This window comes from Paenarthrobacter sp. NPDC090520 (assembly GCF_044769205.1).
Taxonomy (GTDB): Bacteria; Actinomycetota; Actinomycetes; order Actinomycetales; family Micrococcaceae; genus Arthrobacter.
Genome location: NZ_JBIVXM010000001.1, coordinates 57672 through 111281, shown reverse-complemented (window position 1 = coordinate 111281; position 53610 = coordinate 57672). Strand labels below are relative to the sequence as shown.

Annotated in this window: 73 protein-coding genes (2 of these 73 running past the window's edge); 56 read left to right on the top strand and 17 right to left on the bottom strand. The window is 63.0% G+C overall.

Features of this window, described 5'->3' with window-relative positions:
• Positions 1–419, top strand: partial view of a nitronate monooxygenase gene (locus tag ACIQTZ_RS00620; protein ID WP_402976625.1) — the end only. The gene continues 607 nt to the left of window position 1, outside the view; only the last 419 of its 1026 coding nucleotides appear in the window; its start codon lies off the left edge, out of view; it ends in the stop codon at positions 417–419.
• Here ACIQTZ_RS00620 and ACIQTZ_RS00615 read toward each other — a convergent pair.
• Complete coding sequence (locus tag ACIQTZ_RS00615) at positions 394–1368, bottom strand: LysR substrate-binding domain-containing protein (RefSeq protein WP_397322513.1); 975 nt, start codon at positions 1366–1368, stop codon at positions 394–396. The two genes, ACIQTZ_RS00620 and ACIQTZ_RS00615, sit on opposite strands and share 26 nt — an antisense overlap.
• A gap of 92 nt (positions 1369–1460) precedes the next feature.
• Here ACIQTZ_RS00615 and ACIQTZ_RS00610 point away from each other — a divergent pair, with 92 nt between their 5' ends.
• Genes ACIQTZ_RS00610 through ACIQTZ_RS00600 form a run of 3 tightly spaced genes read left to right on the top strand, consistent with a single transcriptional unit; the run spans position 1461 to position 3916 of the window.
• On the top strand, positions 1461–2687 hold the full coding sequence (locus ACIQTZ_RS00610; RefSeq protein WP_402976622.1) for an MFS transporter: 1227 nt from the start codon (positions 1461–1463) through the stop codon (positions 2685–2687).
• A 31-nt stretch (positions 2688–2718) separates the two neighbouring features.
• A complete protein-coding gene (locus ACIQTZ_RS00605) occupies positions 2719–3357 on the top strand; it encodes a TMEM175 family protein (RefSeq protein WP_400329356.1) in 639 nt (212 codons plus the stop codon).
• Between the two features lie 52 nt (positions 3358–3409).
• Positions 3410–3916: an Lrp/AsnC family transcriptional regulator gene (locus ACIQTZ_RS00600; RefSeq protein ID WP_402976619.1), complete on the top strand. Its 507-nt coding sequence runs from the start codon at positions 3410–3412 to the stop codon at positions 3914–3916.
• Positions 3917–3928: 12 nt separating this feature from the next.
• Here the strand turns inward: ACIQTZ_RS00600 and ACIQTZ_RS00595 are convergent, their stop codons facing one another.
• A complete protein-coding gene (locus tag ACIQTZ_RS00595; protein WP_402976616.1) occupies positions 3929–5161 on the bottom strand; it encodes an MFS transporter in 1233 nt (410 codons plus the stop codon).
• A gap of 152 nt (positions 5162–5313) precedes the next feature.
• Between ACIQTZ_RS00595 and ACIQTZ_RS00590 the strand changes: the two genes are divergently transcribed.
• Genes ACIQTZ_RS00590 through zapE form a run of 4 tightly spaced genes read left to right on the top strand, consistent with a single transcriptional unit; the run spans position 5314 to position 8455 of the window.
• Positions 5314–5847 carry an Lrp/AsnC family transcriptional regulator gene (locus tag ACIQTZ_RS00590; protein ID WP_402976613.1) on the top strand — a complete coding sequence of 178 codons (534 nt, stop codon included), beginning with the start codon at positions 5314–5316 and terminating at the stop codon, positions 5845–5847.
• Between the two features lie 10 nt (positions 5848–5857).
• Positions 5858–6283: a DUF1761 domain-containing protein gene (locus tag ACIQTZ_RS00585; protein WP_402976610.1), complete on the top strand. Its 426-nt coding sequence runs from the start codon at positions 5858–5860 to the stop codon at positions 6281–6283.
• Positions 6284–6293: 10 nt separating this feature from the next.
• The gene (gene corA / locus ACIQTZ_RS00580) at positions 6294–7289 is read left to right on the top strand and encodes a magnesium/cobalt transporter CorA (RefSeq protein WP_402944459.1); all 996 of its coding nucleotides are present in this window, start codon (positions 6294–6296) and stop codon (positions 7287–7289) included.
• Entirely contained in the window at positions 7280–8455 is a 1176-nt protein-coding gene (zapE, locus tag ACIQTZ_RS00575) for a cell division protein ZapE (protein ID WP_402944461.1), read from the top strand. The genes corA and zapE overlap by 10 nt, the downstream gene beginning before the upstream one ends.
• A gap of 33 nt (positions 8456–8488) precedes the next feature.
• Here zapE and ACIQTZ_RS00570 read toward each other — a convergent pair whose 3' ends face one another.
• The 14 genes from ACIQTZ_RS00570 to ACIQTZ_RS00505 form a co-directional block, all read right to left on the bottom strand.
• Complete coding sequence (locus tag ACIQTZ_RS00570; RefSeq protein WP_397322117.1) at positions 8489–9019, bottom strand: ferritin; 531 nt, start codon at positions 9017–9019, stop codon at positions 8489–8491.
• Positions 9020–9064: 45 nt separating this feature from the next.
• Positions 9065–9436 (bottom strand): fluoride efflux transporter CrcB, encoded by a 372-nt coding sequence (gene crcB, locus ACIQTZ_RS00565; protein WP_402976607.1) that lies wholly within the window; start codon positions 9434–9436, stop codon positions 9065–9067.
• The gene (locus tag ACIQTZ_RS00560) at positions 9433–9888 is read right to left on the bottom strand and encodes a fluoride efflux transporter FluC (RefSeq protein WP_402976604.1); all 456 of its coding nucleotides are present in this window, start codon (positions 9886–9888) and stop codon (positions 9433–9435) included. Before ACIQTZ_RS00560 ends, crcB begins: the two co-directional genes overlap by 4 nt.
• Positions 9885–10400: a universal stress protein gene (locus tag ACIQTZ_RS00555; protein ID WP_402976601.1), complete on the bottom strand. Its 516-nt coding sequence runs from the start codon at positions 10398–10400 to the stop codon at positions 9885–9887. Before ACIQTZ_RS00555 ends, ACIQTZ_RS00560 begins: the two co-directional genes overlap by 4 nt.
• Before the next feature lie 36 nt (positions 10401–10436).
• Positions 10437–12143 (bottom strand): ABC1 kinase family protein, encoded by a 1707-nt coding sequence (locus ACIQTZ_RS00550; RefSeq protein WP_402976598.1) that lies wholly within the window; start codon positions 12141–12143, stop codon positions 10437–10439.
• A gap of 5 nt (positions 12144–12148) precedes the next feature.
• Complete coding sequence (locus ACIQTZ_RS00545) at positions 12149–12685, bottom strand: PadR family transcriptional regulator (RefSeq protein WP_400329331.1); 537 nt, start codon at positions 12683–12685, stop codon at positions 12149–12151.
• Positions 12686–12773: 88 nt separating this feature from the next.
• The gene (locus ACIQTZ_RS00540) at positions 12774–13214 is read right to left on the bottom strand and encodes a VOC family protein (protein WP_402944477.1); all 441 of its coding nucleotides are present in this window, start codon (positions 13212–13214) and stop codon (positions 12774–12776) included.
• Positions 13215–13671: 457 nt separating this feature from the next.
• A complete protein-coding gene (locus ACIQTZ_RS00535; RefSeq protein WP_402976595.1) occupies positions 13672–14427 on the bottom strand; it encodes a hypothetical protein in 756 nt (251 codons plus the stop codon).
• 649 nt (positions 14428–15076) lie between these two features.
• Positions 15077–16369, bottom strand: a complete 1293-nt coding sequence (locus ACIQTZ_RS00530) for a HEPN domain-containing protein (RefSeq protein ID WP_402976592.1) — start codon at positions 16367–16369, stop codon at positions 15077–15079.
• Positions 16370–16641: 272 nt separating this feature from the next.
• On the bottom strand, positions 16642–17862 hold the full coding sequence (locus ACIQTZ_RS00525) for a tyrosine-type recombinase/integrase (protein WP_402976589.1): 1221 nt from the start codon (positions 17860–17862) through the stop codon (positions 16642–16644).
• Between the two features lie 25 nt (positions 17863–17887).
• On the bottom strand, positions 17888–18232 hold the full coding sequence (locus ACIQTZ_RS00520) for an ImmA/IrrE family metallo-endopeptidase (protein ID WP_402976586.1): 345 nt from the start codon (positions 18230–18232) through the stop codon (positions 17888–17890).
• Between the two features lie 91 nt (positions 18233–18323).
• Positions 18324–19184 carry a hypothetical protein gene (locus tag ACIQTZ_RS00515; protein WP_402976583.1) on the bottom strand — a complete coding sequence of 287 codons (861 nt, stop codon included), beginning with the start codon at positions 19182–19184 and terminating at the stop codon, positions 18324–18326.
• Positions 19181–19702 (bottom strand): hypothetical protein, encoded by a 522-nt coding sequence (locus ACIQTZ_RS00510; protein WP_402976580.1) that lies wholly within the window; start codon positions 19700–19702, stop codon positions 19181–19183. The genes ACIQTZ_RS00515 and ACIQTZ_RS00510 overlap by 4 nt, the downstream gene beginning before the upstream one ends.
• A 12-nt stretch (positions 19703–19714) precedes the next feature.
• On the bottom strand, positions 19715–20317 hold the full coding sequence (locus ACIQTZ_RS00505; protein WP_402976577.1) for a helix-turn-helix domain-containing protein: 603 nt from the start codon (positions 20315–20317) through the stop codon (positions 19715–19717).
• Positions 20318–20543: 226 nt separating this feature from the next.
• Here ACIQTZ_RS00505 and ACIQTZ_RS00500 point away from each other — a divergent pair, with 226 nt between their 5' ends.
• The 6 genes from ACIQTZ_RS00500 to ACIQTZ_RS00475 all read left to right on the top strand — a co-directional run bounded on the left by ACIQTZ_RS00500 (position 20544) and on the right by ACIQTZ_RS00475 (position 22757).
• Complete coding sequence (locus tag ACIQTZ_RS00500; RefSeq protein ID WP_402976574.1) at positions 20544–20825, top strand: helix-turn-helix transcriptional regulator; 282 nt, start codon at positions 20544–20546, stop codon at positions 20823–20825.
• A complete protein-coding gene (locus ACIQTZ_RS00495; protein ID WP_402976571.1) occupies positions 20822–21139 on the top strand; it encodes a hypothetical protein in 318 nt (105 codons plus the stop codon). The genes ACIQTZ_RS00500 and ACIQTZ_RS00495 overlap by 4 nt, the downstream gene beginning before the upstream one ends.
• 4 nt (positions 21140–21143) lie before the next feature.
• Entirely contained in the window at positions 21144–21368 is a 225-nt protein-coding gene (locus tag ACIQTZ_RS00490) for a helix-turn-helix domain-containing protein (RefSeq protein WP_402976568.1), read from the top strand.
• A gap of 158 nt (positions 21369–21526) precedes the next feature.
• Entirely contained in the window at positions 21527–21736 is a 210-nt protein-coding gene (locus ACIQTZ_RS00485; protein WP_402976565.1) for a hypothetical protein, read from the top strand.
• The gene (locus tag ACIQTZ_RS00480) at positions 21736–22488 is read left to right on the top strand and encodes a hypothetical protein (RefSeq protein WP_402976556.1); all 753 of its coding nucleotides are present in this window, start codon (positions 21736–21738) and stop codon (positions 22486–22488) included. The genes ACIQTZ_RS00485 and ACIQTZ_RS00480 overlap by 1 nt, the downstream gene beginning before the upstream one ends.
• Positions 22485–22757, top strand: coding sequence for a hypothetical protein (locus ACIQTZ_RS00475; RefSeq protein WP_402976553.1), 273 nt, complete (start codon positions 22485–22487; stop codon positions 22755–22757). The genes ACIQTZ_RS00480 and ACIQTZ_RS00475 overlap by 4 nt, the downstream gene beginning before the upstream one ends.
• 294 nt (positions 22758–23051) lie before the next feature.
• Here ACIQTZ_RS00475 and ACIQTZ_RS00470 read toward each other — a convergent pair whose 3' ends face one another.
• Positions 23052–23420, bottom strand: a complete 369-nt coding sequence (locus ACIQTZ_RS00470) for a hypothetical protein (protein ID WP_402976550.1) — start codon at positions 23418–23420, stop codon at positions 23052–23054.
• 65 nt (positions 23421–23485) lie between these two features.
• On the opposite strand from ACIQTZ_RS00470, the gene ACIQTZ_RS00465 reads away from it, so the two are divergent.
• The 42 genes from ACIQTZ_RS00465 to ACIQTZ_RS00260 form a co-directional block, all read left to right on the top strand.
• On the top strand, positions 23486–24871 hold the full coding sequence (locus ACIQTZ_RS00465) for a ParB/RepB/Spo0J family partition protein (RefSeq protein WP_402976547.1): 1386 nt from the start codon (positions 23486–23488) through the stop codon (positions 24869–24871).
• Positions 24858–25244, top strand: coding sequence for a hypothetical protein (locus tag ACIQTZ_RS00460; protein ID WP_402976544.1), 387 nt, complete (start codon positions 24858–24860; stop codon positions 25242–25244). The genes ACIQTZ_RS00465 and ACIQTZ_RS00460 overlap by 14 nt, the downstream gene beginning before the upstream one ends.
• Positions 25244–25540 (top strand): hypothetical protein, encoded by a 297-nt coding sequence (locus ACIQTZ_RS00455; RefSeq protein ID WP_402976541.1) that lies wholly within the window; start codon positions 25244–25246, stop codon positions 25538–25540. Before ACIQTZ_RS00460 ends, ACIQTZ_RS00455 begins: the two co-directional genes overlap by 1 nt.
• Positions 25537–26796, top strand: coding sequence for a hypothetical protein (locus tag ACIQTZ_RS00450; RefSeq protein WP_402976538.1), 1260 nt, complete (start codon positions 25537–25539; stop codon positions 26794–26796). Before ACIQTZ_RS00455 ends, ACIQTZ_RS00450 begins: the two co-directional genes overlap by 4 nt.
• 119 nt (positions 26797–26915) lie before the next feature.
• Positions 26916–27344 carry an ASCH domain-containing protein gene (locus ACIQTZ_RS00445; RefSeq protein WP_402976535.1) on the top strand — a complete coding sequence of 143 codons (429 nt, stop codon included), beginning with the start codon at positions 26916–26918 and terminating at the stop codon, positions 27342–27344.
• Between the two features lie 14 nt (positions 27345–27358).
• Positions 27359–27697, top strand: coding sequence for a hypothetical protein (locus ACIQTZ_RS00440; RefSeq protein WP_402976532.1), 339 nt, complete (start codon positions 27359–27361; stop codon positions 27695–27697).
• Positions 27698–27815: 118 nt separating this feature from the next.
• A complete protein-coding gene (locus ACIQTZ_RS00435; RefSeq protein ID WP_402976529.1) occupies positions 27816–28133 on the top strand; it encodes a hypothetical protein in 318 nt (105 codons plus the stop codon).
• Positions 28130–28546 (top strand): hypothetical protein, encoded by a 417-nt coding sequence (locus ACIQTZ_RS00430; protein ID WP_402976526.1) that lies wholly within the window; start codon positions 28130–28132, stop codon positions 28544–28546. The genes ACIQTZ_RS00435 and ACIQTZ_RS00430 overlap by 4 nt, the downstream gene beginning before the upstream one ends.
• Positions 28543–28863, top strand: a complete 321-nt coding sequence (locus ACIQTZ_RS00425) for a hypothetical protein (RefSeq protein ID WP_402976523.1) — start codon at positions 28543–28545, stop codon at positions 28861–28863. The genes ACIQTZ_RS00430 and ACIQTZ_RS00425 overlap by 4 nt, the downstream gene beginning before the upstream one ends.
• A complete protein-coding gene (locus ACIQTZ_RS00420) occupies positions 28860–29324 on the top strand; it encodes a hypothetical protein (protein WP_402976520.1) in 465 nt (154 codons plus the stop codon). The genes ACIQTZ_RS00425 and ACIQTZ_RS00420 overlap by 4 nt, the downstream gene beginning before the upstream one ends.
• A 111-nt stretch (positions 29325–29435) precedes the next feature.
• A complete protein-coding gene (locus tag ACIQTZ_RS00415; protein ID WP_402976517.1) occupies positions 29436–29615 on the top strand; it encodes a hypothetical protein in 180 nt (59 codons plus the stop codon).
• A gap of 140 nt (positions 29616–29755) precedes the next feature.
• Positions 29756–29965 carry a hypothetical protein gene (locus tag ACIQTZ_RS00410; protein ID WP_402976515.1) on the top strand — a complete coding sequence of 70 codons (210 nt, stop codon included), beginning with the start codon at positions 29756–29758 and terminating at the stop codon, positions 29963–29965.
• Between the two features lie 192 nt (positions 29966–30157).
• Positions 30158–31195 carry a hypothetical protein gene (locus ACIQTZ_RS00405; protein WP_402976513.1) on the top strand — a complete coding sequence of 346 codons (1038 nt, stop codon included), beginning with the start codon at positions 30158–30160 and terminating at the stop codon, positions 31193–31195.
• Positions 31196–31197: 2 nt separating this feature from the next.
• Positions 31198–31530: a VRR-NUC domain-containing protein gene (locus tag ACIQTZ_RS00400; protein ID WP_402976510.1), complete on the top strand. Its 333-nt coding sequence runs from the start codon at positions 31198–31200 to the stop codon at positions 31528–31530.
• A complete protein-coding gene (locus tag ACIQTZ_RS00395) occupies positions 31527–32279 on the top strand; it encodes a hypothetical protein (RefSeq protein ID WP_402976507.1) in 753 nt (250 codons plus the stop codon). The genes ACIQTZ_RS00400 and ACIQTZ_RS00395 overlap by 4 nt, the downstream gene beginning before the upstream one ends.
• Before the next feature lie 129 nt (positions 32280–32408).
• Positions 32409–32696, top strand: coding sequence for a hypothetical protein (locus ACIQTZ_RS00390; RefSeq protein ID WP_400330034.1), 288 nt, complete (start codon positions 32409–32411; stop codon positions 32694–32696).
• A gap of 2 nt (positions 32697–32698) precedes the next feature.
• Complete coding sequence (locus tag ACIQTZ_RS00385; RefSeq protein WP_402976504.1) at positions 32699–33130, top strand: hypothetical protein; 432 nt, start codon at positions 32699–32701, stop codon at positions 33128–33130.
• Between the two features lie 152 nt (positions 33131–33282).
• Entirely contained in the window at positions 33283–33855 is a 573-nt protein-coding gene (locus ACIQTZ_RS00380; protein WP_402976502.1) for a hypothetical protein, read from the top strand.
• A complete protein-coding gene (locus ACIQTZ_RS00375) occupies positions 33856–34254 on the top strand; it encodes a hypothetical protein (RefSeq protein ID WP_402976500.1) in 399 nt (132 codons plus the stop codon). It abuts the gene before it with no gap.
• Positions 34251–34916 (top strand): P27 family phage terminase small subunit, encoded by a 666-nt coding sequence (locus tag ACIQTZ_RS00370; RefSeq protein WP_402976497.1) that lies wholly within the window; start codon positions 34251–34253, stop codon positions 34914–34916. The genes ACIQTZ_RS00375 and ACIQTZ_RS00370 overlap by 4 nt, the downstream gene beginning before the upstream one ends.
• Positions 34870–36663 (top strand): terminase large subunit domain-containing protein, encoded by a 1794-nt coding sequence (locus ACIQTZ_RS00365; protein ID WP_402976495.1) that lies wholly within the window; start codon positions 34870–34872, stop codon positions 36661–36663. Before ACIQTZ_RS00370 ends, ACIQTZ_RS00365 begins: the two co-directional genes overlap by 47 nt.
• An 18-nt stretch (positions 36664–36681) precedes the next feature.
• On the top strand, positions 36682–37995 hold the full coding sequence (locus ACIQTZ_RS00360) for a hypothetical protein (protein ID WP_402976492.1): 1314 nt from the start codon (positions 36682–36684) through the stop codon (positions 37993–37995).
• Entirely contained in the window at positions 37992–39266 is a 1275-nt protein-coding gene (locus ACIQTZ_RS00355; protein WP_402976489.1) for a head maturation protease, ClpP-related, read from the top strand. Before ACIQTZ_RS00360 ends, ACIQTZ_RS00355 begins: the two co-directional genes overlap by 4 nt.
• 2 nt (positions 39267–39268) lie before the next feature.
• A complete protein-coding gene (locus tag ACIQTZ_RS00350; RefSeq protein ID WP_402976486.1) occupies positions 39269–39628 on the top strand; it encodes a capsid cement protein in 360 nt (119 codons plus the stop codon).
• 16 nt (positions 39629–39644) lie between these two features.
• Positions 39645–40553 carry a hypothetical protein gene (locus ACIQTZ_RS00345; protein ID WP_402976483.1) on the top strand — a complete coding sequence of 303 codons (909 nt, stop codon included), beginning with the start codon at positions 39645–39647 and terminating at the stop codon, positions 40551–40553.
• Between the two features lie 2 nt (positions 40554–40555).
• A complete protein-coding gene (locus ACIQTZ_RS00340; RefSeq protein ID WP_402976480.1) occupies positions 40556–40921 on the top strand; it encodes a hypothetical protein in 366 nt (121 codons plus the stop codon).
• A gap of 14 nt (positions 40922–40935) precedes the next feature.
• Positions 40936–41370, top strand: a complete 435-nt coding sequence (locus ACIQTZ_RS00335; RefSeq protein WP_402976477.1) for a Gp19/Gp15/Gp42 family protein — start codon at positions 40936–40938, stop codon at positions 41368–41370.
• Entirely contained in the window at positions 41367–41702 is a 336-nt protein-coding gene (locus tag ACIQTZ_RS00330; protein ID WP_402976474.1) for a hypothetical protein, read from the top strand. Before ACIQTZ_RS00335 ends, ACIQTZ_RS00330 begins: the two co-directional genes overlap by 4 nt.
• Complete coding sequence (locus tag ACIQTZ_RS00325) at positions 41702–42001, top strand: hypothetical protein (protein WP_402976471.1); 300 nt, start codon at positions 41702–41704, stop codon at positions 41999–42001. Before ACIQTZ_RS00330 ends, ACIQTZ_RS00325 begins: the two co-directional genes overlap by 1 nt.
• Positions 41998–42405, top strand: a complete 408-nt coding sequence (locus tag ACIQTZ_RS00320) for a hypothetical protein (RefSeq protein WP_402976468.1) — start codon at positions 41998–42000, stop codon at positions 42403–42405. The genes ACIQTZ_RS00325 and ACIQTZ_RS00320 overlap by 4 nt, the downstream gene beginning before the upstream one ends.
• Before the next feature lie 54 nt (positions 42406–42459).
• Positions 42460–43128: a hypothetical protein gene (locus ACIQTZ_RS00315; protein ID WP_402976465.1), complete on the top strand. Its 669-nt coding sequence runs from the start codon at positions 42460–42462 to the stop codon at positions 43126–43128.
• Between the two features lie 94 nt (positions 43129–43222).
• Positions 43223–43429, top strand: a complete 207-nt coding sequence (locus tag ACIQTZ_RS00310; protein WP_402976462.1) for a hypothetical protein — start codon at positions 43223–43225, stop codon at positions 43427–43429.
• A 28-nt stretch (positions 43430–43457) separates the two neighbouring features.
• On the top strand, positions 43458–43814 hold the full coding sequence (locus tag ACIQTZ_RS00305; protein WP_402976459.1) for a hypothetical protein: 357 nt from the start codon (positions 43458–43460) through the stop codon (positions 43812–43814).
• Positions 43815–43864: 50 nt separating this feature from the next.
• On the top strand, positions 43865–44254 hold the full coding sequence (locus tag ACIQTZ_RS00300) for a hypothetical protein (RefSeq protein WP_402976456.1): 390 nt from the start codon (positions 43865–43867) through the stop codon (positions 44252–44254).
• A gap of 20 nt (positions 44255–44274) precedes the next feature.
• Positions 44275–48423, top strand: coding sequence for a peptidoglycan DD-metalloendopeptidase family protein (locus ACIQTZ_RS00295; protein ID WP_402976453.1), 4149 nt, complete (start codon positions 44275–44277; stop codon positions 48421–48423).
• A gap of 12 nt (positions 48424–48435) precedes the next feature.
• Positions 48436–49434, top strand: a complete 999-nt coding sequence (locus tag ACIQTZ_RS00290; protein WP_402976450.1) for a hypothetical protein — start codon at positions 48436–48438, stop codon at positions 49432–49434.
• Positions 49428–50555, top strand: a complete 1128-nt coding sequence (locus tag ACIQTZ_RS00285; protein WP_402976447.1) for a hypothetical protein — start codon at positions 49428–49430, stop codon at positions 50553–50555. The genes ACIQTZ_RS00290 and ACIQTZ_RS00285 overlap by 7 nt, the downstream gene beginning before the upstream one ends.
• The gene (locus ACIQTZ_RS00280; RefSeq protein WP_402976444.1) at positions 50555–51550 is read left to right on the top strand and encodes a hypothetical protein; all 996 of its coding nucleotides are present in this window, start codon (positions 50555–50557) and stop codon (positions 51548–51550) included. Before ACIQTZ_RS00285 ends, ACIQTZ_RS00280 begins: the two co-directional genes overlap by 1 nt.
• A gap of 13 nt (positions 51551–51563) precedes the next feature.
• Entirely contained in the window at positions 51564–51920 is a 357-nt protein-coding gene (locus ACIQTZ_RS00275) for a hypothetical protein (protein ID WP_402976441.1), read from the top strand.
• Positions 51904–52629, top strand: coding sequence for a hypothetical protein (locus ACIQTZ_RS00270; RefSeq protein WP_402976438.1), 726 nt, complete (start codon positions 51904–51906; stop codon positions 52627–52629). Before ACIQTZ_RS00275 ends, ACIQTZ_RS00270 begins: the two co-directional genes overlap by 17 nt.
• Positions 52626–53240, top strand: coding sequence for a M23 family metallopeptidase (locus ACIQTZ_RS00265; RefSeq protein ID WP_402976435.1), 615 nt, complete (start codon positions 52626–52628; stop codon positions 53238–53240). Before ACIQTZ_RS00270 ends, ACIQTZ_RS00265 begins: the two co-directional genes overlap by 4 nt.
• 12 nt (positions 53241–53252) lie before the next feature.
• Positions 53253–53610: the 5' portion of a hypothetical protein gene (locus tag ACIQTZ_RS00260; protein WP_402976432.1), read on the top strand. The gene runs 47 nt beyond the window's last position; only the first 358 of its 405 coding nucleotides appear in the window; its start codon is at positions 53253–53255; its stop codon lies beyond the right edge, outside the window.

The following is a 53610-nucleotide window of genomic DNA, read 5'->3' as shown; positions in this document are numbered from 1 at the left end:
CCGCCGTCGGGCTTCCGCTGATTGCGGCAGGCGCGATCAGTGACGGCGCCGTGCTGCGCGACGTCCTGGCGGCCGGGGCCGACGCCGCCCAGGTGGGTACGGCCTTGGTCCGCACCGAGGAGAGCGGGGCCAGGCAGGTACACAAGGACGCATTGGGCGATCCGGGCTTCACCGAAACAGCCATGACCAGGGCGTTTACCGGACGCTGGGCCCGCTCGTTGGTGAACGATTTTGTCCGTGATCACCACGATGCTCCCGAGGGCTACCCTGCCATCCACCATTTGACGGCACCCATCCGGGCCGCTGCGTCCGCCGCGGCCGATCCACACCGGGTCAATCTGTGGGCGGGTGCGGGCTGGCGGTCGGCGCGTACCGGGTCGGCTTCCTCCGTGGTCAAGGAGTTCCTGAGCGGGCTCTGACCAGTTCGGCCAACAGTTCCCCGCCCCGGTTAACCACCAGTTCCCTGAAACGCCGCACCGCCTCCGGTTCGAAACTCCGTTCCCGCCAAGCCAAACCGATCTGCCGGAAGGCCAGATCGGATTCGATCGGCACCTCCACCAGCCCCAGTTCCGCCTCCGGGAGGAACTGCCCCGTGCCATAGCCGGGTCCGGCAGGGGGCAGGATGCTGTATCCCAAACCTGCCGAAACCAGGCCGCGGACGGTGGTGGACTCCTGCACTTCGAAGGCGATCCGTGGCCGGTAGCCGGCCTCCCGGAGCAGAGCCTCGCCGAGTGCCCGCAGGCCCACGCCCTCGGGAAGGGTGACGTAGGGTTCATGGCGAAGCTGGGATAGGTGGAGGCTCGTCCGTCCGGCCAGGGGGTGGCGGTAATGGAGCACCACCCTCAATGGCTCGCGGTAAAGGGCGAAGGAGCGGATGCCTTTGCCTTCCGGAGCGATGGGCGCGGTGAGCGCAAAGTCGGCGTCGCCCCTTGCCAGTTCCTGGAGGCAATCGTCCCGAGGGCCTTGCCGCAGCTCAAAAACGGTGTTCGGGTGCTGTGCACGGAACGCGCTGATGAGCAGCGGCAACGTGGCTTCGCCGAACGTGTGCTGGAACGAGACGCCGATCTTGCCGCGCACCACATCCGACTCGTGCCTGACCCTGTCCAGGCCGGCTTGGAAGTCCTCCAGCGCGGCTTCGATGTAAGGCAGGAGCGTCTTGGCTGCGGGCGTCAGCCGGATTCCCCTGCCGTCGCGGACCAGCAGGTCCATCCCGACGATCGCGCTGGCCCGGGCAACGGCACGGCTCACCGTCGATTGCGGAACGCCAAGGAGTTCGGCGGTCTCCGTCATATGTTCGGTACGCCCCAACTCGGCCAAGACAGGCAGCAGCGGCAGCAACTGGATCAGTTGCTGGTGGTCCGGCTCCATGGTTCCCTCCACCATCATTGATGCAATAGTGCATGAGTTATGAGCAAATCATGCATTGGAATACACAGTTGCGCCAAGCCTAGTCTGGCCGGGTGACGAATACAGCAGCAGCCTCGCCCCACACCTGGGACGGACACGCGAAAGGATCCAGCGGCTATCGACGGGTCCTTGCCGCCTTGGCCTTGGCCGGAGTGGCTACGTTTGCCCAGCTCTACTCCACCCAGGCAGTCCTCCCCCTCATGGCGGCAGACCTGCATATCTCGGCCGCCGATGCTGCCCTCAGCATTTCCCTGGCCACCATCGGCCTCGCGGTCACCGTGCTGCCCTGGTCCTTCGTCGCGGACCGGATTGGTCGGGTCCGGGCCATGGCCTTCGGGATCGGGGCCGCTACCGTCCTGGGCCTGCTGGTTCCGCTGGCACCCACCGTTCCTGTACTGCTGGGCTTGCGGGCCCTGGAAGGCATGGCACTTGGCGGTATTCCGGCCATTGCCATCGCCTACCTCAATGAGGAAGTCACCAAAATCCACACCGCGCTGGCCGCAGGCAGCTACGTGGCCGGCACGACTTTGGGCGGGCTCGCGGGACGCCTCGTGGCCGGCCCTGTTGGCGAGGCGTGGGGATGGCGGGCCGCCGCGCTGGCCGTTTCGCTACTCGCCACAGTGTCCGCCATCCTGTTCCTGGTCCTTGTCCCCAAGCAGCGCCGTTTCCGGCCGGCCCCGGTCCAAGGCTTCCAAGGCGCCCTGCGGACCCTTCGCGGCCATGCCTTCAATCCGCGGCTCTTCTCCCTTTACCTGCAGGCATTCCTGCTCATGGGAGGATTCGTGGCCGTGTACAACTACCTCGGCTTCAGGCTCCACGCCGAACCGTTCGGCCTGCCCGCCACCTTGGTGAGCCTGATCTTCCTGGCGTACCTGTCCGGGACAGTGAGCTCGCGCTGGGCGGCCGGACTGACCACCCGCTTTGGACGACGGAACGTCCTCCTCGCCGGAATAGCCATCATGTCCGCGGGCCTCGCGTTCACCCTGCTCGAAAACCTCGCTGCCACGCTGGCGGGCCTGGTGGTCTTCACCGGCGGATTCTTCGCGGCGCACAGTGTCGGATCGGGGTGGACGGGTGCCATCGCCACCACGGGACGGGCCCAGGCGGCTTCGCTCTACAACCTGTCCTACTACCTGGGTTCCAGCGTGATCGGCTGGGCCGGTGGACTGGCTTTCCAGGCCTTCGGCTGGCCCGCGTTGGCGCTCGGCGTCAACGCCTTGGGACTGACGACGGCGGCCGTCACCGCTGCGATCCACGGCGGGTCCCGCGCAACAGGCTGACAACAGCCGTACAACACCTACAATCGGAGGCATGGCACAGGTCACCAGACCCCGGGAACTGTCCTCACCCGAACGGCTGCAGGCATTCACGGATGCCGTGGTGGCCATCGCCCTGACGCTGCTGATCCTGCCGCTCATGGAAAGCGTCGGCGAGCTCGCGGACCACGAGGGCACCACGGCCCAGTGGTTCGAGGAAGAGCGCTACCCCTTGCTGGGCTTCGCCCTGAGCTTCCTCCTCATCGCCGTGTTTTGGGTACACCACCACAAGCTTTTCCGGGGTGTCCAGCGCGTCGATTCAGGGTTGCTCTGGCTGACGGTGGGGTGGATGTTCACCATTGTGTGGCTGCCCGTTGCCACGGCATTGACTACCCAGATGCGCGATGACTGGGCCCAACCCCTCGTTTACATCGGCACGCTGCTGGCGGCAAGCATCATGTTGCTGGCTGCCCGCGTGTATCTGCGCCGCCATCCCGAGCTTCACACTTTCGACGAGACCGAGGCCATTTCCGGAGTTCTGGGAGGGGCCATCGTGGCCGCCCTCTTCCTCCTTGCACTGGTCATTGCGCTCATGGCACCGGACCTTGGGATGCTCCCCTTGATACTGATGGTTTTCAGCGAGCCGCTGCAGCGGCTCGGCAACAAACGGCTCCGAAAGGCAAAGGCCGCCTAGATCGCAGGGAATTCACCGTTATGATGGTGAAACCGCTATTCCAGGAGGATCCGTGAGCACCAACCCGAAGAATGTTCGATCTGCATCGGGCAACGCAGAGCCACTGGATGCCATCGACGAACGGATCCTCGCAGCGCTGGTAGACGACGCCCGCATCTCCAACAAACAACTCGCCGAACTGGTGGGCATTGCCCCCTCCACGGCCTTGATGCGCACCAGGGCACTCTCCGAACGCGGCATCATTGAAGGCTTCGAAGCCGTGCTGAGCCTGCCCGCGATCGGCCGCTCCGTACAGGCCCTGATCGCCGTCCGCTTGCGCGCCCACGACCGCGACCAGATCGACCGTTTCACGGCCCGTGTCCCCAAGCTGCCGGCCGTGATTTCCACCTTCCACACCACGGGTTCCGTCGACTATCTGCTGCACATCGCCGTCGCGAATACGGACGACCTCCGGAACTGGCTCCTGGACAACCTCGCCACGGATCCAGTGGTGGGCCACACGGAAACCACCATGGTGTTCCAGCACATCCCTGGTAATCGGGGACCGCTTCCCGAGTAGGAACGGAACCGCTCAAGCGCGGGCAGCCCGCAAGGCGACTCCAGCGAGCGCCAGCGCTGCCATTCCGCACAAGACGGTGAAACCCACGACGGCGGGCTGGAGCCCCACCGCCGCAACGGCAAGACCCAGCCCCATCACCGGAACGGCGCTTCCCAGGTACGTGATGACGTAGACCGTGCTGATGACCTGCGCATGGCGGGCCGCTTCCACTTTGCCGGCCACCTCGTTGAAGACCTGGCGGAAGGCCACACCTTGGCCGGCTCCCGCAGTGATACTGGCAACGACCAGCAGTGCCGGGCTGGACCACATAGCGGCAGCACCCACCAGGACCACTGATACGCCGAGGACGGCCAAGGCAACGGGGACCTGGTATTTTCCGCGGGTGCCCAACAGTTGGCTCAAGGCTGAAGCCCCCAACGTCACGCCCGCAAGAAGCCCGATCAGTGGCCGGGAATCAGCATGGACCACGGACGCGAAGTAACCAGGTGCCAACGACAGGCAGAACCCGAAGACCGCGAAGCTCAGGAAGCCCACGGCAGAGGCCATCCAGAAGGCACCCCGCGCGCTCCGTGACACCGCCGGACGCCGCGGGGCGAGCACCTTGAACGCCGGCTTCCCTGGAGCCGGCGCAATGGCGGGCCGGGCCTTCAGGAGCCACAACGGCACCAGCGCAGCCAGCAGCACTCCGGAATGGACATAGTACGGGGTACGCGTAGGGTCCGGCAGGAGCGAGAGCAGGCCTCCGATCACAGGACCAGCGGCGACACCACCGGCGGAAGACAACAGCGTGAAGCGCGAAGCCCAGTCCGGCCTGTGCGGCAACAGCTCACGCAGCGCCGCCGAACTTGCACCCGTAGCCAAGCCCACGGCCACGCCTTGGAGGGCACGGCCGGCAGACAGCATCAGGAGGCTGTCGGCTGCGGCAAAGATGGCCCCGCCGGCCAGGCCAACCAGGACAGCCAGGACCAAGGCGGCCCGTCGGCCAATGTGGTCCGACCAGTGGCCGGCCAGGATCAGGACGGCCACCAACGCGACGACGTAGCTGGAAAAGGCCACAGTGACGTCCAGGGAAGACAAACCCAGCCGGGCTTGCAGCAAGGGATACAACGGCGTTGCGAGGTTGGCACCAACCAGCAACGAGAAGATCACCACGCCCGCGAGGACCAACCGCGCAGTCGTACTGGCATCCCATCCCCATCGCCCGGCGGTGGCCGGACGCATGCGGAGTTCACTCAAGACAGTCATTTCCGTGCCTTCGATCAAGTGCCGTGCCGGCGTGTCCTTGTGGGATGGTTGGCATGGCTGAGTATTGGTGGCAACAGAATGGCCTACAACTGAGCGCAACACAGTGAATTCATGGCAGGATTGAGCGAAATACTCAAACATGTACCCCTAGAATGAGTCGGAGTGACCATTTGAACAGCCTTGACCCCTTGGACTTGAAAATCCTGCTGGAACTCATCAAGGACCCGCGCGTCCAGATCGCCGAGCTCAGTGAGTCCTTGGGCATTGCCCGGAACACCGCGCAAAGCCGGGTGAAGCGACTGCTGCGTTCAGGGGTCCTGCAGGCTGCCGGCCGCGAGGTCGACTTGGAGAAGGTGGGCTATGACGTGGTGGCCTTCGTGACCATCGAGGTCACCCACCGCGAGCTCGACGGCGTCATCGGCGCCCTCCGCCTGATCCCGCAGGTCCTGGAAGTGCACGAGATCTCCGGCCGCGGCGATCTCTGGTGCCGCGTCGTGGCAACGGATACGCACAACCTCCAGTCAGCCCTCCGCTCGGTGCTCAGGACCAAAGGCGTGATCCGGACCGAGACAGTGCTCGCGCTCCACACCCACATCCCGTACCGCACCGAGCCACTGATTGGGCGCATGGCGGCCACGCCAACACGCACCCGGCAGGAGCACTCCAACCCCGTTACAGGGTCCTAGGATTTTTAGCATGGATTGGCTTTCACACATTTCACAGATCAACTGGCTGGCCGTGCTGCTGGCATTCGTTTCCAGCATGGTTGTGGGGTTCGTCTGGTACATGCCATCCGTCCTGGGCAAACGATGGATGCAGGCCATCGGCAAGACAGAGGAAGACCTCAAGAACCTTGACGGCGGCGTGGGCATCTGGGTCCCCATGATGCTTGCCTCGGCCCTGACCAGCGTCCTCCTCGCCGTGCTGATCAGCGCACTGGACCTGAACACTTTCTGGGCTGGCGCCTTCTTCGGGATCATCATTGCCTTGGTATTCCGGGCCGGCGGCCAGGTGATCCACAACGGCTTCGCCGGCAGGCCCACGGCAGTCACAGTGATCGACTCGGGCCACGACGTGGTGGCACTCGCAATCGCGGGCGCCATCATCGGAGCCATACAGTAGCCTTCTGCCCGTGACCATCATCGATAACGCCGTCTACGTAGACGGCGTACGCACCGCCACTCCGGAAAGCCTGGAGCAAACTTTCGAGACACTTGCCAAGCACGGGGGCATGGCGTGGATCGGGTTGTACCGGCCCACGCAAGAGGAGATGGCAGGCGTCGCCACCGAGTTCGGACTCCACGAACTCGCCGTCGAAGACGCCGTCTCCGCCCACCAGCGGCCCAAGCTGGAACGGTACGACAACAACCTCTTCACCGTCCTGCGGCCCGCGAGGTACCTGGACGAAACCGAAACGGTGGAGTTCGGCGAACTCCACGTCTTCACCGGCCCCAATTTTGTGGTCACCATCCGCCACGCGGAAACAGCGGGCGTAGCCCGGGTCCGGCACCGGCTGGAAGACCGCCCGGACCTCTTGCGCCACGGTCCCGAGGCCGTGCTCTACGCGCTCCTCGACCAGGTGGTGGACGACTACGCTCCCGTGGTGGCCGGCCTGGAAAACGACATCGACGAAATCGAGGACCAGCTTTTCAGCGGAGATTCCACGGTCTCCCGAAGGATCTATGAACTCGCCCGCGAAGTGATCCAGTTCCAGCGCGCCATCCATCCCCTGCCGGAGATGATGACCCTGCTCGAAAAGGGCTTTGAAAAGTACGGCGTGGATATTGAGCTCCAGCGCTCCCTGCGGGACGTCGAGGACCACGTCAAGCACGTGATATCGCGGGTCAACTCCTTCCGCGACCTTCTTCAGAATGCCCTCACGTTGGATGGCACCCTCACTGCCAACCGCCAGAACGAGGCAAGCGCAGCGCAGAACGAGCAAGTCAAGAAGATCTCCTCCTGGGCCGCAATCTTCTTCGCCCCGTCGTTTGTGGCCGGGGTCTACGGCATGAACTTCGACTACATGCCCGAACTGCACTGGATAGTCGGCTACCCGATGGCGGTCGGCCTCATGGTGGGCGCGGCACTCGTGATGTACGTGATCTTCAAACGGAAGGGATGGCTTTGACGCCACCCCTTGCAAGCCCCTGGCATCGCCAACGGCCCAAGGCGGTCGGTGCCGCCCTGCTGGCAGGAATAGAGCACGACGCCGGACGCTCGGGTTTCGCGCTTGAGCCGAGCCAGCGGGCAGCAGCTGAGCGGTTGGCGGCTTTCGGCGCATCGGTGACCGGCCGGCGTCGGGCACTACCCACAACGGTCACGCGGGCCAGGACGCCCCGGAGCATCTACCTTCACGGCCCCGTGGGGCGCGGCAAGACCTGGCTCATGGACAGCTTCTACCGCGGACTCCACGCACGGAAGCGCCGCGTCCACTTCCACGATTTCTTCAGGTCGCTGCACCGCGGTACTCACGGACAGCAAGGCGCAGGCGACGGGACAGCCATCCAGCGGTCCGTGGATGCGCTGCTGGCGGACATCGATGTGCTGTTCTTCGACGAATTCCACGTCCACGATGTTGGAGACGGGATGTTCATGGCCCGTCTGCTGCGCACCGCCGCGCAACGCCACGTGCCCCTGGTGGTTACCTCCAACTACGCCCCTGACGAGTTGCTGCCCAATCCCCTGTGGCATGATCACTTTCTTCCGACCATCGAAGCCATCAAAGACATGATGGACGTGCTGGTGGTCAGCGGGCCCTCGGATTTTCGGCGGTACCCTGTGGCCGGTTCTTCCTTGGACGCCGCTCCCCCGGCGTTCAGCTCCGGACGGATCATCTGCCCCGGCTCTGCCCATCAACTGGGCCGACTGGGATTGTTCGCGCCACCCGCCTCGCAGAGCCGGGTCCTCACCCCTACCACCCAGCCGGTGGTGGTGAAGAACGCAGACCCGGACCTCCTCTGGGTCAGCTTCGGGTCCCTGTTCGCGGGCCTGACATCGACGGCGGATTACCTGGCCCTGGCCGATGCCTACAAGGCCTGGGTGATCGACGACGTACCTTCGCCGGCACACGCCGACGCCTCCATGGCGCCCGCCTGGCAAAGGTTCAGCAATGCGGTGGACGTACTGTACGACCAGGACATCACCCTGTTCCTGGTAGGGGTCGGCCCACTCGACTGGGACGCGGCGGGGACCGACGGCGTCCAGCCAGTCGACCTGGCGCGGATCGCCAGCAGGCTCTCCCTCCTGGGCCGATCCGTGGCGGACACCGAAAACGACAGGCCCGCCGGAAGCTGACTTCCGACGGACCCGCCTGGCTCTGGTTCGCGGTTAGATGGCGCCGCCGGCTGCCGAAGGAGCCCCGGCATCGTGTCCGCCGTCGCCCACGGTCTCACGGGCAACATAGTTCTCAATGTCGAACAGGTTCTCGGCTCGTTCGGTGATGTTCAAGAGCGTGGTCATGGAAGCAACTTCCTCAACCTGTTCCTTCAGGAACCACAGCATGAATTGCTCACCAAGGGCATCGCCCTCGGCACGCGCCGCGCGGAACATGTCCTCGATGTTCCTGGTGACTTCCTTCTCCTGCTCCAATGCCAGGGCAATGGGTTCCTTGGCATTGGTGAAGTTGTTGCGGACCGGGGCGATTCCCGGAATCTCGACATGCACGTTGCGGTCCAGCATGTACTGGACCATCATCATGGCGTGGTTTCGTTCTTCAAGGGACTGGCGATAGAAGTGACGTGCCAACTGTGGCAAGTCTTCGCCGTCGAAGTACACCGCCACGGCGATGTACTGTTGGGAGGCCGCGAACTCATTGGCGACCTGGGCGGACAACAACTCATTGAATGTCTTCTTAGCCATGGCACCGATCCTACAGTCGGGGATCGACGCCGGCGGGCTGTTCGCTCAGGGCAGTAACCAGGCCATCCAGAGGCCCAATGCCGCAGCGCCCACGCTCGCCACCAAGGAGCCGAGGGCGTTGATGAAGGCAAGTCCGATGCGTCCGCCCTGCACCAGGCGGATGGTCTCCAAACTGGCTGTGCTGAACGTGGTGTAGCCGCCAAGGAAACCCGTGCCCAGGATCATCTGCAACGATTCCGGGGCATGCCCACGCATCACCAAGCCTGCGATGAACCCCAGCATCAGGGAACCGGAAACGTTGATGAGAATCGTGGCCCATGGGAGGGCAGTCCGGACCCTACCCCGGACGAGGCCATCGACGACGAACCTGGACGCTGCGCCGATGCCACCGGCCAGGGCAAGCAGAATCACCGTCACGATGCTCGCCCGTCCGTTGCCCTGCGGGTTCGTTGGTGGTGCCACGCACCCAAGGCAATGCCTGCCGTCGTCGCCAGTGCCCCGCCCACCACACTCAAACCCACATACCAGGCCGCGCCGCTGGAAGAGCCGCCCATGATCAGGTGCACCGTGTCCAAGGCCAGCGTGCTGTAGGTGGTGTAGGCGCCCAGGAAACCCGTTCCCAAGGCGAGGCGCAGGACCCGGCGATTGCCGACGTCGGGCCCCCTCCGGGAGAGCCCTTCCAGCAAGGCACCGAGCGCCAACGCACCCGTCAGGTTGATGATCAGCGTGGGCAGCGGCCACGCACCGGGTGCAGGGATGACCAGCCCCAACCCGTAACGGGCCAAAGCGCCAAAGACCCCGCCGGCAGCCACAATGCCGATGAAACCCCTCCGAAGATGTGCCGGGCGTTTGATGGTGTTCCCTGTCATCGCTCGCCAGGTACCCGCGGATCGACCGGAACCACCAGGACCGGACCATCCTGCCGGTGCAGCAACTGCCGGGCGACCGAACCTCCGGTCATTTCCCGGACGGTCGAGCCCATTTTGTGTTCCCTGGAGCCCACCACGATCAGGGACGCGCCGATCTCGCCTGCAAGCCGTGCCAACGCGTGGGCCGGTTCTCCGGCCAGCGCTACCAGCGACCAGTCAACGCCGGAACCGGCCAATTGCTCCGCGATGCTCGCTTCCAGGGATGCGGGGATGGGCTCGGCGTCTTCGTCCACACCGTCGGGATCAATCGGGGCCATGGGACCGCCTGTGGTGCCATCAACCGGGTAGACCGTGACGTCCACAAAGGCACACACCAAGGGCAGTCCTGCGGCGGTGGCGAAGGCAGCGGCGTGCTCCACCACGATCGACTGCTGCTTAGGTGCCACGCCTGCGATCACGGGTCCCGTCATCACGTTCATTGCACGGAGGGGGCGGGAAGGCGTGTCAGTCACAAGGGCAAGTTTACGATGCGCGAATCCGGTTTCGGCCTAACGGCGTCCGGGCCTCAGCACATAGAGCAGTGGTAGGAGCGAGGCAACCATCAGGACGTTACTGAGCACCGGATCGTCAGCGCGGACCAAGGCGCCTGCGATCAGGACGCCGCTGAAGATCAAAGCCCCCACGGCGCGCTGGGCGGTCCTGGCCAGCCGGGCCAAGTGCCGTTCCATCCGCGGATTCGATACCTCGATGGAGCCTTCGTCGATCCTGGTGATGATCCCGTCCAGGCGCTTCGGCAAAGACATGGCCACGGCCGCGGTTTCCAGCACGTGGGCGGCGGCGTCCTTCACCACGTTGCCGCGCTCATCCCTTAGCAGGCGGGCCGCGTACGGCTCCACGGAATCCCAAAGGTTGAACCTGGCGTCCAGGGAACTGCACACCCCGGACGTCAGCGACATGGCCCGGATAATGAGCAGGAAGTTCTCGGGTAGCTGGAACGGCAAGGAACGCACCACGTCCCCGAATTCCACCGCAAAATCACGGAATTCCCGCGGGTCCACTTCGCGGAGTTCCGCGAACCCCATGCCGCCAAAACGCGCGAACAGCTGGGTCATGGCCTGTTCCAGCTTGCGGGTATCCGCCGATGGCACCAGCACTCCGATGTCGCTGATGGCAGCCACGAGCCCCTGGCCATCCCTTGCGGCCGCCGCGATCAGCAACTTCCGGAGCCCGCTGCGGGTCTTCGGCGGGACTTGGCCCATCATGCCAAAGTCGATGAACGTCAGTTTCCACGGGTGCTCCGCCGATGGATCACGGTCCGGGGTGATGAAGATATTGCCGGGATGGGGATCCGCATGGAAGAAGCCATTGGTGAAGAGCTGCTCAAACATCACCGAGGCAAAGACGGGGGCCACGGCTGTGGGGTCGATCCCGGCAGCCCTCAGCGCCTCTGCGTCAGTGATCTTGATGGCGGTGACATCCTCCAGCGTGAGGACCCTGCGGGACGTCCGCTCCCAGACAATCCCGGGTACGGCAACCCTGCTGTCATCTGCGAACTCGACGGCAAAGCGCTCAGCATTGGCGGCCTCGTTCAGGTAGTCGATTTCTTCGAGGCTGGTCTGTGCAAACTCCTTCACCAGCGCCGGCACGTCTGCCCGCTCCGCAACAATCCGGATGCGCTTCAGCCAGCCGCCCACCCTACGCAAGGCGGCAAGGTCGACGTCGACGATCGCCTGGATGCCCGGGCGCTGCACTTTGAACACCACGTTGCTGAGGCCGGTTTCTTCCCGGTCCGGGGCCAGCAGCGTGGCGCGGTGTGCCTGGCCCAGCGAAGCTGCCGCGATGGGCGTTTCATCGATCGACGCAAAGACTGCTTCCAAAGGAGCGCCGAGTTCCGCTTCTGCGAGTTCCTTGATGGCGGGAAAAGGGACCGGCGGAACCTCGTCCTGGAGTCCTTCGAGTTCCGAGGTGATCTCGGGTGGGAGCACGTCCAGCCGCGAGGACATGAACTGTCCCACTTTGATCATCAGCCCACCCAACTCCACGGCGAGGTCATGGAACCGCCGGGCGAAGTGGCGCATTCTCCTTGCACGGTGCCGGTCCGCGATCCTGCGCAGGCCGATTCTGGGGAGGAACAGTTCGAACCACCAGGTGACGGCCAAATGCCAGGCGGCAAACCGCAGGATACGGCGGTAGCGGGCACGGGTATCCACCGGGCTGGCCTGGTGGGCCGTCCGGTTCCCCGGAACCGATGCCACCCGTGTCAGTCCTGGGCGAGTATCGCGTAGATCCGGCGGCGGGCTTCCTCAAGCACGGTCACGGCATCCTGCACCTGCTTGGGCGTCCCGGTACGACCCACCTGGGCCGCTGCCTGGGCCAAGTCGATGCCTGCCTTCGGCAGCGATGCGAAACCCCGGGTTTCGCCCTGGGAGCTCCAGAGGCCGGAGGTCTCGGCCTGCTCCACGTCCTCCCGGCCCGCTTCGGTCAGGGAATAGATCTTCCGTCCGTTGGATTCCTCGGCACTGACGAATCCTTCATCCGCCAAAAGCTGGAGCGTTGGGTATACCGAGCCGGCGCTGGGCTTCCAACTGCCTCCGCTGCGCTCCTCGATTTCGCGGATGATCTGGTAGCCGTGCATGGGACGCTCAACCAGGAGCGTGAGGATGGCCGTCCGCAGCTCGCCGCGCCCTGCCCGTGTCCCACTGCGTTTCTCGAACCGGGACCGGAAGTCCTCCATGGCCTGCCACATGCCCTCGAAACCGTTCCCCATGAAGCCGCCTGCCGGGAATGACTCACGCATTATGCCCACCTCACATCATCGCGAACGATACTGAACGATAGCCCAAACGATATACCTGGCCACCGCGCTGGACAATCATTCTTGAGGACTATCCGATCCGCTGGGCAAGGGCAACGATGATCCCCTCCGGACCGCGGACGTACGTCATCCGCCAGATGTCTTCATACTGGCCCACGCCGCCCACCAGGCCGTACCCATCGGCCGCCAATCGTTCCAGGGCAGCATCGAGGTCATTGACTTCGAAAGCAACGTTGCGCAGGCCCAGCTCAGTGGACATCGGTGCGGGAGATCCCGGCTGGTGGTCGGGATGAGTGAAGCTGGACAACTCGATGCCGGTTCCGCCATCCGGAGCCCGCAAAGTGGCTATTTCGCTGCGGGAGTTCGGTATGCCGATGACCGTGTCAACGAACTCGCCCTCCATGTGCATCCGGCCCTCGACTGCGAGGCCCAGGCTTTCGAAGAAGGCAATGGCTTTGTCGAGATCGGCAACCGTAATGCCGACGTGGTCGAAGTGCTTTACGAAAGACATGGTGCCTAGGCTAGCCCAGGCTGCGGCGAAGGGTAAGGGAGAAGGGGTGGAGCTGGCCGGACCAAACCGGAACGACCAACGTCGTTTGGAACGGCTGAGTTCCGCGTGGGATCAGGCCAAGCGGGGCTCCGAGAACGAACGTCCCGATCCGACTGAGCTGGATTCCGGGGTGATGGCGAACCCAACGAGACGTACCCGAACACCGCTGACGGAGACGGAGGCCGACGCTATTCGAACCGCCCGCGGGAACGGCGACAGCGTCATGTCCATCGCCAAACGGTTCGGTGTCCACCGCGGGACGGTGTGGGAGAGGACGCGAGCGGTATCGACTGTCCGCAGACCACCGGAGGGTCGATAGGAAATCAGCCCGTCGGGCGGCATTCGGCGCGACAGCGCAGCATGCCGCTGTGCCACGGCTAGGCCACGATCGCGGCTCCTCCGAGAACCGAATCCGCGTCTACGCCTGCAACGCGAGATCTCCTGGGTCGAACGTGCCGAGCCGATCTAGGTGGAGTGTGTACACATTCCGCCGCCGCGGCTCCCCCTGGAATGAATACACCTTCTCCTCGACGTCGAGGAGCCCAGACTCACGCAGCTCCTTGGTCGCCTTTGTCCATGTGTCTTCTGAGAGGCCATACTGACGGTGTCGAACACCAGGAATCCATGCACCCTTAGCGCGTCCTCCAGTGTTCTCTCGCAGGATGATGAGCAGGGCAAGCGCACGCCCGGAGAGTGCGATGAGCCACCCCCGTCGCCACAGATCCGGTGGCAGCGTGATGTACGTCGTCCCAGAAAGTTGCTCAGAGTTCCACTCCTCGCCAGAGCCGCTAGGGTCCAGGATGGTGACGTTGGGAACATGGCCGGGGCGAAGGTCTCGTCGGACGAGGTTGGCCGTCACGAGGTCGCTAATGGCCTTGTTTGCTCGACGCGCGCCGGCGCCGTCAGCGTCGCGAAGGTTGAGCATCGCGGCTAGCTCCCTGGACGCTACTCGCGTCTCGTGGGGATGCTTGGTTGCCATCATCAGGATGGTCAAAAGCACCTTGATTCGAACTTCGCCTCCGCCCCGCAGCAACTGGGCAAGAGGAGGTGCAGGGAACGCATTCACCTGATCCCGCGCGAATCCCAGCGGCAGACGAACACTGCTACGGCGCTTCGAACGCTCGACAGCCTTCTCCAGCAGTTCAATGGCCTGCTGCGGTGGGCGCTCAACCATGCTGTGACGATCCTTCTGAAGTCATTGACGCGATCGGCGGGGACACTAGCAATGCTCGCGGTGCAACGGGATGTTACGCCGTTCTATGAGTTGCTTTCTTTAAATATACCCGCTCATAACGTGGGAGTTTACCCGTAGATAGCGTGATGGTACATCCGTCAATGGGGGGTCTATCTATCTGTTGTCCCCGGATGAGTCCCTCATGCATTGACGGGGGTCCTCAGCCGCTTGTAGCCCGGGTAGCCATCAGGAATGCTCGAACACGAGGGCGTACGAGGCCCCGCGAAGTTCGGCGCTTTCCGAGCGAAGAATCGGAGGTTGAGGTCATGTCGCGTGGCTTTCGACTGACTGTGCGGTGGAGCGCACGGTCGCTCAGCATCACGCTTGAGCCCCACTAACTAGGGGTGGGCCGCGAAACGGTGAGACGTGGCTGCGGTCCACCCCAATCCGATCGTAGATACACGCAATATGACTGTCAGGGAAGATGTTCAACGGAACCGATGCAGGACACCTTCCCGCCGCACCGAGAGCACACTCCACTGCTCGCTACCGACGCCATTGTAGAAAAGTCTCGCGTCGAATTCGGGATGCCACGCGTCTTGCAAGTCGCGGGACGAACGACCCGGAGGGGCCCGCCGTCGGCACACGATCATGCTCCAGCCTGGCCGTCGCGAAGACGCTTCGTTACAAGTTCCTCGGGGACGCCGAGCTCAGCGGCGAGCCAGCACCGGACTAGCAGGAGACCTTCCCGTCCCCTCGCCCACGCGTCGCGCGCATCCGTGAGCGGGTTGTCGGCATGCTTCACACCCTTGTACGCCTTATTGAACGCCCTGCACCAAGCCTCGGTCGTTTCGAACTCGCCTAGTACAGCCGTCGGCTCGTAGCCCAATGCTTCAAAGATACGCATGAGGGTGGCTTCGTAGCTGCCTGTGACCTTCTTGTCTGGGTTAGCCTGTTTTGCTATCGCATATCCAAGAGCTTCAAGAGCGACCGCGATCTGGAGCAGTCGCGACTCGACGGGAAGAGAGCGATCGAACAGCGCGCTCATCGCGATCCAGGTCGGGCGTGACCAGTATGAGTACTCGGACAGCCAAGACGCGATCAGTATGGAATCTGCCTCGTCGAGGTAGAACAGTGGTGTATCCCGCTCCTCCAGCTCGAAATCGAGGTCGACTTTTCGGCCGAAGGTCGGCTGGTAGGCGTCGCGCCAGAAACGCCGTTCATCCGTCGCCGGACGTTCTTGATCGTCCTCACGCATGACCGAAACCAGCCGAGATGCGCATGGCCGCCCGTAGACCAGGCACATCAGATCCTGCATCATCCGGTGCGCCTGCTGGTGAGTGTCCCACTTCACCAGCTCACAACTGCGCGTGCGCACCAGAAGCGCGGTCGAGATCGTGAAAGCGCCGCCCTTGGCAGTTGGGTTGTGTCGGTAGGAAGTCTCGAGCTGGAGGTCGAGGGGACCACCGAGTGGTAGAGATTCGAGGTTCTTCGCTACCAGCGAGACTCCCTCCAGCCGCTCTCGCTTCTCGTCAAATAGCAACTCGGTCGTGACCGGGACGCGCTTTGCCCATTTCGCCAGACCATCGATCTCGGAGGTCATCCCGTTGACACCCACGTAGTCGACGTTATGCGCACCAGTGTGTATAACCCGCCGGTATCGGATGCGCTCGACCGAGTGCGCCAGGGTCGAGGCGGATGCGCCAAGCAGGTTACCCTCGACAAGCGTCAACCAGCCATCACTATCGCGTAGGACTAGAGGTTCCGGTGCCTCCCGACCATCCTCGTTCAGGCCGAACGCGTCGACGAAGCTCAAGGCACGTGGCCAAGTAACGATCGCGCCCTGATCATCGAGTTCGGCGACGATCACTTCGTCGTCACCCGAACCGCCGGATCGTGTATGAGCGATCCGAACGATCCCGGGCTCTAGCTTCGTCGCCATCACTCCACCCCGCTGTCTGGTTGTCGCTTCCGCGGCCTATCCCAGTCTCTCGGAACTCCAACGGTGCGTCATGTCCCACGCCGTTCCACTGCGCTCGAACGCCCACACACCAACGTCAACCGATGTCAGAAGTTCTAGTACGTCCGAAATTGTGGAGCTAAGGAGATTCGAACTCCTGACCTCTTCGATGCGAAAGAGCCGCCCCCGAAAAAGTCACGTGAAACGGGGTATAGCCTGAATGGACAAAACCGCGCCAGCGTTGGGAAGTAGGCCTATTGCGATGGCACGGCCCGAAGCGCCGTGTAGCCGGGTAGAGCAACGCTTTGCGGTACGTTTGCGGTACGAACGCCAAGATTCAAAGCCTCGGTTACCTGCTCGGCCGGGATCTCCGCCAGGTGCGCATAGCGCTCCGTTGTCACCGGCGAGGCGTGGCCCAGCAGCCGGCCAACTTCTTTGATCGACACCCCACTTTGAATGAGCCAGGAGGCGTACGTGTGCCTCAAGTCGTGCGGCCGGGTGTGGTCGATGCCAGCAATTTCAAGAGCCGGTATCCAGACACGCTTGCGCCAGTTGTCGGCGTCGATCATGGTCCCCTGCGCGTTCAGCACCAGGCCTGAACGGCACCGCCCGACACGATGGTCATGACCGCAGCTGGTCGCGGGGGTAATGTCCACTTCATCAAGCAGTTGCGCAACCCAGTCCGGGAGGGGCACGCTGCGCGCACGTTTGCCCTTCGGGTAGGGCTTGATCATGCCTGCCTCGTAGTCGTAGGTCTCAACTATGTGGATCATGCGGCGCTCGCGGTCAACCCGGTGAGCGTGGAGCCCCATGGCTTCGCCCCAGCGCAGTCCGGTGCCCACCAGGAGGCCGACGATGGCTGCATCCACCTTTGTGTCCAGGACGGCATCCAGCGCCTGGTACTCATCTTTGGTCAGGTAGCGTTCCTGCGCCGGCGGCCGCTGCGGGAGCTTGAGCCGGTAGACCGGATTGGCCGGCAGGACTTCAGCGTCCACAGCGGCCATCAGCGACGCCGAGAACAGCCCGAAGATACGTTGGACACTGGCAGCGGCCAGCGTCCTGACCACCGGCTTGTAATCACTGCTTTCGCGGCGCTTCAGCTCGGCCTTGCTGGGCTTGACTTCAATCTTGGATAGTTCGGCAATCCACTTGCGCCCATCCTGGCGGGTGATATCGCAGAGCGGAACGTCAGCCCACTTCGGGAACAGGTGCTGGTCCCGCATGCTCAGCTCGTTCGCCGCGGTGGACGCCTCAATCTTTCGCGTCGGCCACCACTCATGGCACCACTCCCCCCACGTCCGCCGGGCCGCGTCCGGATCCCGCCACCCCGCAGTCCGTGAGGCTTCTTCCTTGGCGCTCGCAGCGTTCTGGGCAGCCCGCTTGTGGGGGAATGTGCCGGCCGACCGCTCTTTGCCGCCGCCGTCGCGATAGAGGCCCTGGTACTTGCCGGAGGGGAGTTTCTTTGTCCAGGCCATGGCGGTCCTTTCGGAAATAGGGGGTCTAGTGGGGTTGAAGTTCGACGGTGACGAGGAATTCCCATTCCTGCTCGGTCAGGTTGTCGAACCTGTCAAAAAGGACGTCCGGGGTTACCCAAAGTTCGTCCGCCAGCTCGTTGACTGATCGAGACCAAGCCAACGCCTTCGCGAAATGATCTATCGTGATGAGCCTTCGTGCCGCCTCGGCGCGAACCTCCGCTTCCACCGCTGGAGGCTGGCAGCCGGTGTGCTTGCGCTCCAAGTGGACTAACTCATGAGTCAGCGAGCAGCGACGCTCCACCTGGTCCAGGCCCTTGTTGAGCCAGATCGTATCGATGCCGTTGGTACGCCCAGGGGCGCCGTCGGGCATGACGACCCAAGACAGACGGACGTGAGTTAGAGCGCGAAGGATCCCCCATGGATGAAACACAATTCGCGACAGTACAAGCTGGCTACGACACTCAGTCGAATGAAAGCCCTGAAGTGACCTGCCCATAAGAGTTTGTTACAAGATCTCGCTGACCGTCGCTGCCGCGGTTGATAAACGAGGACAGCGAAAGCTGCTGTTCGAATGAACCCACGTGCGCGACTTCAGCGAGTCTGTCCAGCAGGCTACGAGCTGCCTTGCGCTGATGCGCTGTACGGGGAACGAGATGCTCGATGACGATGAGGCGGGCATCCATTGGCCAGCGGTCTTCGCTGAGGCCCGTAAATGCGAAGTAAGCGTGCTCTGCTGGCCGTTTCAGGTCCTGGACGCCGCGACCGCCGGCGGCCTGCACGAGCACTTCCCGCTCAGAGGTCTCAATAATGGCCGTAAACTTCTGCTTATTGCCAAATCGATCAGCGACGGTGCTTTCGGCTTTGACGTCAAAGCCACCCTCCTCCTTCAGCCAACTGCTAAGCTTCGAGGCGAAGGTACGGCGGGAGCCATCACTAAGCAAACGAACACTGTCCAGCGCGAGGCAGACATCAGCTATGCGGCCTATGAGATCAGCAGCAGAAGACATTGGGCCGGTTGCGTAGATACGATCCGAGAATTCCAGCACACCAAAGTCCTGAACGATGTCATCCCAGAGCGCCTTAGCACGGGTGGTAAGGTCATCGGCGGCATAAAGGGCGCGGCGGGAATGTGTGAGTCCGCCATCGCTTACCGCCAGCCTGGTCGCGTCAGGCTGGGGCCTAACGTAGACCTCAACCGGGTCCCCATCCGAGTAGTAACGCCCTGTGGACACAACCAACGTGTTTGAGTCGAACATCCTGGAGCAGCCGTACTCCGCTCGCAAGCTATCCAGGGCTGGTTTGAGGATCGTGCAATCGGTCACGGTATCTCCTCTCCATCTGGAAGTTTCAGGAACTCCGGGATCTCAATTGATGGCTTTGGTCGCCAAATCTCGTCAGGGTCACAGGTTACATGCATCATCTGACAGAACTGTTGGAAGAGCAATCGTAAATGGTCGTCAGAAAGGGGCGCCTGCGAATCATCCTGCCATGGCGACGGAGGCCACGGCGGATCGAACGGCGCGACTGCCTGCTCGTCGCGGTGTTCACTCGTCCACCGATGCAGATGGGTGCCATGATGCTGCACTCCATCGCTTCTCCTGTTCGTATGCCGGCCCCGCACGCAAAGCCGAAACAGGTTGCCGACAGTGCTTTCAGTACAGTGCAGTGCGAATGTGGCCGCGTGCAGCTTCTTGTCACATTGCTGCCCAAAAAGCACCAAGCGCCGCCCCAAATTGTTACGGACATTCAAGGAGAACTCGTAAGAGGCTGCCTTCCTGCGCCATCGAATTCCGTCCGAAACAGACAAGCCCGCTCCTCCCGCGAGGAGTGCTTCCATCATTGGGACATCCATCTACTGCTCGGGCCCTTCCTGAGATTCCTCGCCACGCTCAGACCATTCGCGCTCGCGGTCCTGGTGACTCGTGGGACCGGTGTAGGCGGCCAGGTCTTGCCAGTTGTCAGGCAATGGGATGTTCCCATCCCCTGCGTCATCGGCCGACTTCAGCCGGCGCTTTGTCTTCTGTCCAGCGCGAGTGTCACGGCGCTCGCGGGCGCTGCTGATGTCAGTGGGCTGTTCCTGGTCGTCGTCGTTGCTTGCATCGGCGTTCTTCTCCAAGTCCACGAGGACCCGGGCCATGTCGATGACGATCTTTCGCGACTTGGGCGAAAGGTTATCGACTCCTGGTGGGAGTTCCTCGGCAAACGGTGGACCGGGGACAGGTTGCCCCGCGGCCGTGAACGCAATCTCTTCCGAAACGCCCGCTAACCACGCAAGAGCACGAAGGGTGCCTTCGCGAGGCTTCGACTTATACAGGCCCTGGCGGATCTGGTTGATCGTTGTAGCCGTCACCTGGTAGCCATTCTTGGCGGCCAGCTGCGCCAAGCCGAGGCCTGATGCATCACGATACTGGGCCGCAAGCTCAACTAGCTCGCTGAGGCTATGAGGTTGGTTCACGCCAATGACTCTTCCTGATGGTGTCGCCGTTTAGTAAGTAGCGAACTGCAATCTAAATACAAGTAACTTGCTCATCTTTGCAGAGATTAGAAGGGCTGTCCCACTTGTGAGTTTGACAAGTAGTTCAAGATTAGAGATATTGAACTTGTAAAAATCACAAGTGGAGGTCAGAATGGCAATGCAGACAACAAAGCGGCGTCCGTCGCTCAATCGAAGGGATACGTGGATGAAGGTCAAAGACCCGGCCGCGCTCCGTCGGTGGCGAAAGCAGCAGCGGTTCTCTCAGCAGCAACTGGCTACCCTGATCCGACGCTCGCAGCAGACAATTCACCTCCTTGAAACGGGAGGCATGAAGACCTGCACCGAGGGTGTAGCAATCGGAATAGCAGCTTGGCTCGGCGTCCCCTGGGAGGAACTCTTCGAAGCCGAAGAGCATGACATTTTGCCTCCGATTGCAGATTCAACACATTCAATCTCTGCGGATCGAAAGAAGAGGATGCACGCATGAGCGGGTACCGAACGGTTCACGCTGTCGAGGCTGTGGTGAAGGATCCCATGCACCTCCGACCCGGCGGTATCGACGAGCAGCGGCACAGGGTTGAGGTCATTGCTTGGGAAGACGAACCCACGCTATTGGTCACTATCAGCTCGGGCTTCACCCTGGACGAGATCAGGTTCCAGGTCGAGGACCTGGACTTGTTCATAGAGCTGCTGCAGCAGACGAAGGCGCTGCTCGAAGCAGCCCCCACAGAATCCGGTGCGGCGGCATCTTCCCCCGCTGCCGCCGCGCCGGTCCACGAAGAATCAATCGAACAGGAGTAGCCGAATGGCCCCCGCAGTAGCTCAGCGTTTGACGGTTGCAGAAGCAGCCGAGGCGGCCCACCGCCACCCTGTGACCGTCCGCAGGGCACTCGAAGGCGGGGAGCTTCACGGCACACAGCGTACCTTCCGTGGCCGCTGGTTGATCCGGGCAGAGTGCCTGGACGCATGGCTAGACGGAACAGACTGCGCTCACCGCAGCAACGTAGTCCCGCTGCGCAAGACCGGCTGAAGCCGAAATAGATGTCCCTGCGTCCACCTTGCAGGGCAGTAAGAAAGCGGCCCAGTGTCATTCCCCAAGAAGTTCACTGGACCGCCGTCCGACAACCCAAGAGCCAGGCACCTGATCTGAACAAGGCCTGGCTCTCGAATCAGAAACGAGTCTAACAAATGGTCATCAGAAGACTCCGGCAGCTACCGCCGGAAGCCCGCCCTCACATCGCCGCAGCGACGGCGCGGATGAACAGCATGAGCCCCCGCGAGATAGCGGAAGCCGCTTACACACCAGGTGGCCCCTCGCTTGAGCAGCTTGAACTGCTGGCCGAGGCCCGGCTTCTGGGCAAGTCCATCCGCCCAATTCCCACTGCCAAGGTGGCCTGATGAGCAGCTGGAGCAATGGCGGCCGCGACGAGGACGGACTCATGACTGACGCCTACTTTGAGTGCGAGGACTGTGGGCTCTCCCTTCAGTGGCCTGTGACTGAGGGCTTGGCCCCGAACGAGGACCCGAAGCAGACAGAGATGCGCGCCATGGTTCGTGCCCACGATGCCGGAGGCTGCAAGATCGAACGCCACGAAAGGATCCAGGCCGCGCCCACGAGTGCCAGCACCCGGCTTCCGAAAGGCTTCTACTTCAGCATCGACCCAGCCGCAAAGCACGTCAATCCAGCAGTTTCCCGGCGCCTCCGGGATCTCCAGTCCACGATTATGGACGCGGAGAACCTTATCGGCGCTCTCAAAACGGCCAAGCACTTCGACCGCCTGGGAAACATCGATCACGCTCTTCCGCAAATCACGGCGGCGCTCGCTGAAGTTGTGGAGAACGCCATGCTGTTCGTGACTACGGTCGAAACGACGGCCAATCAATTCCGTCAGGCTAACGACACTTCCCAGGAGACTGCCGGGGGGCAGCCCGAAGGGCCGGACGACGCAACTGCAGACGGATCAGGCACGGGCGTCATTGTCGTTGACGTCCTGCCCACCTTTGAGCGCCAGCATAAGGCTCCGAAGCCCGGCCCGCATCTTGCCTCGGTGACTGTCTTCGACCCCAACCACTCCATTCCGGCACAACTGGCTGCGCTCGACCGTGCTGCCAGCCGTCGGGCGGAACAGCTGAGGGGCGGCAGAAGATGACCAAGGCGCGGAAGAAGACGTTCGCGGTGGTGCATCCCATCGGACATCGCCCGTTCCAGGACACGTGCGAGCTGCACTATCGCAGTACCGCGGAGTTCAAGCAGCAGATGACTGCTTACGCCCGGCGTAAGTGGCCGCTGCCGCAGGTCATCGACATCGATATGTCCACGAACACGATTGTCGTGAACGGGATCGACCGGGGGCGGTTCTCGGAGCATGAGCACCGGGAGTCCGCACAGCGGGCCATTCAGACAGGAATTGACCTGTGATGCGCCCGTCGGCGCGGGTCGGCCTGCATCGCCGCCGCGCTTTCCTGTACGGGCCTCTGGTCATCCTCGGCGCTGCGTTGGTCTTGATGACGACGGGCACCGCGAACGGCGCTTACCTCGCTGGCCTGCTGATTCTTTTGGCGGGTGCCGGCGGTTTCGTGCTCGAGTCCGGGCCGCAGCCCAGGCGCAGAAGATGAGGCGGCCGAGTTGGGCGGGTCGCCGTCCGGAACGGCTTGCGCCGCAAGTAGAACCTTGCCGTGAACCCGTCGAGAGATGTGTTGAGGCGGGACAGCATCAGCCAGCCTGCAGGTGTGACAGGCCCAGCGGCCACACAGGCAAGCACGCAGGCGACAAACCTTGGCCAGAAAAGGCCGTGATCGAATGATGACCGGCGATTGGGGGCGCCGATGACAGATAGACCACCTGGCGCCCGCCCCGGCGCCGCCCCATCACCCCCAGACAGCGGACGCTGTCCCGGTCCTTGCTCAGAAGGACCAGGAGAACGTCCACCGCCAGAGGCAGGAACCAGCCACCGAACAAGAGTGGCTCGGCAACCCAGTAGTCCGTGATGACGCTGCGTTGCGCCTTCTCCGCATCGAACGCACAACAGCCCGCGCCCTTTCCGCGCTGCTGGCTGGCAACCTCGATGCTTCCGTCAGTCACCTTCGGGCTGCGCTGACTCTTGCCCGGGCGGAGCAAGCATTCACCCACACTTGCGAAGGACAACCATGACACCCGAATTCAGAATGATTCCGGTCGCGGATCTCGTTGACCACCCACAGAACCCCAGAGACGACCTTGGGGATCCACAGAAGCTGGCCGAGCTGGCGAACGACATTGCAGAGAACGGCAACACGGAGGCCTTGCACGTCTTCCCCATCACTGACGGCGATGACGCTGGCAAGTTCCTCCTGGTCGCTGGACACAGAAGAACGGCCGCGGCCCGCCTTGGCAACGTTGACGAGCTGTATGCCCGCCTGCGCCCGGATCTGGACACCTTGGATAAGCAGCTCGAAACGATGCTGCGGGAGAACACCCACCGCGAGGGCTTGACCCCGATCAATGAGGCGAAGGCCATTCAGGCGATGCTCGATTGCGAAGGCATGTCGGTCAAGAAGGTCGCCAAGCGTATCCACCGTTCCGAGACGTTCATCCGCTCCCGCTCTGCCCTGGTCAAGCTTCCGGAGTCCGCGAAGACCGCCATCGACTCAGGCCGGATGACGTTGGAGCAATCGCAGATCTTTGACGAGTTCGCCGACAACCCGGAGGCCACGGAAGAGCTGACGAGGAACGCCGGCACCAACGATTGGGACTTCACGGTCCGCAGGCTGCGGGCCGAGCTGGCGAGGAAGTTCAAGACTGCCGCGTCGGAGCAGCTCATCAAAGACCTGGGGATCAAGACAATCACCAGCTATGAGTCCTACAGCTCAAATAAGTACAGCCGGGACTATGACCGTGACAAGACTCCCGGTGAGCGAGTGGCTGAGGGGCAGGTGGCTGTCCTCGCTTCTCATGGTGACTTGGAGTGGTACCAGGTCAAAAAGAACGAGAAGAAAAAGCTGACCGAGGAAGAGATCGCGGACAAGAAGCGACTCAAAGACATCGCCGCCGGATTGGAGCAGGCCGACGCGTTGTGGCTCGAATTCATCGAGCGGAAGATCGCCGCCGCGGCCGGCCACTTCGACCGGCCGGAGGATACCCCCGCCGTGCTCGCGCTCCGGAAATCCATGTTTTCCGGATACAGCAACGACCGAGCCCGGGCCACTCGGGTGCTTGGCATAGGCGTCACGGCAGAGGGCGGCATGACTGCCGACGTGGTGGCCGCTGTTGACGCGAGGGTGGACAAGCTCAAGCTGCTGCAGCTGGCTTACCTTCACGCTTTCCTGCATTTGATGAAGGAGGACCTTCATAAGCCGACGACGTGGCGCTGCCAGTACGCGTGGGACCGTACCTCGTTGGAGAAGTTCCTGGACACCCGCAAAGAGGTCTTCGGCTACGACGTGACTGCCTACGAGCAAGAGGCCATCGACTACTGGAACGACAAGGACAAGGCGGATGCGGCCACCTCAGCAGCTAACGACGAGGGATGGGATCTTGACGATGAAGACGCTTAGCCACTTCCTCAAGCGCAACGCGGACAACGAGCCTGTATGCGGCTGCGGCTTCCGCCCGGAGATCCTAGATGATCCCGCACCGGTGGGAATCATGTGGAAGGCCAGGCGCGACGTCCTTGACCATGTCGATGCGATGTCCGGATACCGCCCGTCAGCACCGTTCGACGGCAGCCCTGACCGACGGTTCCCCCGCGCCGGTGTCCGACCGGGCGCAAGCGGCCGCTGGAAGCTCACCCTCTGGGACGAGGAAGGGGTCATGCACCCACAGCCCAACCCGTGGTACGACACCTGCCAGGAAGCCTTCGATCAGGGCCACCTGATCATCGGGACCCACTGGAAAGCCGGTAGCCGCCTGAACGGCATGGGTCGCTGATGGGGTGGCTGGCACTCGACAAGGAACGTCAAGACCGGAAGATCCGCGTCTACCGCAGCCGGTACGACGAGGCCATCAAGATCAACGCCGCGCTCAACGCCCGCCGGCAGAACCTCCTGACGGAGATCCTCGCCGACGACCTTGACGGGCTAGACACCGCCACCAAGTCCCGCCGCCTCCGCCAAACGGATGACGAGCTGGACATTGCACGCACCAACCTGCAAGCCGCCTGGGCAGCACTCGAAGCCGAGGAAGCCCAGCACTACACCCACGAACCACGAGAGGCCAGAAGATGACCGCCACCACCACCGAAACCACCACAACCACCGAGACGGCGCTCGCCGATCTGAAAGTCACGGCTACTGGCACGGAATGGCTGCGTAAGCTCGCGGCCGTCGGTGTCGCTGTCTCGTCCCGGCCGCCGGTGCCGGTTCTGAGTTTCATGGTCGTGGAGTGCAGCCGAGGCAAGGCCACTCTCGCGGGCTACGACTACGCCACGACGGCGGTAGCCAGGCTGAATCACGAGGCCCTGGGCACGCTGCACAACGCCAAGGCCCTCGTGCCGTTCCAGTGGCTTGTGAGAACGATCCGCGTCCTGACCGCCCGCAAGCGTGACATCCCTGTCACGGTCGCTTCGAAGGAGCTGCTGGGCCAGCAGATGGTCACGGTCACGGCCGCCGGTTACACGATCCCCTACCTGCACGGGATCCCGCTCTCGGAGTATCCGCGCCTGCCTGAGCACGGCGAGCTGGACTCGTTCCGTCTCGACCGGGCGGATCTGGCCGGCGCTTTGGACCGGGCAGCCGTCGCGGCCAGCAAGGACGACACCTTGCCGCTGCTGACCTCGATCCGACTGGCCTGCAGCGGCAAGAAGCTTTCCGTCTGGGCAACCGACCGTTACCGGCTCTCGGCTGAGACGCTGCAGCTGGGCCGCACGGTGCAGGAGTTCACCTTCCTCCTGCAGGCGGCCCAGTGGAAGGCCATGACAAAGCACCTGGTAGGCGAAGAGATCACCGTGAGCGTCCTTGCCGCCGGCGACATCGCAGGCCGCGGCGGCGGCTGCGAAACGCTGCACGTCGGGTCCGGCGACGTGGCGTTCACCCTCTCGCCTGTTGGCGGTGACTACCCGAAGCTCGAATCTCTGTTTGCCGAGGTCTACACCCAGACCGTCAGCGTCAACCGCCGCGATCTCCTGGACCAGATCCTTGTGGCCCGCGAGTTGAATGAGCGGAACGTCCCGGCGCTGGTCAAGATCGGCCCGGGCTCCGTCTCGGTGTCTCCGAGTTTCCACACCGGGGCTGACCACGCGGCGACTCCTGTGCTGCTGGCTGACACCGTCAACATCGACGAACCGGCTGTGGTTGCTTACAACCCGAACTACCTCCTGGACGCCATCAAGTCCATCAAAGCCGACGCCGTCCGGTTCTCGTTCTTCAACCTGACCAAGCCGGCCTGCATCACCCCAGCCCCAGAGAAGGGCAAGAAGCAAAGCACCTATCGGCACCTGATCATGCCGGTACGGCTGCCCAACGACGTCCTGAGCGGCGAGTAGACCATGACCCAGGACAACGAAGACGCGATGATCGCGCAGCTGCTCAGTCGCCCTCAGAAGATCGCCACCTGCGATGCCTGTAAGAAGGCGCTCAACGGCCAGGACGAGTGTGATTGCTCATGACCGTCGCTATCGAACCACCGCGGCTGAAGGCCCTCACGGTCAAGAACCCGTGGGCGTGGGCGATCATCAACGCCGGTAAGGACGTAGAGAACCGCTCGCAGCCCACCAGCCACCGGGGAACGCTCTACATCCACGTAGCCAAGCGCGACGACGAGGCGGGCCACGAGCACGAGGCCATCCGCCGTGCCCGGGCCGAAGCTCCCCAGGCAATCAGGAACCACCTGCAGTTGCAGGGCTACGTCCTCGGGACGGTGGAAGTCGTTGGCTGCCACTACTCCACAGACTGCAAGACCAAGGACAGCTACTGCTCCGAATGGGCACGCCCGGGCTTCTATCACTGGGAGCTGCGGGAGCCCCGGCCCCTCGCCTGCCCATTCCCGGAAGTCGGCAAACTCAACATCTGGAATCTGGAGGCAACCTCATGACGCGTCAAATGGAAATGACTATCTTCCCACCTGTTCCGCCGTACCCGATGCTTCCATCGCAGGCGCGGCCGGATGAAAGCCCGATTGCCCTGGGCGTTCGGACTTTCAAAGCCGCAGTGGAGTGGCAGGCAGAACGATTCGCAGAGTTGTCAGCGTCACGGCTCAAGAGGCTCACGGACTCAGAGCTGGCTGCAGAGTTCTGGCACGCGTCCCAGGTCGCCACCTACGCCCGGGGCCGCCTCGATTGGGGTCTGGACAGCTATGCCGGCATCTCTGCCGACCGCGCCGAAGACATCGAGGACGTCCTGCAACGCTTCGCTGAACTACCTCACTTCGACCAGGACAGCCCGTGAATGTCAGCGATGAACCACCGCGAGACGAGACACCCATTCTGACGGCCAAGCTCGCACAGCTGCTTCACGACCACCCGGACTTCTACGCCCAGATCTTTCCACCGAAGAAAGCGAAACAATGACCCTAATCATCCGCAAGGAAGGAAAGGCCCATTGGGTCTTCGAATGCAGACGTTGCCATGTTCGAGGCAACTCCCAGGATTACTTCCGCGCACTGGAACACCAGCAATGGCATGAGCGCACCTTGGAACACGCCACCAAACCGATGGCGGACAGTCTCGGGATATTCGCTGAGGCACTGACGGAGCTGGCGGAGCGATTCGTGGACTCGGTCGCTTCTGCGTTCAAGCCACTGGCTGATGTATTGGCACCCGCGCCGAACAGGCCGCACGATCCCACGCTCTTGCGGGACCGCCGGAAATGGGGCGGGAGATGAACAGCATCGCTGAAGAACTTCACCTGTCTCACGCAGCGAACGGAATCAAACGGCCAAGCTGCAAGCTCTGCCGAACTGATGCCGTCCACTACGTCGAGCTGACGGCTGCCGAGCCGGACATCCACGGGAACCGCGAAGCCCCGACGCTGAAGTTTGAGTGCCGGGGAGACTCGACCTCCGAATGCCACCAGTACCCCAACAACTGCGGGTGCGAGAGCTGGCCCTGCGGTCACGCCTACGTCTCGCACGAAAAGTGCTGGATGCAGGACTGGTTCGACGCCGACAGCGCCAGCTACGAAGGCGAAGACGGGGACTACATGACACCGGGCGGCCTGCCGAAGGACGTGACCAGGTCAGGGCCGATCACGACGAGCTGGGAAGAGGACTACGTGGCATGGGAGTGGATCGAGTGAGCACCGACCGCGAGCCGTCTGCCGATACGCGGCTGATGGCATGGGAAACCGAGAACGGCGACTTTGTTATCTGGGGAACGCACAGCCCATCAGTAGCAAGGGTCAAAGTCAGGCAGTTCTTCCGCGACAACATTGGAGCCGAGGATGTAGAAGAACTTATGCCGTCCTGGTCTGACTTTCGGAACGCTCCCCAATACTGGGGCGCACCAGAGGCGCCGGATGTAGACGGGCCATGGGATGAATCGCTTTGGGCTCGCAATCATGATGAATTCATTCCTCTGTTGGGATGGTCGCCGTACTTGGTAGTCACCCAATGAGCCGGGAGCAGATGAAAGTCCGCCTCGCAGCAGCCACCCCCGGGCCGTGGGCTGCCAGCCCCTACATCGTCTATGGCGAGCAAGATGACACAGAGCGCGTGCGAGTCACAAGCCAGCATGACAGCCCTGACTACAACACGGCTGAGATGGTGTTGCCCAAGGATGCAGACCTGATTGCCTACGCCCCCACAGACCTCGCCAAGCTGCACGCTGCACTGGACGCCGTAGAAGCACTACACCGGCCCATCCAAGAGGACTTCATCACCGCACTGCCCTGCATTCGGGAAGAGTGCGAATGCGAGAACGAATGCCCCACCGAACCGCTGCCCGTCTGCCGTCACTGCTGGGGCCAGCTTGAACAGATCGACCCATACTTCGGAGAGCAGCACCATGTGTCCGAAGTGATGTGGCCCTGCCCAACGTTCACGGCCATCCGTGACGCGCTAGGAGAGGACCAATGACCTTCCGTTGCGGTCATCAGCATCGCGGGTACAACGGTCTTTCGCATCGGTGCATTCGGAAACCTGGGCATTGGTTCCGGCACCTCGACGTCATGGGTTGGAAGTGGTGGAGTGGTCAATCCTATTGAGGCCGCCCAGCTGCCGCTGCCGCTCCTGCGGAGGTGCGCCGAGTCGTTCCCCGAACGCCCGGAGCTAAATGTCGCGGAGTGGCCGTACTCGCGGGACGAGCTGGAACGCTTCGTCAGCCTGGGCATGGAGATCGTTCGCCTCGTGGTCAAGGACGACGGGTGATCCGCTGCCCTGACTGCTGGCACTACCACGGCGCCGCGGGAAATCAATGGCCGTCTTGCGGTGGCATCTACTACTCAGAAACAGGCGGCGCTCGCCGGTGCGCTTGCACCGGCCCGGGCGCTGAAGGACAGGAATGAACGATGAGCGATCAATTCAATCGGCGGTCAATGCCGCTGATCCAAGTGACCAGGGACGCGGAGAACCCGAAGGCGGGTGTGACGCTGGCCGAGCTGGGCCAGTTCATTCAGGAGGCCGACCGGGCAGGCATCGATCCGCGCACTCCGGTGTTGGTCCGTGTGGGCTTCGGTTCCCAGATCAAGCAGCTCAAGACCGGCGGCCGCACTCTATGAGCAAGCGCCAACGGCGGGCCGACGACGTCATCAAGTACGCGGAGACGGTACTAGGCCTAGAGCTGAGTCCATGGCAGTACACATTCCTGCGCGCTGCCATGGACGGCCCGCCTCTGGTCATCCCGTACCGCCGGAAGTTCTCTTACACCCTCGCGCCGATCATGGCGCCAACAACGAAAGAAGGTCTATCCAGTGCCATGGCTGAAAGAGGGCGACAAAGCGGCGAATCACCCGATCGTCCTCTCAGTCTTGGAAATGGAGGAAGCCGATGACCGGATCCTTAACGAGTGCTTCGGCTTCGTAAACCGCTGCGCCACTCAGTCGGCTTCCCACGAGAAGGACTACATAATCACTGTTGGAACTGCCATGACGATGGCCGGTTCCGTCAGCAGATACAAGGCCCTGATCGAGGCTGCAAAGTACGCCGGATACCTGACGGACACCGTGATCGAGGTGGATGGCGAAGAACGCCGCGCTTTCAAGCTCGTTGAAGATAATGACCTCTTCCACATGATCCTCAAGGACGAAAGGGCCTGGACAAACCAACGCAAGCAGGATTCCCGAAACGTAAAGCTCACCACCGCGGTCAGACTCCGTGACGGCGACGCCTGCAGATACTGCGGCAAAGTCGTTTCATGGAACGACCGCGTATCGGGAAGAGCAGGATCATACGACCACACAAAACCCGGCAAGGCCGCGACCGTAGACACCTACGTCGTCTCGTGCAAAGAGTGCAACGGCAAGAGAAGCGATGACCCAGACAGCACCTGGTCAACCCTCCCGGCACCAACGCAGCCCCTCTACGGACCCGAAACCGTAGAGTTCCTGGCCGGCCACAAGATCACCGTCGAACCCAGCTACACCCGCACCACCAAGACCCCTGCGCTCGCCAACGGCAAGCAGCTGGCAGAGGAAACGCCCGCCGTCGAACTCCCCCAAGGTGACGTTCCGGCTGAGGACAAGGCAACGGCAATCACCGGCCCGTCCAGCGACTCTGACACTGCCCCGGGCCAAGCCCAGCACGCGGCAACGGACACACCGGCCGCCGACCAGCCTGATCGACCTAGGTCAGGGACAGGTCAGAGGTCTCCCGGACCAAGCCATGTCGGGACGGGACGGGACGGGTCAGGACGGGCAGGTACAGGAAGGGGCGGGAGCCCAGAGCACACCTCCCCTCCCAAGAGATCCAGAAACAAGAGAAGACGCCCCCGTGACCGAGGACGGAACTGAACATGCCTACCAAACGACTTTCATCGCACAACTCACCATCAGAAGACGACTTCCAAGGATCTGTCCTGGACCTTGCCCAGTACCTCAGCTACGAACTGCGCTACCACAACCCAGATAGCCGGCGCTCGCAGGCTGGCTTCCCGGATCTCGTCCTCGGCAGCCTGTCCAGGAGGCGAGTCCTCTTCCGGGAACTGAAGACCTCAACCGGCCGCGTTCGTCCTGCCCAGGTCCTCTGCATGAAGATCCTCCAATTGGCCGGCCTCGATGTCGGCGTGTGGCGTCCCGAGGATCTACGGAGCGGCCGTATCCAACGAGAACTGAGAGGGGACAAATGACCACCTGCACGACGGATGACTGCAACCGGCAGACTGCGCTCTACCTATGCACTGACTGCATCGTGGAGTTGGATTCGCTGCTCGCCGATGTCGGTCCGCTGCTGCAGTTCATCGGCGGGGCCATCGACCAGACCGCTGTGACCAGGAGCCCGGGCGCAAGTGGTGGCGGTGGAGGTGTCGCGAAGTCCCGGCCTGCGATGAACGTGGATGCTTACCTGCTGAGGGCATGGCTTCACCAGCTCCCGGCCCGGGCCTATGAAGAGGCGGCCGACAACGCGAAGGCTGGCGAGATTCTGTACATGGCCCGGGACTGGGTCGGCAAAGCCCGCGACCTGGTGTGGGGGCCGGAGGACTCCCGCGTCTACGGCCGCTGTGAAGAACCACTCGACGGCGAAGCCGAGGGCGATGATCCGATCCCTTGCGATGGCCGACTCGTTGCTCACCCGGACGACATCACCGTCAAGTGCCCTGAGTGCAACGCAGTCCACAACGTCAGCGACATCATGGACAAGCTGAGACACAAAGTCAGGGGGGAACCGATGCCACCGGCAGGAGTGCGCGAGCTACTCCGGGCAAAGGCGAAAGCGATCATTACCAAGAAGGACATCGAGAACTGGGTAAGCCGCGGGAAGCTAGCCTACGTTCTCGACCATGTCAGCAGCATCAGCAGAGACCGGAAGATCTACTACCCAGGGGACGTACTCAAGGTGTTCGAAGACATGCGGGCACGCAGCAGAGCGTTGATGTGATTTTGTAGCTCAGAATGTAGTACCCTCAAAACGAGGGGATAGCTGTCCCCAAAGCTTTGGATGAAGGCCTCGACGGATTACCGTCGGGGCCTTTGTCGTGTCCGAGGTGGTGACGCTGGCGTGAACGGCATGAGCATCCCCGCCTGGTCAGGACGCCGCGCAGGAGAGGCGCTTCTCAAGGTCAAGGCCGAAGGTCGCCGTAAGGACAAGCCCTGTTGCATCTGCAAGCAGGGCATCGACTACTCGCTGACCTACCCGCATGAGCAGTCCTGCAGTGTGCAGCACGTGAAGTCACGGAAGCTGTACCCGCATCTGACGTGGGAGCCAAGTAACTGGGAACCCGCTCACCTCTCGTGCAACAAAGCAGCTGGCCCGGGCGAAGACCTCGGCATGGGCGTCACGTCCGAGGACTGGTAACCGTGGCCCGGACAGTCGTTGTGCTGTGTGGCCCACCAGGTGCCGGCAAGACCACGGCGGCCGTGCAGTCAGGCTTGCAGGTCTTCGACCGCGACGACCGGCAGTGGTCGAGTGAGAAGCAGTTCACCGAGGCGCTCGCCGCACTCGGCTCGGATCGACGGGCTCAAGCCGTGGTCATCAGGACCGGGGCCACGTCAGCGGCCCGGGCCAAGGCCGCGCAGCTGGTCGCTGCCACTCACGTCTACCTGCTGACCGCCGATCAGAACGAGCTGGCCCATCGCATCAGGCAACGAGACCGGGCCGACAAGGTCAACACCCTTGTTGGTGTCAGGACGTGGTTCGAACGGTTCGACCGCGCTGACGGCGTAAGGGACTTCCCCGGCTGGTCCGGGATCCACGAACCGGACCTCGGTGTGGTGTCCGACGACTGGTAGGCCGCCAAAAAATCCAGCATGCCGCCGTCCCGGACACTCCCCGCCTGCACCTCCCTCTCCCCCCGGGGTGGCGCCGCATGGATTTACCCCAAGATCGTTGAATTGGCGGGGAAAACGGACCCATCATCTTACCCGAAAGGCCCGGTTCAGTCATGGCAATTGCTGGCAATCTCACACTGGTCATTTCCGCCAGAATCGGCGACGCCGAACCATCCGACATCGGCGAAATCGAGTTGCCTGTCGTGAGCGAGAAGATCCATACCGTCGGCAACGTCTCCATCACCGCGCGCGTCCGCGTAGATGAAGCTGAACTGGCCGACCGCCTCAAAGACTTCGCCGCTGCGGTGGGTGATGAGCTGGCCGGGACCGGACGCCCGAAGCCAAAGGTTGGGCCGCCCATCCAGGACGTCATTGCCTGGGCGGCGGGTGGATCGCGCATCGGCGTTTTCTCCTTCGACCGAGAGGCCGCTCAGGAACTGGTCGAGGACTTCCTTGAAGCCCTAGGCGGTGACGTTGAGGTCAAGAGGGTCAGTAAGGTCAACGGCAGGGCCGGGATCGACTTCAGCGGCGGAGGATTCATCCGGTTCCTGGCGACCCGGGGAACTCGGAACAACTACAGCTTTGACCGCATCTACATTCCGGCCAGCGTGAACCATGGCGAAATGGAAGCGCTCGCGCCTCTTGTCCTGACGAGCAAGGAACCGGCAGTCGTCGGCTACTTCTAAATGCATGACCGTCAAACCTTCCAAGCAGCGCACAAGGGCGGCGAATCCATCCGAGGGATAAGCCGGGACCGCGGGGCGTCACGGAACGCCGTACGCCGAGCGCTGCGCCCGGGGGCCAGGGACAGCTACTATCGGCCCTCAGCTTCCGAGGACGCCGAACCGGCCGTACGGGACGTTCTGGCCGACTACCCGGCAATGAGCGTCTCCGACATTGCCCTGCTGATCGACTGGCGGAAGTCCCGACGGCAACTGTCAGACCTTGTGGCCCGGCTGCGGCCCCGGACCGTCTCCGAATGGCCTGCCATTGAGGCCCGCCCGTTGCACTCGATCACCATCGGTCACCTGTCCACGAAGCCGCTCGACGTCGGCAAGATGAAGATCGGGGAGTTGAACCTATGACCAAACGCAAACCGTCCGACGCCCTAGAGCCGGTCGAGGCCCCCGACCACCTGCCCAAACCCGTTGCGGACGTGTGGCGCGAAATCGTGGCCAGCAATGACCTGGTGGGAAAGGTTGACCGGGTAGCACTGGAAACCTACTGCACCCTCACCGCCCGCCTACGTGAAGCCCGCGGCCGGATCGAAGACGAAGGCATGGTTGTCACCGACACCCGGGGCAAGGTCATCCCTCACCCCGCGCTCGCCGTCGAGCGGTCCACGGCCGAGCAGATCCGAGTGTGGGGCGACCGGTTTGCCCCTCTCGTGAAGCCGACCAGGAAGAGCGGCTACATCGCAGACGCGACCGCACGGACCATCACCGAGGCCAAGCACCTGCACGGGCCGCGCTTCGCTGGTCCCGTCGCTGCGCTGAAGACTCTGGCCTGGATGATCGACGAAGCCCAGCGGGACAGCATGGAGGCCCTTCAGAAGGCCATGACCACGACTGTTCCCCAGTATCTGAAAGCCTGCGCCGAGCTGCAGGTAACACCGGCCTCGATCCCGGGCGTCGGGGTTCCCGTCCCTGCACCAGCTGAGGACGAAAAGCCGGCCGAAGAATCCAAGCCGGGGGTAGCCAGTGTCTCAGACCTCCAAGAACGCGCCAGGGCACGCAGATCCGGTTAGTGGCCCTAACGCGGTAGACCCGGGCGACTATTACCGCCAGATCTGCCACGTTCCTGAACCGGACCAGTCCGGGGCTAAGCGCAAGAAGATCTACGGGTACGCCGAACCGCGTATCTGCACCCCACCGCTGCGGGCACTGACGCCGGAAACGACGCTTGGCTATGACGTCATTGACTTCGCCCGCGACGTCCTGGGCGTGGATCTGTACCCGTGGCAGAAGGTGCTGCTGTGCCGGATGCTGGAACTCCTTCCGGATGGCTCGCTGAGGTTCCGCACGGCGGTCGTCCTGATCGCCCGTCAGAACGGCAAGAGCACGCTGTCACAGGTGCTGGCGCTGTGGTTCATGATCGTCTGGGGCTGGCCCCTTGTCATGGGTACTGCGCAGGATCTCGAAACCGCCGAGGAAGTATGGCAGGGCGCTGTAGACCTCGTGGAAGAGGACGAGGAACTATCCAAGCTCCTTAAGCGCGTCGTGAAGGTCAACGGCAAAAAAGCCCTCGAGCTGAAGACAGGCAGCCGGTATAAGGTCAAGGCAGCCAACCGCCGCGCCGGCCGTGGCTTCACCGGCAACCTGATCATGCTCGACGAGCTGCGCGAACATCAGAATTGGGAAGCTTGGGGCGCGATCACCAAGACGACCATGGCACAGGCCGAGGCCCTCATCCTCGCCTTGTCCAACGCCGGCGATATGACATCCATCGTCCTGAAGTACCTCCGGAAGATGGCCCACGAGGCCATCGGGGATCCGGACGGCATCTGCGAAGAAATCGGAGCTGCAGGACCAACGGCGCTCGACGTCGCCGATCTGGTCGCGGGCGATCTCAACGATCTCGACGATGACGAGCTAGCCGAGTTCGAACAGGACGAAGACACCCTGTTCCTCGGTGAATGGTCCATGGCCCCGGGAACTGACAAGCGTGACCGGCAGGGCTGGGCGCAAGCGAATCCTTCGCTGAACTGGAACCCGGGCTTCACCGAGCGCACCATCGCAGCGGCCTGCCGCACGGACCCTGAATGGGTCTTCCGCACCGAGGTCGGTTGCCAATGGTCAGAAGGCACCCTACTGGGGCCGTTCCCGCCAGGAGCATGGGACAAGGGCAAAAACGAACTGGTCAAACTCGACGACGGCAGCGTGACCGTCGCCGAAGAGGACCGGATCATCCCGGGCTCACCCGTCTGGGCGGGCGTGGATCAATCCCACGACCGGTCAATGACCTACATCGCCTTTGGCGGCTTCAGGGCAGACGGAAAGTATCAGGTCGAAATCGTGACCGCCCGGCCCGGGTCGGACTGGGTCAAGGGCTGGCTGATGGACGACAAGCGCCGCGGCAGGATCAAGGCGATTGCCGGCCAGTCCAGGGGCGCACCGATCTCCCCGCTGATGGAGGATTTGGCGGCCGACGAAGAGTTCACGATCCCGGTTGTTGAGTGGTCAGGAAGCGACCTCACTAGCGGTTGGGCTGACGTCTTTGATGCCGTCCGTGACGAGACGGTCAGGCACAATCCGCAGCCGGTCCTGGACACCGCGGCAGCCGTCGCGGTGTTGAAGATCTTCAGCGGCGGCGCTGCCCTGCCAGACCGCAACGCGTCCCCGGCGGAGATCGCCCCGCTGATGGCCTTCATCGCCGCCAAGTGGCTCATGAGTCGCCGGGTGATCGAACCGCCGCCACCACCGCCGCCACCAGCTGCGGTGACAACCGAGGAAACGACCTACGTCGAAGACAACGTGGCCCGTATGGGCTTCTGATGAAAGGAGTGCGCCTTGGTGAAGTGGTGGAAATCGGCAAGCTCACGCAAGAACAAAGCCGAGCCCGTCACAGCCGCTCCCCTCACGGAAGTCGGCTACGCAACGAAAGCCAGCGACTGGTGGACCAATCTCGACGCAGAAGAAACGCCCGAACTGCTGTGGCCTCACAACATTGAGGTCTACGACCGGATGCGCCGCCAAGATGCCCAGATCACTTCTGTGCTGCGGGCCATGACCCTGCCGATCCGCCGGACGAAATGGCGGATCGACGGCAGCGGTTGCCGCCCAGAGGTGGCCCAAAGGGTGGCCGACGATCTTGGTCTTCCCCTGGTCGGAGCCGAGAGTATCCCAGTGGTCCGGACCCGTGACCGCTTCTCTTGGCCGGAACATCTTCGGCTGGCCCTTCTGATGCTCCCCTTCGGGCACTCTGTGTTTGAACAGCAGTACCGCATCGACGAAGCTGGCATGGCCCGACTCCGGAAGCTGGCATGGCGCCCACCCAAAACAATCTCCCGCATCGATGTCGCCCCTGACGGCGGGCTGGTATCCATCCAACAGCACAACGGCAAGCCGATGGGCATAGAGCGGCTGGTCGTGTACGTCAACGACCGCGAGGGCGGCAACTGGCTCGGTCAGTCCATCCTGCGGCCCGCGTACAAGAACTGGCTGCTGAAGGATCGGGCGCTGCGGGTGCAGGCCCAGACCCTGGACCGCAACGGCATGGGCATCCCGGTCTACAAGGCATCAAAGATCCATGACTCTGTCACCGGTGAAGATCGCGTATCCAGGGAGAACAAGGAACTCGACGCTGGTCTCAAACTCGCCAAGGGTCTCCGATCCGGAGACAACTCCGGCGGGGCCATCCCGAATGAGGCGGAACTGGAGCTCAAGGGCGTCACCGGCACTTTGCCGGATGCCGACACGCCGATCCGCTACTACGACGAGCAGATCGCACGGGCGGTCCTGGCGCACTTCCTGAACCTCGGCACCGAGACAGGTTCCTGGGCGCTTGGCTCCACCTTCGCGGACTTCTTCACTCTGTCTCTGCAGACCCTTGCGATGCAGATCGCTGACACCACTACTCAGCACGTCATCGAAGACATCGTGGACGTCAACTGGGGAGTCAACGAACCGGCTCCGCGACTGGTCTTCGAAGAGATCGGCTCGCGGCACGCGCCAACGGCCGAGGCGATCAAGATGCTCATCGACTGCGGAGCGATCAAGGCAGATCAGAAGCTGGACGACTTCCTGCGAAACACCTACGGCATGCCCGAAGCCGATCCCAGCACCGCCCGGGATCCACTCCCCCGAACCGCAACGGAGAACACATGACAATTCGAATGCTCAAACCCTCCGCAGCGTCGGGGCCTTGGTACCGGATGGAAGCCTCTACCGAGACCGACACGGCGGACCTCTACATCTACGAGATGATCGACAGCTGGTGGGGCGTGAGCGCGTCTCGGTTCGTCCGCGAACTGTCCGAACTGGACGTCTCCACCATCAACCTGTACGTCAACTCCCCCGGCGGATCCGTCTATGACGGCGTGGCGATCATGAACGCCCTCCGCCGGCACAAGGCCACTGTCGTGGCCACCGTGGACGGGCTGGCAGCCTCCGCTGCCTCGTTCATCATCCAGGCCGCCGATGAGGTTGTCATGGGCCAAGGCTCGGAGCTGATGATCCATGAGGCTTGGTCCTTCGCGTACGGCAACGCCGAAACGCTGCAGAAAGTCGCCGGAGACCTTGACCGGATCTCCGGAACCATCGCCGGGATCTACGCCGAGCGGGCAGGCGGCACCGAAGACGAATGGCGGGCCGCCATGAAAGCAGAGACCTGGTACACGGCAGATGAAGCTGTGACCGCCGGGCTCGCTGACCGCGTCGCCAAAATCGCCAAGAAACCCGAAACCGAGGACGCAAGCAACCGCTTCGACCTATCCATCTTTGCCCACGCCGGCCGCCAAAACGCACCGGCACCGGCAGTCAACAGCCACCGCGAACGCCGCCCCCAGCTCAGCCTGGTCAACGGCTCAGCGCTCGCAGCGGCAGCTCACATGGTCGAGAAGACCATCCAAGAACCTCCGGCCGAGCCGAAGGACACCATCACCCCCGAAGAGAAAGGAACCGACACTATGTCGGCAAAACTGACACAGGGGCTTCGTGAACGGCTCGGCATCCGGGCTGACGCGGAACTCAACGATGACCAGCTGCTTGATGCCTTGGACGAGGTACTCGAAGAGCAGGAGACCGAAGAGGCCCCGGCGGCTGCAGCAGCCGCCCAGGCGCCCGGAACGGTCGTGCTGGACGCGGCCCAGTATCAGGAGCTGCGTAACGCTGCTGATGATGGCCGTGTGGCCCGTCAGCAGCAGCTGACTGACGAACGCAACGCGCTCGTCAACGCCGCCGTGCAGGACGGCCGCATTCCCCCGGCCCGTCGTGATCACTGGCTCAACTCCCTTGAGGCCGATCCGGGCATGGCTGACACCCTCGCTTCCCTCGAACCGGGTCTCGTCCCGGTTGACAGCCTGGGTTACACCGGTGGCGTCGAGGTATCGACCGACGAGGACACCGCTTACAACCACGTCTTCCCGAAGGAGTCCTGACTATGGCTCAGTACTTGCCTCTGTTCCGTCCCGGCCAGACGGTGAGCTTCGGCGTCACCACGGCTGTCACAGGCGGTCACCCCGTGGAGGTCGGAGCGTCGGACCGCTCGGTGGCTCCTGCCGGAGCTGCTTCCACGAAGGTTGTCGGCGTCGCCGGTCACGATGCCGCTATCGGCGACAAGGTGACCGTCGAGGTCAACAAGACGGTCCACCTGCTCACTGCATCCGGTGCGGTCACCCGCGGCCAGCGGCTGGAAACGGCCGGCGCGGGCAAGGTCCGCACCCTGAACGCTGGCACGGCGTACTACATCGCGCTCACCTCGGCCGCTGACGGCGCATCCGTCGAGGCTCTCGAACTCTAGAAGGGAAGGTAGTTAGATGAGGACTTACCCCCTCACTCCCAGCCAGACTTCGCAGGCCACTGCGGAGCAGCTGATCGCATTCATCCAGAGCCCCACGCAGCTGGCCCGCCGTCTTGGTGAAATCCTCACGGCCCAGCAGTTCATCGGCCTGTTCCTCCTGCAGGGACGTTACGAGGTCAAGGGCGGGGCCATCGCCGTTCCGGTGAACGAGAAGATCCGCACTGACCGCGGCGCTGAGAAGGTCGCCCCCGGCGCGGAGTACAAGCTGACTCCGTTGAGCCAAGAGCAGTACGAGATCTACACGGCTCAGAAGGACGGCATTGCCACCGAAGTCGTCGATGAGGAAGTGGGGCGCAACCTGCGCCGGCCCATCGATGAGGCCATGCTGTTCCTGCAGACAGAGCTGGTGTTCAGCGCGAACGAGCTGGCGCTCGGTGTGGTTCAGTCCGCCATCACCCAGACGCTCACCGCAGGGAATCCCTGGACGAACGGGAAGCAGATCCTCAAGGACGCGCTCCGTGTGCAGGCTGCTGCCCGCCGCCTGAAGCTCGGATATGAGATCGACACTGTTGTCCTCAACGGAGAACAGCATGCCGAAGTCATCCCTGAGCTGCTCGATGTCCTCCCGGACAACGACAACACGGCCCTCACGGGCAACTTCCCAACCATCGGCGGTATCACCTGGGTTGCCAGCGATGACGACGAGTTCTCCGATCCGCTGTTCGTGGACCGGCGCCGCCTCGGCGGCATCGGCCGGGAGAACATCCCCTCGCCCGAGTACCGTCCCGTCGGAAGCGACACGGGCGTCGAGATCGCGACATTCCGCGAAACCTCGGACAAGACGCGCATCCAGGCGCGCAACCCGCACGTGCCGGTGGTCGCTAACCCGCTCGCTGGCTTCCACCTCACCGGAACGGGGGCCTAACGATGGCTGAAACCAAAGCAACGTACAAGGCGACCGCCCCGGTCGTGAAGGTCGCAGTCGGCCCGGCCGACGGCAACCGCGTCGCCCGCTTCGTGGACCGCGGGGACATCATCCCCGCCGGCGTTGACCAGGGCATCCTGGACCAGCTCGAAAAGCTGGGCCGGGTCGAGAAGGTCAAGGCCGCACCCGCGGAAGAATCCGAAGCCGACAAGGAGGCCGCTGCGAAAGCTGCAGCCGAGGCGAAGGCCGCCGCCGATGCCAAGGCAGCCGCCGACGCGAAAGCTGCAGCGGACGCCAAAGCAGCTGCAGATGCGAAAGCAGCTGCGGACGCCAAGACCGCTGCCGGCAAGACAGCAGCAACCAAGTAGAGGGGGTGGGCGTCATGGCGGAAGATCTGGCTGAGCTTGAGACGGTGGAAAAGGCGTGGCGCCCGCTCCGTGCTGCTGAGAAGCCGAAGGCGGAGTATTACCTGGGCATGGCCTCGCGGGCTATCCGGCGACGGTGGCGGGACGTTGATGAACGGATCGCCAACCCTGGTGACCTGCTGACTGCTGAAGACGTCGCCGACGTCGTGGTGCAGATGGTGCTCAGCGCTGTGGAAGGTTCGCCTGTCCGCGGGGCGAAGTCTTTCAGCAAGACCACTGGCCCTATGTCGCTCTCGGCCACGTTTGAAGCGGGCAGCACGAATCCTTCGAACATTGAGGACTGGATGGTTGAGGTCTTCGAGGGCCGGGCCACGGTGGAGCCGAGGTTCTGGGCTCCACCGGCTGGCCGGTACGAAAGCATCTTTGAGTGGCCTGAGGGGGTGAGCCAGTGAGTTTCATCAGCTCCTTCCCCGAAGAGTATTTGACTGATGTGGTCGTGCTGCGCGGCGGCGGCCGCGACGCCAAGGGCAACCCGGTCACCCCAGAAGAGATCTCGGTGACCGATTGCATCGTTGCCCCGGGTTCTTCGTTCAGCGGCGACAACCGTTCCGCAGCAGCATCGAGCAGGGCATCCCTGTACCGGGATCCGGATCCGGGTTTCTCGTTCCAGAACAAAGACCGCGTCCGCGTCCCTGAGGGTGAGCTTATGGCCGGTGAGTGGTCCGTGGACGGCCGACCGGCTGAATGGCCGATGGGCGTCGAAGTGACGTTGGTGATGTCCTGATGGCGCTGCGGAAGATGCGGGGCTCACGGACCTACTACGCCGATGACGACGGGCTTCGCCAGCTCGGGCAGAACAGCAAGACCGCTGCCGTCACCATCGCAGCGGCCCGCAAGCTGGCCGGGAACGCCCAGGCCGCAGGCAAGGGAAACTACGAGGCAGCACCGTCCACTGTGACAGCTGGGTGGAAGAACGAACGCCGCTCCGGGGCGGTGGTCCGCGAGACCACCCCTGATGTGCGGGACGCCCGCAACTCGATCCTGCTGCGGGTGATGAAAGCTATGAGAGGCGGACGCCGATGATGGATGGCTTGGTCTTCCCGGACCCCCTGGAATGCATGATGGATCTCATCGACGGGACAGAGCACCTGGATCAGCCAGTCCGGGCCGTCCTGCACCTGGACGCGGACGAGTACGGCGTGCTGCAGGGACCGTTCCCCGTCGTCCTGATCTACGCTCTCCCGGGCGGCACGGAGGGCTACGTAGACCGCACCGACAAGGTAGCGCTCGAATGCTACGCCCCGGGCCGGGCCGCGGTGAACACGCTGGAATCGATTAAGGCCTTCATCTGCGGCACAGATATCGAAACGCCCAGCGGCTACCTCGATGGCCTCGCCGTCGACCAGGTGCCCACCGATGTCCCCTACACCTCGGACACGCTCAATAAGGCGGACGCGACGTTCACCGTCACGTCCCGCCCCCTCTAACCCCTCCCAGGGGGATCAACGCACACCACTTGCCCTTGAAAGGGGTTCTTTGTCATGCCAACTTTCGACACACTCCGTCAGGACTTCGACGACCGCGCCCTGATCCGCAAGATCCAGAAGGCGCTCGCCGTCATCGCTCCGACCACTGTTGACCTTCCCGAAACGCTCTTCACGGGCGCCGGCACTCTGCTGGATCTGAAAACACTGGGCTGGAAGCCTGTCGGCATCGTCACCCCGGACGGTTACGACTTCGGCCGGGAAATCAGCAAGGAAGACGTCAGCGCCTTCGGTTATGCCGGCCCGGCGCGATCCGACACCACCGGAGTGGCCCGATCCGTCACCTTCACGCCGCTGGAACATGGCCGCCGGCACATGCTCGAACTCACCGACGGTCTTGACCTCAGCGCCATCACCCAGGACCAGACCACCGGCGAGATCGTCTATGACGAACTCGATCTGCCGACCGGCAAGGAATACCGGCTCCTGATCATCGGCCACGACGGTCCGGCAGACAACAACTGGATCCTCGGCAAAGGCTTCCCGCTGGTCAAGCTCGCATCCACGGACAACGAAAAGTGGGGATCGAGCGATCCCGTCACCAAGCCGATCACACTCGACATCTTCAACGATGACGAGCTGGGCACCCCCGCACGTAAGTACATCGGCGGCACGGGCGCACTGAAGCACAAGACGGCACTCGGTTTCACCCCAGCAACGCCGTAACCAACAGACCGCGGGCCGCGCCACTCTTCCGGGTGGTAGTGGCGCGGCCCGCTCAAAAACTCAAACCACCCAGACCCCATCAAGGGAGCCAGCAATGCCGAAATTCACCAAAGACGGCCTGACCCTCGAAACCTCCCTCCCGAACGAAATCAGCGAGCTCCGCGCTCGCGGATTCCTCGAGGAGAAGGACGAGACGCCGGCCTTCAACGAGGGCGGAGAACTGCCGCCCGCTCCGGTGATCGTCACCAACGACACCGGCCGTCCCGAGGGCGTCAAGCCCGCATCCAAGTCCACCAAGTAACCAACCCTCACCACCCGGAGGTAGCACCATGGCAGCAAAAAACAACGACAAGCCGATCGGCAACATCAAGCGCGTCAAGGTTGAGGCGGAGAACAACGATCCGGCCCAGTACCCCCTCGCAAACGGGAAGCTGATCACGTTCCCGGATGTCCACGATCTTCCGTTGGAGGAAGCAGAGGCATTCTTTGATGACCTCGACAACGGGCGGCGAACCGGCAAGATGTCACCAGCGCTGAAGCGTTGGCTCTCGGAAGAGGACTACAAGGCCCTCACCGCCGAGTACCCATCGCCGCGGAAACTCGGCCCGGTAGTCAGCGCCGTCATGGCGCACTACGAAGGCGTCTGGGGTGCCCAGGGGGAAGATACCGCCTCCGAGGGCTCCTAGAGCGCTACCGCCCGCAGATCCGCGCCGACCTCGCACACGAGTATCCCGGCGTGGACCTGACGGAGTGGTACCACGCTGGCCGGTGGGTGGCACTACTCGAACTAATCGACATGCTGCCCGCCGCCAGCAGGCTCAACGAGGCGATAGCCAACGACCCTGAAGCCGCTGAGGCAATCGCCAAGTCGCGACAGGGGAAAGAGCAAAAGCCGTGGTCCCCGCGCACGGCCGAATGGGATCTCCACGCGACAATCCTCAGCTCAGTTGCCAACGATCTGAAGACTCTCATCGCCATCACCAGCAAGGCGAACGGCGGCAAGCCTGGCGAAGTCAAACCATTCCCCACGCCCAAGACCGCGATCCAGGAAGCCATGAAGATCGCCGAACGCGAATGGGCGGTGGACTTCGCCGGCCAGCTCGGGTTCTCCCCGGAGGACCTGTGACAACTCAATAGGAGGCCTTGATGCCCGTCATTGGCGTAGCCGAAGTTCTCGTGAAGCCCACCTTCAAGGGAACCCAGGCCGAGGTCTCCCAGATCATGGACGGCATCAGCACCAACGCTGGCCGCTCCGCTGGTCAACGGATGGCGCGGGGTGTCTCGGCAGGCTTCTCAGAGGGCGTTTCTAAGCTCAAGTCCGAAGTCGCCGCGGCTGAGAAGACCATCACCAGGTCACAAGCCCAGATCTCGGCAGCCCAGTCGAAGATCGCTTCCTCGACCGAGGCCGAGGCGAAGGCCCTGGGTGCGGTCCGGGTCGCTGAGCTGAAGCTGCAGGAGGTACGGGACAACTCAAAGGCCAAGGCCTCCCAGGTCGCAGCGGCAGAGGAAGCGCTGCAGAACGCACGGCGGAAGGCCGCGACGGCCACCGACTCACGAAAGACCGCTGAGAAGTCCCTAGCGGATGCCACAACCGATCTGAAATCGGCGCAGGATCAGTCGGCCAAGTCATCGGCGGAGCTGGAAAAGAAGCTCAAAGGCGTCGGCGACCAGGCGGGCGAGTCCGAAAAGAAGGTCTCCCGCCTGGGCAGCGCGGTCTCTAACGGCCTGAAGTGGGGCGCGGTGGCAGTGGGCACGGCCGCCGTCACCACGCTCGGTGTAGCCCTCACCAAGGGCTTCAGTCGCCTGCAGGCCATCGAGAACGCCCGCGCCAAGCTCTCAGGCCTCGGGCACGACGCCGAGGCCGTCAAGGGCATCATGAATGACGCCATGGCCTCGGTGAAGGGCACGGCGTTCGGACTCGACGAAGCTGCCTCGGTCGCCGCCGGCGCTGTGGCCGCCGGGGTGAAGCCCGGCAAGGAGCTTGAGCGGACGCTGAAGCTGACCGGTGACGCCGCGACCATCGCAGGCGTCGGCATGGGCGAAATGGGGGCGATCTTCAACAAGGTCGCTTCCTCGAACAAGATCCAGGGCGACGTCATTGCCCAGCTGAACGACGCGGGTATCCCCATCGTGCAGCTGCTCGGTAAGGAACTGGGCAAGACAGCTGATGAAACCCTGAAGCTGGCCTCTGAGGGCAAGATCAACTTTGAGACCTTCCAGAAGGCCATGGAGTCCGGTCTGGGTGGGGCAGCTCAGAAGTCGGGCGAGACCCTGCAGGGTGCCTTCAAGAATACGATGGCATCCCTCGGCCGTATCGGCGCAAGCCTGCTGTCCGGGGTGTACCCGAAGATCCGCGATTTCTTCGCTGGGGCTATCGAGTGGCTGAAGCCCTTGGAGGAAGGCGCGAAGGTCGCAGGGGCGGCCATTGGCACGGTCTTGGACCGGGCTCTGACGGGCGCGCAGGGGCTGTGGGATCTGCTGGTGAAGGGAGACTTCACCGGCAAGCTCACGACGGCCTTCGGCTGGCAGGAAGACTCCCCTCTGGTGGACTTCCTGCTGAAGGTCCGCGACGGGGCCAAGGGCATCTATGACCTGCTGGTGAAGGGCGACTACACCGGTCTCCTGCGGAACGCCTTCGGCTGGGAAGAGGATTCGCGGGTTGTCGGCTTCCTGCTGACGGTCCGGGACACCGTCCTGAAGATCCCCGATGCTCTCACCAGGGTCATCGAGGTCGGCGGCGACGTCGCAAAGTTCCTGTGGGACATGCGCGTGCCGATCAGCATCATCGCTGGCCTGATCACCGCAAGCCTGATCCCCCACTGGGTGTCCCTCGGCGTCACTGCCCTGTCCAGCGCCGTGACGCAGAAGCTCGCGTGGGGCATGGCACAGGCCAGCGCTGCGAAGGCCGCCTTCGTCCACTCGTGGGCGGTCATGGTCATGGTGGGCGGCTGGATCGCCATGGGGGTCGCTGCACTGAAGTCGGCGGCCGAAACCGCAGCGATCTGGCTGCTGTACCAGGTCGAGCCGATCAAGGCCGTCGCTTCGATGATCGCGGCCCGGGCTGTGATCGTGGGCAGCTGGATCATGATGGGCGTTCAGGCGACCATCAACGCGGCCAAGATCGCCGCTGGCTGGCTGATCGCCATGGGTCCGGTCGGTTGGATCATCGGGATCATCGCCGCCGTTGTGGGCGCCTTCGTGTGGGCCTACAACAATGTGGGCTGGTTCAAGGACGGTGTCGATGCAGCCATGCGCTGGGTCGGTCAGGCCTTCATCTGGCTCTACGAAAACGCGGTGAAGCCAGCCTTCGACGGGATCTCCTTCGCCCTGGGCTGGCTGTACAACACGATCCTGAAGCCGACCTTCGACGGGATCATGGCGGCCGTGAATTTCGTGGGCGCGGCTTTCACCTGGTTCTACACGACGGTCCTGAAGCCGATCTTCGATTCGGCCGCGGTGATCATCGGCGGCTTCTACCTCTTCTTCCGAGGAATCGGTCAGCTGGTTGCCTCCATTTTCACCTACGTCCTGGTCCCGATTTTCATGGTCTTCTGGAACGCCGTGATCGATGGGTTCCGGCAGATCGGTGACGGGATCGCCTCTTGGTGGAACTTCACGGTCGCGATTTTCAACCAGACCGTCGCCTTCGTCCGCGACGTCCTGAGCGCCGCCTTCACCTGGCTCTACGACACGATCATCCGCCCCGTCTTCGACGGGATCGCCGCCTCGGCTACATGGCTGTGGAACAACGTCCTGAAGCCCACCTTCGATGCGTGGGTGTGGGTCTTCACGGTCGTCATCCCCAACGCCCTGAACTGGATGTACCAGAACGCCATCAAGCCAATTTTTGATGGCATCGGCGCAGCCGGGACGTGGCTGTGGAACAACATCCTGAAGCCGGTCTTCGACACGTGGGTGTGGTTCTTCACAACCGTCATCCCGAACGCGGCTAACTGGCTGTGGCAAAACGCGATCAAGCCGGCCTTCGATGGGATCGGCTCGGCCGTGTCCTGGGTGTGGGAAAACGTCCTGAAACCGGTCTTCGATTTCCTGGCCAAGGCCATCAACGAGGACATCCCGAAAGCCTTCGAGCTGGGCGTTTCGGCCGTGAAAAAGGCCTGGGACACCATCTCGGACATCGCGAAGGCTCCGGTGCGGTTCGTGATCAACACGGTCATCAACGACGGCCTGATCAACGCCTTCAACGGCATCGCAGACGTCCTGCCGGGCATCGACAAACTGCCACGGGTAGCCCTCCCTGAAGGGTTCCGCCGTGGCGGCATCCTGCCGGGCATGTCGTCCTGGCGGGACGGCGACGACCAGCTCGTGCCAATGCGCAAGGGTGAAGGCGTCTACGTCTCGGAGGTCATGCGCGATCCAATCGAGCGCGCTCGCCTCTTCGCGATGAACAAGGCCGCGATGATGGGCAAGTCCTTGGACAAGGTCCGGACCATGTTCGGCGCTGGCTTCGCTAAGGGTGGACTCGTTCACCCGCTGCGGGCCAGCACAGTGTCCCAGCCCTTCAGCGCCAGCCACAACGGCATCGACTTCGCGGCACCGACCGGCACGCCCATCGTGGCAGCTGGCCCGGGCCGAGTGTCCTCTGCTGGATGGTCTTCCTACGGTGGCGGTAACGAGATCCACATCGACCACCCGAACGGGCTGCAGACCTGGTACGCGCACCTTTCATCGTTCGCGGTGAAGCTCGGCCAGATGGTCACAGCCGGGATGAAGATCGGCGAAGTCGGCTCGACCGGCAATTCCACCGGATCGCACCTGCACTACATGGTGCTCAATGGTGGATGGCCAAGCTACGTCAACCCTGCCGCCTACTTGGACGGCGGCGGGGAGGCCGGCGCTGGCTGGAACCCGATTGCCGGAATCATCGACGGGCTGCTCGGCGCGTTCAAGGACGCCTTCCCACAGGCAGGCATGATGGCAGACATTGCCATCGGAGTCGGTAAGAAGCTGCTGCTGAACGTCTCGGACTTCATCACCGGCCAGGGCGGCAAGGATGACGGCATCGGTTCGACCGGCATGCCGTTCCTGTTCGACAACGGCGGTGTCTTGAACCCGGGCCTGACACAGGTGCTGAACGCAACCCAGAAGCCGGAAGCGATCTACACCTACGAGCAGAACAAGGCTCTGCAGTCCCTAGCCGCGCGCGGCGCCTCCGGTATCGGCGGCTCGGATCGGGCGCTCGTACACATCGAGAACCTGCACACCCGCGATGAGGATGAGGCGGTCCGCCGGATCGAAACATCCCAGCGCGATGCGCTGGCTCTTACCCGATAGGCAGGAGGCCCGATGGGCATCAGTTACGCGACCCCGTACACGCCGCCGCAGCCAGCGGTGAGCCCGTGGACGAGGACGAAGATGACGTGGACCGCCAAGGGCGTCACGTGGCCGCTGACGGACCCGGCATCAGGGTTGTTCCTGATGCCGGGCGTCCGCGGCCTCGGCTCGGTCACCACCGAACGGCACGCAACCACTTCCCCCGCCGTGGCTGGTTCCCGGCACGAAGGCATATCGGTCCTGGACCGCAGCGTCTTCTGGCCAGTTCACATCTACCACGATGAGGGTTCCGAGGCATGGATCAAGCGGGACCGGGCTTTCTGGGAAGGGATGGACCCGGGCGACACCGGAGTCTGGACCATCTTCCACCCCGGCGGCGGCGTCACCAGGTCACTCCGGCTGCGCTTCCGGGACGACGGGGACCACACGGTCACCTACGACCCGGCCCGGTACGGCTGGCAGACGTACGGCATCAACTTCGTTGCCGAGCGGCCGCACTGGGAAGGTAACCCGGTCGTCGCTTCGTGGAAAAACCCGGACTATCTGCCCTTCTTCGAAACCACCGGGCCGCATCTGTTCAACATCAGCTCCGGAGCCGACATCCAACTCGCCACCATCGACAACCCCGGCGACGCCGAATCTTTTGCCAGCTGGTTCATCGACGGTGAAGCCTCTGAAGCAGCGGTAGGGATCAACGGCGACGTCGCGCACGTGCCCTTCCCCGTCCCGGCCGGGAAGTGCTTGGTCATCGAATCCGACCCGGACAGGATCGGAGCGATCCAGTACGACGTCTCCCCCGCCCAGCTCGAACTGGACCAGGACGAACGAAAGAAGCCCTCCGAACGAATCATCGGCGTCGATCTCATCAACCCCGTAGACCGGACGGCCGACCTCGGAGAAGCGGACTTCCCGCCCATCCCGCCCGGGGCCAAGGTCAAACTCTCACTCTCCCTCGAAGGAACCGGCACCGTCGAAGCCCGGCTACCCACCCTTTACAGGAGGCCATGGTGAGCATCTTCAGGATCGCCGTCTACGACAAGAACCGGCAATTCAGGGGCCAAATCGGAAACCCCACGGCGCTCGCCGGCATCATGCGGCACAACATGGTCTCCACTCTCGACCTGACGGTGCCCTTGTCGCATGAACGCATCGGGGACTTGATGGCCGACGGGGCACGTATGAAGGTGATGTTCCGCAAGAAGCATCTGTTCTCCGGGCCGATCATGAACGAAAGCGGCGAATCGAACGGCATCAAAGGCTCGGTGACTTTCCACGCTGAGGGAGATCTCGCCGTCCTGAAGGACATCCTCGGCTGGCCGGTACCGGGATCCGCCATCGACAACCAGAGCGCGGCCGAGTACCGGACCTATACCGGAACAGCCGAGGCCATCGTCAAAGCCGCGGTTCAGGAGAACGGGGTCACCCGCATGGGCGTCCCTGGACTGTCGGTGGCGCCGAACCTCAACCGTGGGGCCGTGATCCCCGGCGGGGTGCCCCTGCGCATGCATCCCTTGTTCGATCAGTTGTTCCCGGCAGTCGAAAACGCCGGCCTCGGCGTCACGGTGCAGCAAGTCGGATCGAGTCTGGTCCTGGACGTCTACGACAGCGGAACCTATCCCAGGACGCTGCGGGCGAAGGGTAGGACGCTGAAGGGCGTCAAATGGAACCGAAGCCGCCCAACAGCTTCCCGCGTGATCATCGGCGGCCAGGGAGAAGGAACAGCCCGGAACTTCCGGCAGCTAATCGATCCAGACAGGGAAGCGCAGTACGGCATAAGGGCCGAGACCTTCCGGGACGCCCGCGACGACAACACCCCGTCAGTCATGGACGCTCGCGGCCGCGAAACCTTGGACGAAGCCGGGCCGAAAAACGGGCTGACTCTCGAACTCGTGGGCACTGGGATCTTCCAGTACGGCGAGGGCGGTTTTCGGGAGGGCATGACTGTGCCTGTCGAGGTGGCCGATGGTCTGGTCATCACCCAGCCCATCCGCGAAGTCAGCCTCAAATGGGTCTCCCCGGAGTACGCCGAGGTCAATCCCATGATCGGCGAAATCATCAACCAGCCAGCGCGGATCTTCGCGCAACGAATTGCTGCCCTCTGCAAGGGGCTGCGGAACCAGGAGCGTCGCTGATGCCTGTCGTTTTCACTTCCCGAGGGTATGACACCACCCCCGCGAAGCCCTACACAGAAGACGCGTGGGCCAACGCCTTCGGGGACTCGTTCATCGGAGGATCGAAGTACGGCGTTAACGGAGCTGGCGACTGGAAAGTCAGCATCGTCGCCAACGCGACTCGGACAATCTCCATCGCGGCCGGCAAAGGCTGGGGCTGTGGAGTGACTGACCAGACCAGCCAGAACGAGACCCTGCAGTTCGCCCCGTCCGCGTCAGGCGCTCGCTGGGATACCGTGGCGGTCCGTCGAGACTGGAACCCAACGGCCGGCGTCTCGCAGTTCGTCATCATTCAAGGCGGTTCATCCCGGGCTGTCTCTGGATCGCGGCTGTTCGGCCCGGGCGACATTGATGATCAGCCCATTGCCTTGGTGCAGATTAAGGAGAATCAGACACAGCCAGAAGCTGTGGTGGATCTCCGCTGCTGGGCGGCAAACGGCGGCGTAATCATCCGGGACGACGCTGCCCGCTCTTACCTTGCCCGTCTTGGGGCTGAAGTTCGCCTTGGTTCTGTTACGTGGTTCTACGGTATGGACGGCAACGGCACCCCGGGGTGGTCGAGCGATGCGCCCGATCAAAAGCCGGTTGCACTCTCCGGCGGTTACGCTCCACTTGCCGCTGGTTATGCGACTCCCAACACGCGGAAACACGCGGACGGGCGGGTCTACTTCGGAGGGGCCATTGGAGCTTCCGGAGCCACCGTAAACGTTGACAAAGCCATCCCTAACGGTCGCTTCAAGGTCGGCGAGGTAGATCCAAGCCACCGGCCAGCTTCCTTGGAAGCGTTCGAACCGATCGTCACGACCTCGCTGGGCAGAGTCTTTCTGTATGTCTACCCGAACGGCCACCCCAGCAAAGCAGGGCACATCGAGTTTGAGGCAACCAACACTGGCGTCATCCCAAAAGACAAGTTCTGGATCATACTCACCGGCGGGTTGAGTTGGGCCGCGGCATAGGAGGGGCAGGCGTGTGGAGCCAGCGCTCATCACTGCGCTCGTTGGGGGGCTCACGGCACTCGGTACAGGTGCATGGAAACTCATCGACCGGGCTGACAAGAAACGCGAGCGACGGGAGGCGGCCGTGGAAGAACTCCTGAGGGAAAGAATCGCCACGCTGGAAGCGGAGGCGGCCCAGAAGGACGCCGAGCACAAAGCGGAGCTTGAGAAGCAGGCCACGGGGTTCCAGAAGGAGCGCCGTCGCACGAATCGCAAGCTCGCCCGGATCAAGGCAGCAGCCGGCAAATGGCGGGAGCAGCTGCTGACGAATGACATCCAACCCGATCCCGCCGAATGGCCGACGGAGGATGACAATGACGACAGCGAGTGATAAGGCGCTCGAAGAAGCATCGGAAAAGGCCGCTAAGTCGCGAAGGGCCAGCAAGCGGACGCAGCTCCTGCTTGCTGGCCTTTCTCTTCTCCTGCTCGTGGCCGTGGCTGCTGCGGGATGGCTGGCCTTCGATAATCATCGCCTGGCAGTCGCGAACGCCGCCTACGGGGCGGAGCAGGCCCAGGAGAAGCAAAACCTCGCGCAGGCCGCCACCGACACCTTGTGCCAGTCCACGGATCAGAGCGCAGCAGCTTCGGAAACCTGCCGGAACCTTGAAAAGGCAGCAACCGAACCGAGCCAAGGACCGCAGGGAGTACAAGGAATACAAGGCGTTCCCGGCCCGCAAGGCATCCAAGGCCCAGAGGGAGAAGCCGGCCCGAAAGGCGACAAAGGCGACACGGGTGAAGCTGGCGCGACCGGCGCCAACGGAGCTGACGGCGTTGACTCCACAGTCCCCGGGCCAGAAGGCCCAAAGGGTGACACCGGAGCGCTCGGCCCTGCCGGACCGATGGGGCCAGCTGGCCCAGCAGGTGCCAACGGAGTGGACGGCAAGGACGGGGCCGCACCGACGTCGTTCTCATTCACTGATCCCAAATCCGGGATCGCCTACACCTGCACACCAAACCCGCCGGGCTCCACCACTTACACCTGTGCTGCAGCGCTACCAGCACCATCAACAACAACCCAACCAAAGGGAGGTCAAGCGTGAGACCTGTCGATAGCAAATGGCCACAGTCCCAAGGCTTCGGCTCCTACGCAACAGCGGGAGTCGCGGGCAACCCCAGAGGCAGCATCGTGCAGCAGCTCGTGGCCCAATACGGCGACTACCAGCCCTTCGGCCACGCAGGAGAAGACATAGCTTGTCCCATCGGCACACCAGTTCATGCGCTCGCAGACGGCGTAGTGGTCTGGGCAGGATGGGCAGAGGATATGGCCGGAGACGAATCCGACTGGGGATACCGGCAACGCTTCTACGTTTACAAACGGTTCCCTGGCATTCTCACTGTCATCCGGCACGACAACCGCAGCGACGGGCTTCTGTACAGCCTCTACGGTCACCTCTCAAGCAACGACATTGCCCCACAAGGCACCGTCGTCAAGGAAGGTGACCAGGTCGCCCTCAGCGGGAACACGGCGAGTCGCACAAGTTTCGTTGCGGCACACCTTCATGTCGAAGCTCTAGTCGATATGTCTTTCCGGTCGAGCGGTGGACTCATTTACGGCCGTACCGACCCCTCTCGGTGGTACGGCGCGACCTCCCCCAAGTCTTACTCGGTCGATGAGCAGTGGCTGCTCGACCTCGGTCTATCAATCCCCTAAGGAGAAAAAGAAATGCCAGCTCGTGTCAGCACCTCCAAAATGTCCAATCAGCAGAAACTCGACTTCGTTGTTGATGCCATCGCCAATGGTGGACAGTCGATGCTCTACGGTGCATCACTCATCGATCTCATCGATGACATACCCCGCAGGGTGGTCAAGTCCAAAGTCGTCAGGGATGGTCAAAAGATTGACCTCGACCAAGAGATTGCCGACTCCAAAACACTGGGGCTCCGGAACGAAGCCCAGCTCGCCGGCCTAACCGCCGCTGTTCAAGCGCTCGCCGCTGGCTCCGGAGCCGATCCGGAGTTCATCAAGCAGACCATCGACGCGGCCATTGATCGCAACCTGGGCAGAATCACCGCGACGGTCA

Excerpts from the sequence above, each read along its gene's own strand:
- ACIQTZ_RS00410 (WP_402976515.1), top strand. The coding sequence starts at position 29,756 with ATGAGCGATCAATTCAATCGGCGGTCAATGCCGCTGATCCAAGTGACC.
- ACIQTZ_RS00480 (WP_402976556.1), top strand. The coding sequence starts at position 21,736 with ATGAGCAGCTGGAGCAATGGCGGCCGCGACGAGGACGGACTCATGACT.
- zapE (WP_402944461.1), top strand. The coding sequence starts at position 7,280 with ATGGCTTTGACGCCACCCCTTGCAAGCCCCTGGCATCGCCAACGGCCC.
- ACIQTZ_RS00295 (WP_402976453.1), top strand. The coding sequence starts at position 44,275 with ATGCCCGTCATTGGCGTAGCCGAAGTTCTCGTGAAGCCCACCTTCAAG.
- ACIQTZ_RS00590 (WP_402976613.1), top strand. The coding sequence starts at position 5,314 with ATGAGTCGGAGTGACCATTTGAACAGCCTTGACCCCTTGGACTTGAAA.
- ACIQTZ_RS00315 (WP_402976465.1), top strand. The coding sequence starts at position 42,460 with ATGCCAACTTTCGACACACTCCGTCAGGACTTCGACGACCGCGCCCTG.
- ACIQTZ_RS00285 (WP_402976447.1), top strand. The coding sequence starts at position 49,428 with ATGGTGAGCATCTTCAGGATCGCCGTCTACGACAAGAACCGGCAATTC.
- ACIQTZ_RS00500 (WP_402976574.1), top strand. The coding sequence starts at position 20,544 with ATGAAGGTCAAAGACCCGGCCGCGCTCCGTCGGTGGCGAAAGCAGCAG.
- ACIQTZ_RS00355 (WP_402976489.1), top strand. The coding sequence starts at position 37,992 with ATGACAATTCGAATGCTCAAACCCTCCGCAGCGTCGGGGCCTTGGTAC.
- ACIQTZ_RS00455 (WP_402976541.1), top strand. The coding sequence starts at position 25,244 with ATGGGGTGGCTGGCACTCGACAAGGAACGTCAAGACCGGAAGATCCGC.
- ACIQTZ_RS00445 (WP_402976535.1), top strand. The coding sequence starts at position 26,916 with ATGACCGTCGCTATCGAACCACCGCGGCTGAAGGCCCTCACGGTCAAG.
- ACIQTZ_RS00375 (WP_402976500.1), top strand. The coding sequence starts at position 33,856 with ATGCATGACCGTCAAACCTTCCAAGCAGCGCACAAGGGCGGCGAATCC.
- ACIQTZ_RS00310 (WP_402976462.1), top strand. The coding sequence starts at position 43,223 with ATGCCGAAATTCACCAAAGACGGCCTGACCCTCGAAACCTCCCTCCCG.
- ACIQTZ_RS00475 (WP_402976553.1), top strand. The coding sequence starts at position 22,485 with ATGACCAAGGCGCGGAAGAAGACGTTCGCGGTGGTGCATCCCATCGGA.
- ACIQTZ_RS00450 (WP_402976538.1), top strand. The coding sequence starts at position 25,537 with ATGACCGCCACCACCACCGAAACCACCACAACCACCGAGACGGCGCTC.
- ACIQTZ_RS00485 (WP_402976565.1), top strand. The coding sequence starts at position 21,527 with ATGGTCATCAGAAGACTCCGGCAGCTACCGCCGGAAGCCCGCCCTCAC.
- ACIQTZ_RS00340 (WP_402976480.1), top strand. The coding sequence starts at position 40,556 with ATGGCTGAAACCAAAGCAACGTACAAGGCGACCGCCCCGGTCGTGAAG.
- ACIQTZ_RS00585 (WP_402976610.1), top strand. The coding sequence starts at position 5,858 with ATGGATTGGCTTTCACACATTTCACAGATCAACTGGCTGGCCGTGCTG.
- ACIQTZ_RS00490 (WP_402976568.1), top strand. The coding sequence starts at position 21,144 with ATGGCCCCCGCAGTAGCTCAGCGTTTGACGGTTGCAGAAGCAGCCGAG.
- ACIQTZ_RS00335 (WP_402976477.1), top strand. The coding sequence starts at position 40,936 with ATGGCGGAAGATCTGGCTGAGCTTGAGACGGTGGAAAAGGCGTGGCGC.
- ACIQTZ_RS00400 (WP_402976510.1), top strand. The coding sequence starts at position 31,198 with ATGCCTACCAAACGACTTTCATCGCACAACTCACCATCAGAAGACGAC.
- ACIQTZ_RS00510 (WP_402976580.1), bottom strand. The coding sequence starts at position 19,702 with ATGATGGAAGCACTCCTCGCGGGAGGAGCGGGCTTGTCTGTTTCGGAC.
- ACIQTZ_RS00370 (WP_402976497.1), top strand. The coding sequence starts at position 34,251 with ATGACCAAACGCAAACCGTCCGACGCCCTAGAGCCGGTCGAGGCCCCC.
- ACIQTZ_RS00380 (WP_402976502.1), top strand. The coding sequence starts at position 33,283 with ATGGCAATTGCTGGCAATCTCACACTGGTCATTTCCGCCAGAATCGGC.
- ACIQTZ_RS00345 (WP_402976483.1), top strand. The coding sequence starts at position 39,645 with ATGAGGACTTACCCCCTCACTCCCAGCCAGACTTCGCAGGCCACTGCG.
- ACIQTZ_RS00520 (WP_402976586.1), bottom strand. The coding sequence starts at position 18,232 with ATGCCCGACGGCGCCCCTGGGCGTACCAACGGCATCGATACGATCTGG.
- ACIQTZ_RS00325 (WP_402976471.1), top strand. The coding sequence starts at position 41,702 with ATGGCGCTGCGGAAGATGCGGGGCTCACGGACCTACTACGCCGATGAC.
- ACIQTZ_RS00440 (WP_402976532.1), top strand. The coding sequence starts at position 27,359 with ATGACTATCTTCCCACCTGTTCCGCCGTACCCGATGCTTCCATCGCAG.
- ACIQTZ_RS00615 (WP_397322513.1), bottom strand. The coding sequence starts at position 1,368 with ATGGAGCCGGACCACCAGCAACTGATCCAGTTGCTGCCGCTGCTGCCT.
- ACIQTZ_RS00530 (WP_402976592.1), bottom strand. The coding sequence starts at position 16,369 with ATGGCGACGAAGCTAGAGCCCGGGATCGTTCGGATCGCTCATACACGA.
- ACIQTZ_RS00595 (WP_402976616.1), bottom strand. The coding sequence starts at position 5,161 with ATGACTGTCTTGAGTGAACTCCGCATGCGTCCGGCCACCGCCGGGCGA.
- ACIQTZ_RS00430 (WP_402976526.1), top strand. The coding sequence starts at position 28,130 with ATGAACAGCATCGCTGAAGAACTTCACCTGTCTCACGCAGCGAACGGA.
- ACIQTZ_RS00540 (WP_402944477.1), bottom strand. The coding sequence starts at position 13,214 with ATGTCTTTCGTAAAGCACTTCGACCACGTCGGCATTACGGTTGCCGAT.
- ACIQTZ_RS00390 (WP_400330034.1), top strand. The coding sequence starts at position 32,409 with ATGAGCATCCCCGCCTGGTCAGGACGCCGCGCAGGAGAGGCGCTTCTC.
- ACIQTZ_RS00525 (WP_402976589.1), bottom strand. The coding sequence starts at position 17,862 with ATGGCCTGGACAAAGAAACTCCCCTCCGGCAAGTACCAGGGCCTCTAT.
- ACIQTZ_RS00495 (WP_402976571.1), top strand. The coding sequence starts at position 20,822 with ATGAGCGGGTACCGAACGGTTCACGCTGTCGAGGCTGTGGTGAAGGAT.
- ACIQTZ_RS00350 (WP_402976486.1), top strand. The coding sequence starts at position 39,269 with ATGGCTCAGTACTTGCCTCTGTTCCGTCCCGGCCAGACGGTGAGCTTC.
- ACIQTZ_RS00305 (WP_402976459.1), top strand. The coding sequence starts at position 43,458 with ATGGCAGCAAAAAACAACGACAAGCCGATCGGCAACATCAAGCGCGTC.
- ACIQTZ_RS00270 (WP_402976438.1), top strand. The coding sequence starts at position 51,904 with ATGACGACAGCGAGTGATAAGGCGCTCGAAGAAGCATCGGAAAAGGCC.
- ACIQTZ_RS00320 (WP_402976468.1), top strand. The coding sequence starts at position 41,998 with ATGATGGATGGCTTGGTCTTCCCGGACCCCCTGGAATGCATGATGGAT.
- ACIQTZ_RS00535 (WP_402976595.1), bottom strand. The coding sequence starts at position 14,427 with ATGGTTGAGCGCCCACCGCAGCAGGCCATTGAACTGCTGGAGAAGGCT.
- ACIQTZ_RS00420 (WP_402976520.1), top strand. The coding sequence starts at position 28,860 with ATGAGCCGGGAGCAGATGAAAGTCCGCCTCGCAGCAGCCACCCCCGGG.
- ACIQTZ_RS00395 (WP_402976507.1), top strand. The coding sequence starts at position 31,527 with ATGACCACCTGCACGACGGATGACTGCAACCGGCAGACTGCGCTCTAC.
- ACIQTZ_RS00280 (WP_402976444.1), top strand. The coding sequence starts at position 50,555 with ATGCCTGTCGTTTTCACTTCCCGAGGGTATGACACCACCCCCGCGAAG.
- ACIQTZ_RS00605 (WP_400329356.1), top strand. The coding sequence starts at position 2,719 with ATGGCACAGGTCACCAGACCCCGGGAACTGTCCTCACCCGAACGGCTG.
- ACIQTZ_RS00465 (WP_402976547.1), top strand. The coding sequence starts at position 23,486 with ATGACACCCGAATTCAGAATGATTCCGGTCGCGGATCTCGTTGACCAC.
- ACIQTZ_RS00460 (WP_402976544.1), top strand. The coding sequence starts at position 24,858 with ATGAAGACGCTTAGCCACTTCCTCAAGCGCAACGCGGACAACGAGCCT.
- ACIQTZ_RS00570 (WP_397322117.1), bottom strand. The coding sequence starts at position 9,019 with ATGGCTAAGAAGACATTCAATGAGTTGTTGTCCGCCCAGGTCGCCAAT.
- ACIQTZ_RS00435 (WP_402976529.1), top strand. The coding sequence starts at position 27,816 with ATGACCCTAATCATCCGCAAGGAAGGAAAGGCCCATTGGGTCTTCGAA.
- ACIQTZ_RS00290 (WP_402976450.1), top strand. The coding sequence starts at position 48,436 with ATGGGCATCAGTTACGCGACCCCGTACACGCCGCCGCAGCCAGCGGTG.
- ACIQTZ_RS00560 (WP_402976604.1), bottom strand. The coding sequence starts at position 9,888 with ATGACAGGGAACACCATCAAACGCCCGGCACATCTTCGGAGGGGTTTC.
- ACIQTZ_RS00545 (WP_400329331.1), bottom strand. The coding sequence starts at position 12,685 with ATGCGTGAGTCATTCCCGGCAGGCGGCTTCATGGGGAACGGTTTCGAG.